The organism is Bradyrhizobium sp. UFLA05-112, from assembly GCF_053572325.1.
Map to the genome: position 1 here is coordinate 1 of NZ_JBANBK010000037.1, position 55,324 is coordinate 55,324.

58 protein-coding genes, 1 tRNA gene and 1 pseudogene (1 of these 60 cut by a window edge) are annotated in these 55,324 nt (G+C 62.6%); 11 read left to right on the forward strand and 49 right to left on the reverse strand.

The window, feature by feature from the left end:
- Positions 1 to 125 precede the first annotated feature (125 nt).
- Complete coding sequence (locus tag SO180_RS21540; protein ID WP_449380844.1) at positions 126 to 1,436, forward strand: hypothetical protein; 1,311 nt, start codon at positions 126 to 128, stop codon at positions 1,434 to 1,436.
- Between the two features lie 71 nt (positions 1,437 to 1,507).
- A complete protein-coding gene (locus SO180_RS21545) occupies positions 1,508 to 2,314 on the forward strand; it encodes a hypothetical protein (protein ID WP_449380845.1) in 807 nt (268 codons plus the stop codon).
- 320 nt (positions 2,315 to 2,634) lie between these two features.
- On the opposite strand, the gene parC is transcribed toward SO180_RS21545, so the two are convergent.
- The 11 genes from parC to rpoZ form a co-directional block, all read right to left on the reverse strand.
- Positions 2,635 to 4,893 (reverse strand): DNA topoisomerase IV subunit A, encoded by a 2,259-nt coding sequence (gene parC, locus SO180_RS21550; RefSeq protein ID WP_449380846.1) that lies wholly within the window; start codon positions 4,891 to 4,893, stop codon positions 2,635 to 2,637.
- A gap of 188 nt (positions 4,894 to 5,081) precedes the next feature.
- Positions 5,082 to 5,351, reverse strand: a complete 270-nt coding sequence (locus SO180_RS21555; protein ID WP_449380847.1) for a hypothetical protein — start codon at positions 5,349 to 5,351, stop codon at positions 5,082 to 5,084.
- Positions 5,352 to 5,448: 97 nt separating this feature from the next.
- Positions 5,449 to 6,198, reverse strand: a complete 750-nt coding sequence (gene recO, locus SO180_RS21560) for a DNA repair protein RecO (RefSeq protein WP_449380848.1) — start codon at positions 6,196 to 6,198, stop codon at positions 5,449 to 5,451.
- A gap of 110 nt (positions 6,199 to 6,308) precedes the next feature.
- Positions 6,309 to 6,689, reverse strand: coding sequence for a hypothetical protein (locus tag SO180_RS21565; RefSeq protein WP_449380849.1), 381 nt, complete (start codon positions 6,687 to 6,689; stop codon positions 6,309 to 6,311).
- Between the two features lie 32 nt (positions 6,690 to 6,721).
- Complete coding sequence (gene era / locus SO180_RS21570; protein ID WP_449380850.1) at positions 6,722 to 7,651, reverse strand: GTPase Era; 930 nt, start codon at positions 7,649 to 7,651, stop codon at positions 6,722 to 6,724.
- Positions 7,641 to 8,456, reverse strand: a complete 816-nt coding sequence (gene rnc / locus SO180_RS21575) for a ribonuclease III (protein ID WP_284263024.1) — start codon at positions 8,454 to 8,456, stop codon at positions 7,641 to 7,643. Before rnc ends, era begins: the two co-directional genes overlap by 11 nt.
- On the reverse strand, positions 8,453 to 9,214 hold the full coding sequence (gene lepB / locus SO180_RS21580; protein WP_027522931.1) for a signal peptidase I: 762 nt from the start codon (positions 9,212 to 9,214) through the stop codon (positions 8,453 to 8,455). The genes rnc and lepB overlap by 4 nt, the downstream gene beginning before the upstream one ends.
- 251 nt (positions 9,215 to 9,465) lie before the next feature.
- Positions 9,466 to 9,885: a holo-ACP synthase gene (gene acpS, locus SO180_RS21585; protein WP_449380851.1), complete on the reverse strand. Its 420-nt coding sequence runs from the start codon at positions 9,883 to 9,885 to the stop codon at positions 9,466 to 9,468.
- Complete coding sequence (locus tag SO180_RS21590) at positions 9,882 to 10,634, reverse strand: pyridoxine 5'-phosphate synthase (protein ID WP_449380852.1); 753 nt, start codon at positions 10,632 to 10,634, stop codon at positions 9,882 to 9,884. The genes acpS and SO180_RS21590 overlap by 4 nt, the downstream gene beginning before the upstream one ends.
- A gap of 38 nt (positions 10,635 to 10,672) precedes the next feature.
- Entirely contained in the window at positions 10,673 to 12,958 is a 2,286-nt protein-coding gene (locus SO180_RS21595) for a RelA/SpoT family protein (protein ID WP_449380853.1), read from the reverse strand.
- Positions 12,959 to 13,178: 220 nt separating this feature from the next.
- On the reverse strand, positions 13,179 to 13,571 hold the full coding sequence (rpoZ, locus tag SO180_RS21600) for a DNA-directed RNA polymerase subunit omega (protein ID WP_027522935.1): 393 nt from the start codon (positions 13,569 to 13,571) through the stop codon (positions 13,179 to 13,181).
- A 327-nt stretch (positions 13,572 to 13,898) separates the two neighbouring features.
- On the opposite strand from rpoZ, the gene SO180_RS21605 reads away from it, so the two are divergent.
- The gene (locus SO180_RS21605) at positions 13,899 to 14,543 is read left to right on the forward strand and encodes a LabA-like NYN domain-containing protein (protein WP_254095709.1); all 645 of its coding nucleotides are present in this window, start codon (positions 13,899 to 13,901) and stop codon (positions 14,541 to 14,543) included.
- Complete coding sequence (locus tag SO180_RS21610; RefSeq protein WP_449380854.1) at positions 14,524 to 15,198, forward strand: uracil-DNA glycosylase; 675 nt, start codon at positions 14,524 to 14,526, stop codon at positions 15,196 to 15,198. The genes SO180_RS21605 and SO180_RS21610 overlap by 20 nt, the downstream gene beginning before the upstream one ends.
- Before the next feature lie 124 nt (positions 15,199 to 15,322).
- Here SO180_RS21610 and SO180_RS21615 read toward each other — a convergent pair whose 3' ends face one another.
- The 4 genes from SO180_RS21615 to dapA form a co-directional block, all read right to left on the reverse strand.
- Positions 15,323 to 15,904 (reverse strand): peroxiredoxin, encoded by a 582-nt coding sequence (locus SO180_RS21615; protein ID WP_449380855.1) that lies wholly within the window; start codon positions 15,902 to 15,904, stop codon positions 15,323 to 15,325.
- 4 nt (positions 15,905 to 15,908) lie between these two features.
- Positions 15,909 to 16,382 (reverse strand): SsrA-binding protein SmpB, encoded by a 474-nt coding sequence (smpB, locus tag SO180_RS21620; RefSeq protein WP_449380856.1) that lies wholly within the window; start codon positions 16,380 to 16,382, stop codon positions 15,909 to 15,911.
- 74 nt (positions 16,383 to 16,456) lie between these two features.
- The gene (mscL, locus tag SO180_RS21625) at positions 16,457 to 16,873 is read right to left on the reverse strand and encodes a large conductance mechanosensitive channel protein MscL (protein ID WP_449380915.1); all 417 of its coding nucleotides are present in this window, start codon (positions 16,871 to 16,873) and stop codon (positions 16,457 to 16,459) included.
- A gap of 53 nt (positions 16,874 to 16,926) precedes the next feature.
- A complete protein-coding gene (dapA, locus tag SO180_RS21630; RefSeq protein WP_449380857.1) occupies positions 16,927 to 17,817 on the reverse strand; it encodes a 4-hydroxy-tetrahydrodipicolinate synthase in 891 nt (296 codons plus the stop codon).
- 281 nt (positions 17,818 to 18,098) lie between these two features.
- On the opposite strand from dapA, the gene SO180_RS21635 reads away from it, so the two are divergent.
- Positions 18,099 to 20,480 carry a lytic transglycosylase domain-containing protein gene (locus tag SO180_RS21635; protein WP_449380916.1) on the forward strand — a complete coding sequence of 794 codons (2,382 nt, stop codon included), beginning with the start codon at positions 18,099 to 18,101 and terminating at the stop codon, positions 20,478 to 20,480.
- Between the two features lie 723 nt (positions 20,481 to 21,203).
- Here SO180_RS21635 and SO180_RS21640 read toward each other — a convergent pair.
- From SO180_RS21640 to SO180_RS21725, 18 genes are all read right to left on the reverse strand, one after another.
- Positions 21,204 to 21,518, reverse strand: coding sequence for a DUF3551 domain-containing protein (locus SO180_RS21640; RefSeq protein WP_449380858.1), 315 nt, complete (start codon positions 21,516 to 21,518; stop codon positions 21,204 to 21,206).
- A 567-nt stretch (positions 21,519 to 22,085) separates the two neighbouring features.
- On the reverse strand, positions 22,086 to 23,561 hold the full coding sequence (locus tag SO180_RS21645; RefSeq protein WP_449380859.1) for a porin: 1,476 nt from the start codon (positions 23,559 to 23,561) through the stop codon (positions 22,086 to 22,088).
- A gap of 1,032 nt (positions 23,562 to 24,593) precedes the next feature.
- The gene (locus tag SO180_RS21650; RefSeq protein WP_449380860.1) at positions 24,594 to 26,561 is read right to left on the reverse strand and encodes an acyltransferase family protein; all 1,968 of its coding nucleotides are present in this window, start codon (positions 26,559 to 26,561) and stop codon (positions 24,594 to 24,596) included.
- 283 nt (positions 26,562 to 26,844) lie between these two features.
- On the reverse strand, positions 26,845 to 27,657 hold the full coding sequence (locus SO180_RS21655; protein ID WP_449380861.1) for a class I SAM-dependent methyltransferase: 813 nt from the start codon (positions 27,655 to 27,657) through the stop codon (positions 26,845 to 26,847).
- Positions 27,658 to 27,750: 93 nt separating this feature from the next.
- Positions 27,751 to 29,895: a hypothetical protein gene (locus SO180_RS21660; RefSeq protein WP_449380862.1), complete on the reverse strand. Its 2,145-nt coding sequence runs from the start codon at positions 29,893 to 29,895 to the stop codon at positions 27,751 to 27,753.
- 152 nt (positions 29,896 to 30,047) lie between these two features.
- Positions 30,048 to 30,236, reverse strand: coding sequence for a hypothetical protein (locus SO180_RS21665; protein ID WP_449380863.1), 189 nt, complete (start codon positions 30,234 to 30,236; stop codon positions 30,048 to 30,050).
- On the reverse strand, positions 30,226 to 30,432 hold the full coding sequence (locus SO180_RS21670) for a hypothetical protein (protein ID WP_449380864.1): 207 nt from the start codon (positions 30,430 to 30,432) through the stop codon (positions 30,226 to 30,228). The genes SO180_RS21665 and SO180_RS21670 overlap by 11 nt, the downstream gene beginning before the upstream one ends.
- Positions 30,433 to 30,627: 195 nt before the next feature.
- Complete coding sequence (locus SO180_RS21675) at positions 30,628 to 30,831, reverse strand: hypothetical protein (RefSeq protein WP_449380865.1); 204 nt, start codon at positions 30,829 to 30,831, stop codon at positions 30,628 to 30,630.
- 6 nt (positions 30,832 to 30,837) lie between these two features.
- Positions 30,838 to 30,984, reverse strand: a complete 147-nt coding sequence (locus SO180_RS21680) for a hypothetical protein (protein ID WP_449380866.1) — start codon at positions 30,982 to 30,984, stop codon at positions 30,838 to 30,840.
- An 11-nt stretch (positions 30,985 to 30,995) separates the two neighbouring features.
- The gene (locus SO180_RS21685; protein ID WP_449380867.1) at positions 30,996 to 31,388 is read right to left on the reverse strand and encodes a hypothetical protein; all 393 of its coding nucleotides are present in this window, start codon (positions 31,386 to 31,388) and stop codon (positions 30,996 to 30,998) included.
- Positions 31,385 to 32,161, reverse strand: a complete 777-nt coding sequence (locus SO180_RS21690; protein WP_449380868.1) for a hypothetical protein — start codon at positions 32,159 to 32,161, stop codon at positions 31,385 to 31,387. Before SO180_RS21690 ends, SO180_RS21685 begins: the two co-directional genes overlap by 4 nt.
- Before the next feature lie 529 nt (positions 32,162 to 32,690).
- Positions 32,691 to 33,194, reverse strand: a complete 504-nt coding sequence (locus tag SO180_RS21695) for a hypothetical protein (RefSeq protein WP_449380869.1) — start codon at positions 33,192 to 33,194, stop codon at positions 32,691 to 32,693.
- Between the two features lie 219 nt (positions 33,195 to 33,413).
- Positions 33,414 to 34,622, reverse strand: coding sequence for an AAA family ATPase (locus SO180_RS21700; RefSeq protein ID WP_449380870.1), 1,209 nt, complete (start codon positions 34,620 to 34,622; stop codon positions 33,414 to 33,416).
- Positions 34,623 to 34,660: 38 nt separating this feature from the next.
- Positions 34,661 to 34,897, reverse strand: a complete 237-nt coding sequence (locus tag SO180_RS21705; protein ID WP_449380871.1) for a hypothetical protein — start codon at positions 34,895 to 34,897, stop codon at positions 34,661 to 34,663.
- Positions 34,894 to 35,262, reverse strand: coding sequence for a transcriptional coactivator p15/PC4 family protein (locus SO180_RS21710; RefSeq protein ID WP_449380872.1), 369 nt, complete (start codon positions 35,260 to 35,262; stop codon positions 34,894 to 34,896). The genes SO180_RS21705 and SO180_RS21710 overlap by 4 nt, the downstream gene beginning before the upstream one ends.
- Entirely contained in the window at positions 35,259 to 35,480 is a 222-nt protein-coding gene (locus SO180_RS21715; protein ID WP_449380873.1) for a MerR family transcriptional regulator, read from the reverse strand. Before SO180_RS21715 ends, SO180_RS21710 begins: the two co-directional genes overlap by 4 nt.
- 91 nt (positions 35,481 to 35,571) lie before the next feature.
- Positions 35,572 to 35,961, reverse strand: a complete 390-nt coding sequence (locus SO180_RS21720) for a hypothetical protein (RefSeq protein WP_449380874.1) — start codon at positions 35,959 to 35,961, stop codon at positions 35,572 to 35,574.
- A gap of 156 nt (positions 35,962 to 36,117) precedes the next feature.
- Entirely contained in the window at positions 36,118 to 36,396 is a 279-nt protein-coding gene (locus tag SO180_RS21725; RefSeq protein ID WP_449380875.1) for a hypothetical protein, read from the reverse strand.
- Positions 36,397 to 36,980: 584 nt separating this feature from the next.
- Here SO180_RS21725 and SO180_RS21730 point away from each other — a divergent pair.
- Positions 36,981 to 37,352 (forward strand): phospholipid-binding protein, encoded by a 372-nt coding sequence (locus tag SO180_RS21730; protein WP_449380876.1) that lies wholly within the window; start codon positions 36,981 to 36,983, stop codon positions 37,350 to 37,352.
- 52 nt (positions 37,353 to 37,404) lie between these two features.
- On the opposite strand, the gene SO180_RS21735 is transcribed toward SO180_RS21730, so the two are convergent.
- From SO180_RS21735 to SO180_RS21750, 4 genes are all read right to left on the reverse strand, one after another.
- Positions 37,405 to 37,914, reverse strand: coding sequence for a hypothetical protein (locus SO180_RS21735; RefSeq protein WP_449380877.1), 510 nt, complete (start codon positions 37,912 to 37,914; stop codon positions 37,405 to 37,407).
- A 9-nt stretch (positions 37,915 to 37,923) separates the two neighbouring features.
- Entirely contained in the window at positions 37,924 to 38,310 is a 387-nt protein-coding gene (locus tag SO180_RS21740; protein WP_449380878.1) for a hypothetical protein, read from the reverse strand.
- 547 nt (positions 38,311 to 38,857) lie between these two features.
- Positions 38,858 to 40,159, reverse strand: coding sequence for a tyrosine-type recombinase/integrase (locus SO180_RS21745; RefSeq protein WP_449380879.1), 1,302 nt, complete (start codon positions 40,157 to 40,159; stop codon positions 38,858 to 38,860).
- A gap of 135 nt (positions 40,160 to 40,294) precedes the next feature.
- Positions 40,295 to 40,388, reverse strand: a tRNA-Ser gene (locus SO180_RS21750).
- A gap of 322 nt (positions 40,389 to 40,710) precedes the next feature.
- Here SO180_RS21750 and SO180_RS21755 point away from each other — a divergent pair.
- Entirely contained in the window at positions 40,711 to 42,720 is a 2,010-nt protein-coding gene (locus tag SO180_RS21755; RefSeq protein ID WP_449380880.1) for a tetratricopeptide repeat protein, read from the forward strand.
- Between the two features lie 85 nt (positions 42,721 to 42,805).
- Here SO180_RS21755 and SO180_RS21760 read toward each other — a convergent pair whose 3' ends face one another.
- Positions 42,806 to 43,072, reverse strand: coding sequence for a hypothetical protein (locus SO180_RS21760; RefSeq protein ID WP_449380881.1), 267 nt, complete (start codon positions 43,070 to 43,072; stop codon positions 42,806 to 42,808).
- Positions 43,073 to 44,353: 1,281 nt separating this feature from the next.
- Between SO180_RS21760 and SO180_RS21765 the strand changes: the two genes are divergently transcribed.
- On the forward strand, positions 44,354 to 44,536 hold the full coding sequence (locus SO180_RS21765) for a hypothetical protein (RefSeq protein ID WP_449380882.1): 183 nt from the start codon (positions 44,354 to 44,356) through the stop codon (positions 44,534 to 44,536).
- Between the two features lie 25 nt (positions 44,537 to 44,561).
- Here SO180_RS21765 and gatB read toward each other — a convergent pair whose 3' ends face one another.
- The 7 genes from gatB to SO180_RS21800 all read right to left on the reverse strand — a co-directional run bounded on the left by gatB (position 44,562) and on the right by SO180_RS21800 (position 50,648).
- Positions 44,562 to 46,040, reverse strand: coding sequence for an Asp-tRNA(Asn)/Glu-tRNA(Gln) amidotransferase subunit GatB (gatB, locus tag SO180_RS21770; RefSeq protein WP_449380883.1), 1,479 nt, complete (start codon positions 46,038 to 46,040; stop codon positions 44,562 to 44,564).
- Positions 46,037 to 46,327, reverse strand: a complete 291-nt coding sequence (locus tag SO180_RS21775) for a hypothetical protein (RefSeq protein WP_449380884.1) — start codon at positions 46,325 to 46,327, stop codon at positions 46,037 to 46,039. The genes gatB and SO180_RS21775 overlap by 4 nt, the downstream gene beginning before the upstream one ends.
- A gap of 2 nt (positions 46,328 to 46,329) precedes the next feature.
- Positions 46,330 to 47,805: an Asp-tRNA(Asn)/Glu-tRNA(Gln) amidotransferase subunit GatA gene (gene gatA / locus SO180_RS21780; RefSeq protein ID WP_449380885.1), complete on the reverse strand. Its 1,476-nt coding sequence runs from the start codon at positions 47,803 to 47,805 to the stop codon at positions 46,330 to 46,332.
- Positions 47,802 to 48,014 (reverse strand): hypothetical protein, encoded by a 213-nt coding sequence (locus tag SO180_RS21785; RefSeq protein ID WP_284262967.1) that lies wholly within the window; start codon positions 48,012 to 48,014, stop codon positions 47,802 to 47,804. Before SO180_RS21785 ends, gatA begins: the two co-directional genes overlap by 4 nt.
- Positions 48,015 to 48,094: 80 nt before the next feature.
- Positions 48,095 to 48,382, reverse strand: coding sequence for an Asp-tRNA(Asn)/Glu-tRNA(Gln) amidotransferase subunit GatC (gene gatC, locus SO180_RS21790; protein ID WP_449380886.1), 288 nt, complete (start codon positions 48,380 to 48,382; stop codon positions 48,095 to 48,097).
- 192 nt (positions 48,383 to 48,574) lie between these two features.
- The gene (locus SO180_RS21795) at positions 48,575 to 49,651 is read right to left on the reverse strand and encodes an NAD(P)H-dependent flavin oxidoreductase (protein ID WP_449380887.1); all 1,077 of its coding nucleotides are present in this window, start codon (positions 49,649 to 49,651) and stop codon (positions 48,575 to 48,577) included.
- 16 nt (positions 49,652 to 49,667) lie between these two features.
- On the reverse strand, positions 49,668 to 50,648 hold the full coding sequence (locus SO180_RS21800) for an NAD(P)H-dependent flavin oxidoreductase (protein WP_449380888.1): 981 nt from the start codon (positions 50,646 to 50,648) through the stop codon (positions 49,668 to 49,670).
- Positions 50,649 to 50,743: 95 nt separating this feature from the next.
- Here SO180_RS21800 and SO180_RS21805 point away from each other — a divergent pair, with 95 nt between their 5' ends.
- Positions 50,744 to 51,634 carry a LysR family transcriptional regulator gene (locus SO180_RS21805; RefSeq protein ID WP_449380889.1) on the forward strand — a complete coding sequence of 297 codons (891 nt, stop codon included), beginning with the start codon at positions 50,744 to 50,746 and terminating at the stop codon, positions 51,632 to 51,634.
- Here the strand turns inward: SO180_RS21805 and SO180_RS21810 are convergent.
- Positions 51,621 to 51,836 carry a hypothetical protein gene (locus SO180_RS21810; RefSeq protein ID WP_449380890.1) on the reverse strand — a complete coding sequence of 72 codons (216 nt, stop codon included), beginning with the start codon at positions 51,834 to 51,836 and terminating at the stop codon, positions 51,621 to 51,623. The two genes, SO180_RS21805 and SO180_RS21810, sit on opposite strands and share 14 nt — an antisense overlap.
- Before the next feature lie 47 nt (positions 51,837 to 51,883).
- Between SO180_RS21810 and ruvX the strand changes: the two genes are divergently transcribed.
- Both ruvX and SO180_RS21820 read left to right on the forward strand, forming a co-directional pair.
- The gene (gene ruvX, locus SO180_RS21815; protein WP_449380891.1) at positions 51,884 to 52,375 is read left to right on the forward strand and encodes a Holliday junction resolvase RuvX; all 492 of its coding nucleotides are present in this window, start codon (positions 51,884 to 51,886) and stop codon (positions 52,373 to 52,375) included.
- Between the two features lie 3 nt (positions 52,376 to 52,378).
- Positions 52,379 to 53,302, forward strand: a complete 924-nt coding sequence (locus SO180_RS21820; RefSeq protein ID WP_449380892.1) for an AEC family transporter — start codon at positions 52,379 to 52,381, stop codon at positions 53,300 to 53,302.
- Here the strand turns inward: SO180_RS21820 and SO180_RS21825 are convergent.
- The 3 genes and pseudogenes from SO180_RS21825 to SO180_RS21835 form a co-directional block, all read right to left on the reverse strand.
- Positions 53,188 to 54,053 (reverse strand): annotated as a pseudogene (locus tag SO180_RS21825) (lysostaphin resistance A-like protein). The gene SO180_RS21820 and the pseudogene SO180_RS21825 overlap by 115 nt on opposite strands.
- Positions 54,054 to 54,322: 269 nt before the next feature.
- Positions 54,323 to 55,090, reverse strand: coding sequence for a CPBP family intramembrane glutamic endopeptidase (locus SO180_RS21830; protein WP_449380893.1), 768 nt, complete (start codon positions 55,088 to 55,090; stop codon positions 54,323 to 54,325).
- Between the two features lie 146 nt (positions 55,091 to 55,236).
- On the reverse strand, positions 55,237 to 55,324 hold the end of the coding sequence (locus tag SO180_RS21835) for an isovaleryl-CoA dehydrogenase (RefSeq protein ID WP_449380894.1). Its footprint extends 1,556 nt past the window's final position; the window shows 88 of its 1,644 coding nt (coding positions 1,557–1,644); its start codon lies off the right edge, out of view — the gene reads right to left on this strand; it ends in the stop codon at positions 55,237 to 55,239.

A 55,324-nucleotide genomic window follows, 5' to 3' on the forward strand; every position in this document is an offset into this window, starting at 1 on the left:
CTGCGACGATGTCCGTGCTGTACTGCTCTCATCCAAAGACGTACCGTGCGGATGATTTTATGACACAGTAAGATTAGGACCCGATCTGCACCGCAAACGTTGATAAGGGTCATCGAAGGCGCACCATGGAAACACTCTCTGCGTATCTCGACCGGAAGCACGAGGAACTTGCATTGTTGAATGGCTGCCTTGCGAAGCCTCTGGCGCTGCGAAAGCCGGTTGCGGTCGTAGAGGTGATCGAACAGAAATTCCGCCTCGCCGCGGCGCTGAAGGCCGAACACGCCCTGCACGACTGGGCGCGCACGGAAACCGACTGGGCACATTGGGGGCGGCTGCGGGCCGGTCCGTTCGAGTTCAGCTACGATTACCAGCGTGCCGATCTCGAAGTCCGCGGTCCTCCGTTCTACGACGTCGAGGACGCCGCGACGTCGGGGACCATCTATACGTCGTCGGGCATGGCAGCGATAGCAGCGCTGCTGCTGGGCTCGGCCCGCGTGATCCCGAACGCAGACATCCTGGTCCTGCCCGGCTCCTATAGCGAGACCATCGAGCTGATCGACCGCCATGCCCGACATCTGCGTCTCGTGGCGCTGCATCGCGCGCCCGGTGAATTCGTGTCTCGCGCGGACCGGCCGAAAATTCTTCTCTTCGATTCCTGTGCGCCGGCCGCCGCCTTCGAGGCTACGCTGCGCTGCGAAGCGGGCGGGCTCGATCTCATCATCTTCGACACGACGTGCTTCTCGATCGGCTCGGGACGGGTCCGCCGCGTGCTGGGCTGGGCTCGTCGCCGGCACATTCCCGTCGTCCTCGTGCGCAGCCACACCAAGCTCGACTCCCTCGGCCTGGAATACGGCCGGCTCGGCTCTGCGACATTCATGGACCCCGACGACAGCGTGGGCGCGAAGGGCCCGCAATTGCTGGCCGAGTTGAAGACGGAAATGCGTGATGCCGTACGGCTGTTCGGCGGCGCGGCCCTGCCGGCGCATTTTCCGCCCTATGTCGGTACGAAAGCCTACCGCGTGCTGACCGACCGGCGCGTCGCGGCCATTTTGCGCAACGGTCGGCGAACAGCCCGCTGTTTTGCAGCGGCGCTTCCCGGCTCATCGGCGGAGCTGCATTTCGCCCATGGGCTCTACGTGACGCTCGCGCCGAAGCGCGGCATGGACGAGCAGCAGGTCCGGCAGATCGCTGTGGATCTGTCGGGCGACCTGAGCAGAGCCGGATTGCCGCTTCGCCACGCCGGAAGCTTCGGCTTTGATTTCGGTGCGACGGAATGGTTCCACGACACGACCAGCAATCGCTATGTCGTCAGGATCGCTGTGCCGGATCTGCCGACGCCGCTGTGGGACGAGGTCGCTCAGGCGGTGGCGCGCTGGTGGTCGTCGCGTGAGCAGGACTTTCCCGGGTGCGCTCTGCCCGCCAACGCACCCGCATAGACTCACGACTCGTCTGGACTCCTCGGCCCCGGTGAAAGGCGCTAAGGTGCGTTCAAAGGGGAATCTGCGTCGTGGAATCGTTTCCGGATCAGAAGGCCAGGTCGCGTCGACGACCGGTCATCGTTCTCGTGCTCCTGTCTCTCCTCCTGATAGCTTGCTTCGTCGCCATCTATTACGCCGGCGATCTGTCGAAGTATCAGGCCGTCGTTTCCGCCAAGGAGACTCGCACCGCCTTGCGCGACGTGACCGCTGCAGACCAGCTCGATCAGGTCGTCAAGCTGCACCCTTCCAATAAGCTGCTCAGGCTGCTTGCCCTCGCAAACAGCAACGCGATTGAGATCGATGCCGTCACGGGTAAGCTGCTGGGCGAAGTCGAGCCGAAACCGCTGCCCAAGCTCGGCGATCTCGGCGCATCCAGCCGCAGTGACCTTGACGGACTGCGCCGCGATCTCAAGAACGCAGAAAGCAATGCAGCAGGTTTGGCGCCTCGTTACGCCGAGATGATCAAGACCACGCGTGACAGGATCGAAAACGACGCGCGCTCGCTGAACCTCGGGGATGAGCAGCTCTCCGGTTTCATGGCGCTGATCGATGAGCAGCATGCGGCATGGACCGCGCTCACCTCGAAGGCGCTGGCCGCGCGGGCGGACTATTACAATGCTTTCGATAAATGTGTCGCGCTTCTAGTCCGCGAGTTCGGGGTCTACAAGGTCGCGAACGGTCAGTTCATCTTTCCCTTCCAGTCCACGGCGGACGGCTACAATCGCGCCGCGAGCGCCATGGCCGATGCGGCCAAACGCAGTTCCGAACTCGACGACGAAAGGAAGAGCCTGCGACAGTCACAGTTCGCCAAATGGAAGGCATTCGTCGACGGCTAGATCGCGATGAGATTAAGACGAGCGGCTGAGCCTGTCGCCCAGCGGGAGAGGTGCCCGGGGCTCGCACCGATTCAACCAAAACTCATCCCGCTTTAGCGCCTCACGGCCTGCCCCGCTGACTTGCCCGACGTACCAAATCCGTCCGGCACCCGAAGCGACCTGCCGACCGCCGCGCTACTTTGCATGGGGTTGTTTTCGAGATTTTTGGTTGGGCGCGCCGCGGCCGTACCCCGCCACCGCCTCTGCAAGACCAGATCGCCCGCATTCGCATTCGCGGGCGATCATAGCGGGATGCGAGGCAATAGCTCTGCTGTGTGCCCCTACCCGATCACGTGCCCGAACTTGTTCGACTTCGGGAAGCCCTTCGGCGGCAGGCGGCCGGCGTCGGCGCGGGTGCCCTGCCACTCGGCGAGTTCCTTCATGGTCGCCGAGAACTCGCGGCCGGCGGAGTCCTTCCAGGTCAGTCCTGCCTTGGCGTCGAACACGGCGATGTCGGATAGGCCGCCGTCCTTGTACTTCTGCAACCGTACGCCGCGACCGCGGGCCATTTCCGGCACCTGGTCAAGCGGGAAGATCAGCATCTTCCGGTTCTCGCCGATGACCGCGATGGTGTCGCCGAGCACCTCCGTGATCGCGCGCGCCTCGTTCGGCATGTCGACGTTGAGAACCTGCTTGCCCTTCTTCGTGGTGCCGACGCAGTCGTCCTCGTTGACGACGAAGCCCTGGCCCTCGTGGCTCGCGACCAGGAATTTGCGACCGCCCTTGTTGACGAACAGCGTCACCGGCGCGGCTTCCGGCTCGAGATCGATGAACTGGCGGATCGGCTCGCCGTGGCCGCGGCCGCCCGGAAGCTTCGCTACGTCGATCGAGAAGAACTTGCCGTTGGTCGCGAACAGCAGGAGCTTCGAGGTCGTCTCGGCGAAGAACGCAAAGCCGAGCTTGTCGTCCTGCTTGAAGGCAAGCCCCGACAAATCCTCGACATGGCCTTTCATCGTCCGGATCCAGCCCTTGTCGGAGACGACGACGGTGACCGGCTCGCGCTCGACGAAGGCTTCCTCGATCGCGGCAAGGTCATGCTCGGGCGCATCCGCAAAGGTGGTGCGGCGCTTGCCGAGCGGCGTCTTGGGCCCGAACATGTCGCGGACCTTGCCGACCTGCTCGCCGACCTTCTTCCACTGCTCGGCTTCGGAGGCGAGCAGCGCATTGATGCCCTTGAGTTCGCCGCGGAGATTCTTGTCCTCGGTGCGGATCTCCATCTCTTCGAGCTTGCGCAGAGAGCGCAGCCGCATGTTGAGGATGGCCTCGGCCTGCACCTCGGTGAGCTTGAACGCCTTCATCAGCTCGGGCTTCGGCTCATCCTCGGTGCGGATGATCTTGATCACCTTGTCGATGTTCAGATAGGCGATCAGGAAGCCGCCGAGAACTTCGAGGCGGTGCTCGATCTGCACCTTGCGATAATTGCTGCGGCGGATCAGCACGTCGCGCAGATGGTCGAGCCATTCACGCAGGGCTTCGGCAAGGCCGACGACCTTGGGGATGCGGCCCTTGATCAGCACGTTGAGGTTCAGCGGAATCTTGCTTTCGAGCTCGGTCAGCCGGAATAGCGATTCCATCATCAAGGCGGGATCGACGTTCTTCGACTTCGGTTCGATGACGAGACGGACGTCTTCAGCGGATTCGTCGCGGACCTCGCCGACGAGCGGCAGCTTCTTCTGGTCCAGAAGCTCGGAAATCTTCTCGACCAGCCGCGATTTCTGCACCAGCCACGGGATCTCGGTGACCACGACCACCCAGGTGCCGCGGGCGCCCTCCTCCTGCTCCCATTTGGAGCGGACACGGAAGGAGCCGCGGCCGGTGGTGTAGGCTTCCGCGATCGCCTGCTTGGAATCGACAATGATGCCGCCGGTCGGGAAGTCCGGGCCCTTCACCCACTTGAGAAGCGACTTGGACTTCGCGTCGGGCTTCTCGATCAGATGCAGGGCCGCGTCGCAGAGCTCGGCCGCATTGTGCGGCGGGATCGAGGTCGCCATGCCGACCGCGATGCCCTGCGCGCCGTTGGCGAGCAGGTTCGGGAAGCCGCCGGGCAGGACCACCGGCTCCTTGGACTGGCCGTCGTAATTGGCACGGAATTCGACACCGTCCTCGTCGATGCCATCGAGCAGAAGCCGCGCGACGTCGGTCATGCGGGCTTCGGTGTAACGGTAAGCGGCGGGGTTATCGCCGTCGATATTGCCGAAATTGCCCTGGCCGTCGACCAGCGGATAGCGCGAGGAGAAATCCTGCGCGAGGCGCACCATGGCGTCGTAGATCGCCTGGTCGCCGTGCGGATGGAAGGAGCCCATCACGTCGCCGACGATCTTGGCCGATTTCTTGAAGCCGGCGCCCGGGTCCAGCCGGAGCAGGCGCATGCCATAGAGGATGCGCCGGTGCACCGGCTTCAGCCCATCGCGCGCATCCGGCAGCGCGCGGTGCATGATGGTGGACAGTGCATAGGCGAGATAGCGCTCTTCGAGCGCATCGCGCAGCGGCACCTCGTGAATTTCGGCCGGCTTTTCCGGCGGTACCTGTCGTTTTCCCATGGGGAGGCGTTAAACCGAGACGCTGAATCGGGCAAGCTGCGAATCAAAGCGCGCGATTTGACAGGCTAACCTCCTCACAGAAAAAGGATTTGCTGGCCGATTGAGATCAGGCTCGCGCCGCCTCCGCCGCTTCGGATCGCAAGTCGCGGAAGCGAAACCGGCGAGGATCAGTTGATTCCCCGTAGCTATTACTGCCCGGCCCAGCCTGCGGTCACGGTCTGGCTCTTGGCCTGTGCAGGGGTCGGCGCATTGGCCAGACAGCGCCGCGCGGTCTCGATTTCCGCGTCCGTTGCGCCGTGGGATCGCGCCCATGTCTCTGCGGCGGCCGCCGAATATTTCGCAACATAATACCGCACGACGGTGCAGGAGGCGCGGCGAAACAGGCCCGGCTGCTCACCAGCCATTGCGTCCGGCGCCAGCGCGAGCAGCGCGGCGGAGACCACCAATCCTTTGATCATGCGGAATTCCCCAGTGGAAACAATGCGGCAAACCGACTGTGCGCGATTTGGTTCCTTTTTTCACCGGCCGATCAGGCAGGGCAGAGGCGCGCTTCGCTCATGGCGAGGCGATCGCCCTCGCCTGCTGCCGGGTCAGCGCATTGAGAAAACCGCTTCTGGCGTCTGAATGGCCCTGCCCGCGCGGCTCCAGCACGTGGCGGAGCAGGAACCGGCCGGTGAGCCGAAAGCCATCCTGGAGGTCCTGGTCCGTGAGCTCGCTCGCCGCCTCGCCCTGCCGCAGGAAGGGCGGCAGGCGCAACAGCCGGTCCCGCCATGGCTCGCCGGCGGAGCGCGACACCGCACCGCCGGATTTCGGCGAGACGTAGATCAGGTCCGTGGTCTCGCCGGTTACCGCGCAATTCTCCAGCGCGAGGCCGAAGCCGAGTTCGGCGAGCATCGCGAGCTCGAAATGGATGATGTGCACGGCGGCTCCGCCGATATCGTCGAAGTCATCGAGCGCGTGCTCGAGCTGTGCAAAAATCTCCTCATGCGGATCGCGCTCGGGCAACAGCCGCGCGAGCGAGGCCAGATGCGTGACGCCATAGACGCCGTGCGAGGACGCGAGCAGCCCCGCAGCCCGCAACCGCAGGCCTTCGATCGCATAGGTGCCGAGATGCTCGTCGAGCCGCGCCCGCCACACCGCGCGCACGCTGTTGCCGGGCTGGAGCAGCGGCCGCATCCGCGAACTGGCGCCGCCGCGCACGAGCCCGAGATGCCGCCCGCGCGCGCGCGTCAGGAGCTCGACGATGGCGCTGGTCTCGCCATGCCGCCGCACACCCAGCACGATGCCGTCGTCGGTCCATTCCATGGGATGAAGTTTAGCGGATTTCGAGCTTCGATCGTAGGGTGGATTAGCCGAAGACGTAATCCACCGATGGCGCCGGTGGATTACGCTCCGCTAATCCACCCTACGCATCTCTAGGCGTTGAACCAGCCCTGCGCGTCGCCGGTGAAGGAGAAATACAAGCCGATCGCCGTCAGCACGCAGGACACGATCTCGATGCCGCTGTCGAGCTCGACTCCCTTCTCGCCGATGATCTGCGCGAGCGAGATCACCGAGAGCACGAGGGCCGCCGCCAGCACCCAGCGCGGCCAGTTCTTGCGCTTTTGCGCCGCCAGCCAGACGAAATAGACCAGCAGAAGGATCATCCCGCCGGCGATCAGCGTCGCGGTCGTGATCATCTGGTCCGTCATGTCGGGGTTCGGCGTGCGGTCCTGGAACGCAACCGACAGCGCATCCAGCATCAGCGATGCGTAGAGCAGCACTTCGAAGCGCAGGACGTTGCGGGGCACGCTCATCACCAACCCATCTTCTTCTTGTTTCTTCTTGTTCATTCTTTGGGGAATTCCAGGCCCATTTCCCGATAGCGATCGGGATCGTCGCCCCAGTTCTCGCGCACCTTGACGAACAGGAAGAGATGCACGGGCACGCCGAGAATGTCGATGAGCTCTCTTCGCGCTTCCGCGCCGATCGACTTGATGGTGGCGCCGCCCTTGCCGAGCACGATCTTGCGCTGGCTCTCGCGCTCGACGAAGATCGTCTGCTCGATGCGCACCGAGTTGTCCTTGCGCTCCTCCCATTTGTCGGTCTCGACCGTGGACTGGTAGGGCAATTCCTGGTGCAGCTTCTGATAGATCTTTTCCCGCGTGATCTCGGCAGCGAGCTGCCGCATCGGCGCATCCGACATCTGGTCCTCAGGGTAGAGGAAGGGACCTGCCGGCACCATCTCGGCAAGCGCGTGCCGGATGTCGTCGACGCCATCGCCCGACAGCGCCGAGATCATGAAGGTCTTTGCAAAGCGAATGCGCTCGTTTGCGGCCTGCGCCAGCGCGAGGAGCTTCTCGCGCTGGACCAGGTCGACCTTGTTGAGCACCAGGATCTTCTCGTGCGCGACGCTCGCGACCTTGGCGAGGATCGCTTCTGCCTCCTCGTCGAGGCCAGCCTTGGCGTCGAGCAGCACGCAGACGAGATCGGCGTCATGCGCGCCGCTCCAGGCGGTCGACACCATGGCCCGATCGAGCCGCCGCTTCGGCGAGAAGATGCCGGGCGTATCGACCAGAATCACTTGCGCATTGTCCTCGATGACGATGCCGCGGATCAGCGCCCGCGTCGTCTGCACCTTGCGCGAGACGATCGTGACCTTGGCGCCGACCAGCGCATTCACCAGGGTCGACTTGCCGACATTGGGGGCGCCGATCAGCGCCACGAAGCCGCAGCGTGTGGCGGGCGGCGTCGCCGCTTCGCTCGTCTCAGCCGTCATTGCCGCCGCCAACACCTTCGCGTTCGATCATGACGGAGGCCGCAACCTTCTCCGCCGCGCGCTTGCTGCCCCCGATGCCTTCCGCCGATGCCAGCCCCGGCAGATCCACGGCGACGCGGAACTGCGGATCGTGATGCGGCCCGGTGCGCTCGACCTCGCGATAAACCGGCGTCGGCAAGCCCTTCCCCTGCGCCCATTCCTGGAGCACGGTCTTGGGGTCGCGTAGCGGCCGCCGCGGCTTGTGCATGCGCTCGGTCCAGTTGCGCTTGACGAACTCAGCCGCGGCCGCATGCCCGCCATCGAGATAGATGGCGCCGATCACGGCTTCACAGATGTCGCCGAGCACGGACTTGCGCAAGCGGGCGTCGGCGGCAGGGCCGACGCTGCCGAGCTTGATGTCCTCGACGAGGCCCAGCAACTTCGCAACATCAGCACAGCTCTCCTTGCGCACGAGCTCGGCGAGCCGCTTCGACAGCTCGCCTTCATCCGCACTTGGGAAGGCGTGATAGAGCATGTCGGAGACGACGAGCCCGAGCACGTGGTCGCCCAGGAATTCCAGCCGCTGGTAGCTGTCGCCGCGCTTGCGCCCGGACTTTAGCGCGGACACGTGCGTGATCGCCTGGATCAGCAGGTTCGGATCGGCAAAATTGTGACCGATGCGCGCCTCGAGCGCCGCGTTCGCGCCCTTGGCCTTGCCGCTCCGCGCCCGCTTCTTCTTCGCGGGAGCTTTGGGAGCAGCTTCGGCGTCAGGGCTCGCAGCGGCCTCGATCGGTTGGATTGCGATGTCCTTGGCTTCGTCTTTCATCGGACGATTTTGAACATTCGGTTCCAGCGCACCGCCCAGGGCCAGCGCCAGAACATCCAGGCGTGCTCGCCTTCGGCGATGGAGAAGAAGATCATCTGGGCACGGCCGATCAGGTTCTCCTGCGGCACGTAGCCCACCGCCGACTGCACGCGGCTGTCGGTCGAGTTGTCACGGTTGTCGCCCATCATGAAGAAGTGGCCGGCCGGCACCGTGTAGACGTTGGTGTTGTCGTAGAAGCCGTTGTCGACGCAGTCGAGCGTCTCATAGGTGACGCCGTTCGGTAGCGTCTCCTTCCAGCGCTTCACCCGCGCAGTGGCATCCGACGAGCCGCAGGGGTCTTCGCCGACGAAGTCGCTCAAGCGTTCGCGCTGCACGGGCACGTCATTGATGTAGAGCAGCCCTTCCTTCATCTGGACACGGTCGCCGGGCAGCCCGATCACGCGCTTGATGTAGTCGGTGGTGTCGTCCTTCGGCAGCCGGAACACGACGATGTCGCCGCGGTTCGGGTCCGAGCCGAAAACGCGTCCCGAGAACAGTGGCGGCGAGAACGGGATGGAGTAATGGCTATAGCCATAGGAATATTTCGACACGAACAGGTAATCGCCGACGAGCAGCGTCGCCTTCATCGAGCCGGAGGGGATGTTGAACGGCTGGAACAGGAAGGTGCGGATCACCAGCGCGATCAGGAGAGCGTGGATGACGACCCGGACGGTTTCGCCGAGGCCGCTCTCAGATTTGGTTCCTGAAGTCACGCTCATTGCTTTCCCAATTCCGGTCCCGCGGTCACGAAACGCCCATTCCCGCGCATAGCCCCGCCGCTTTGCGGCGTAAGGAGATTGTCCTGATTCTGATAATGAGGACCAATTCCGGCGTAAAGCCGAATTCACTCCGGCCGATTTTGCGCCGGCGAACTTTTAGACGGTTGTCGGCAGCCGCGCAATGAAGGGCCGCATCAACAATATGCAAGACACTGATCTAATTGAATTATTTTAATTTTTCGGCCCACAAATCAAGGTTTTGCCTCCGGCACGGCTGAAATGATCACGAAGGCCTGGGCGAGCGGCCAGTCGTCGGTGATCGACAGGTCGATCCGCGCCTCGAAGCCCTCCGGCGTCAGCACCTTCAGCCGGGCCAGCGCCCCACCGGTCAGTTGCATGGTCGGCCGCCCTCCGGGCAGGTTGACCACTCCCATGTCGCGCCACCAGACGCCACGCCGGATGCCGGTCCCCAGCGCCTTGGAGCAGGCCTCCTTGGCGGCGAACCGCTTGGCATAGGTCGCCACGACCATCTTCTCGCTCTTGGCGCGGCGCTCCGCCTTGGCACGTTCGGCCTCGGTGAAAATGCGGTCGAGGAAACGCTCGCCATGGCGTTCGATCACCTTGGCGACGCGGGTAATGTCGATCAGGTCGGAGCCGATGCCGATGATCATGCCTTGCTCCGGCCGCGGTCCATCGCGGCGCGCATGCTGCGCACCGTCTCGGCAAGGCCAACGAAGAGTGCCTCGCCGATCATGTAGTAGCCGATGTTCAGCTCGACGATTTCGGGCAGGCCTGCGATCTTCTCCGCCGTCGCATAATCGAGCCCGTGGCCGGCATGGACCTCGAGGCTCGCGGCGCGCGCCAGCCTCGCGCCGGCCACGATGCGCTGCCATTCGGCCTCGGCCTTGTCAGCGTGTCCGTCGACCACGGCGTCGCACCACGCACCGGTATGGATCTCGATCACGGGCGCGCGCAGTCGCGCCGCCATCTCGATCTGCTGGGGATCGGCGGCGATGAACAGCGATACGCGGATGCCGGCGTCGTTCAGCCGCGCGATGAAGGGCGCGAGTGCATTGTGCTGTCCGACCACATCGAGCCCGCCTTCGGTCGTCACCTCCTGGCGGCGCTCCGGCACCAGGCACACCGCATGCGGCTTGGTGGCGAGCGAGATGCGCAGCATGTCGTCGGTCGCCGCCATCTCGAAATTCAGAGGTTTTGAGATTTCCGCCTTCAGTCGCGCCATGTCCTCGTCGCGAATATGCCGGCGGTCTTCGCGCAAGTGGGCGGTGATGCCATCGGCACCGGCCTCGATCGCCAGCAAAGCAGCGCGCACCGGATCGGGATTGCAGCCGCCCCGCGCGTTGCGCAGGGTCGCGACATGGTCGACATTGACGCCAAGGCGAAGCGGAGGAACGGACATAGCGAGGCTCACGTAATCGGAAGGACAGGCAAACTCGGCTATCCATTAACACGTTCAACGCGGGCGACGACCGCCTTCGCGCGCAATTGGGCTATGATCGCGCTCAGGTGCTTCAGGTCGTATACCTCGAGATCGATGGTCGTCTCGGTGAAGTCCGGCGAGCGGCGCTGCATGCTGATATTGTCGATATTGCCGTCATGCTCAGCGATCACGGTCGCAATCTGCGCAAGCGCGCCTGGCTCGTTGACGTTCTCGACCTTGATGCGGGCCGGGAAACGCTGCGGAGTGGTGTCTTCGATGTCCCAGCGTACGTCGAGCCAGCGCTCCGGTTCCTCCTCGAAATCCTTCAAGGCCGGCGCCTGGATCGGATAGATGGTGATGCCCTCGCCCGGGGTGACGATACCGACGATGCGATCGCCCGGCACGGCGCCGCCGTTCGGCGCGAACTTCACCGGCAGGTCGGAGTTGATGCCGCGGATCGGGATCGCAGCCGGAGGGCGTGGCGTCCCCGGCACCACGGTCTCCTTGAGCTTGGCGGCCAGCCCCTTCTTGGCGTAGCGCCCGACCCGCTCTTCCTTGTAGTCGGGATACATGGCCCGCGCGACGTCGGAGGCCTTGATCTCGCCCCGGCCGACCGCCGCCATCACGTCCTCGATCGAGGAGCGGGCAAGGCGCGGCAGCGCCCCCTTCAGCTTGTCGTCGGCGTAGTCGATCTTGGCCCGCTCGAACAGGCGCTCGACGATACGCCGGCCAAGGCCAGCATATTGGTCGCGGACTGCGGTGCGTGTGGCGCGCCGGATCGCCGCGCGCGCCTTGCCGGTGACGGCAAGCGATTCCCAGGCCGACGGCGGCGCCGATTGAGCCTCTGAGGTCAGAACCTCAACCTCGTCGCCATTCTGCAGCTCCGAGGACAGTGGCGCGAACTTGCCGTTGATCTTGCAGCCCACGGCGCTGTTACCGACATCGGTGTGCACCGCATAGGCGAAGTCGATCACATTGGCATGGCGCGGTAGCGCGATCAGTTTGCCCTTCGGGGTGAAGCAGAACACCTGATCGTGGAATAATTCGAGCTTGGTGTGCTCGAGGAATTCCTCGGGATTGGTGCTCTCAGAGAGAATTCCGACGGTGTGGCGCAGCCAGGCAAACGCATTGGACTCGCGCTTCAGGAATTCCGTCGGCGATCCGACACCCTCCTTGTAGAAGACATGCGCGGCGATGCCGCGCTCGGCGATCTGGTCCATCTCCTCGGTGCGGATCTGGAGCTCGACACGCTGGTTGCCCGGGCCGATCACCGTGGTGTGGATCGACCGATAGTCGTTCTGCTTGGGGGTCGAGATGTAGTCCTTGAAGCGACCCGGCACGACCGGCCAGGTGGTATGGACGATGCCGAGCGCGCGGTAGCAGGCCTCGACGTCGTTGACCACGACACGGAAGCCGAAGATGTCGGACAATTGCTCGAAGCCGACCGACTTGCGCTCCATCTTGGTCCAGATCGAGAACGGCTTCTTGCGGCGACCGTAGACGCGCGCACCAAGGCCCCTGTGGCGCAGATTGTTGGAGAGCTGAGCCTCGATCTCGCCGATCAAATTGCGGTTGCGCTCTGCCAGCCCATCGAGCCGCTGCATCACCACGTTGTAGGCTTCGGGATCGAGGGTGCGGAAGGACAGGTCCTCCAGCTCCTCACGCATCTCCTGCATGCCCATGCGGCCCGCGAGAGGCGCGTAGATGTCGAGCGTCTCCTCGGCGATCCGGCGCCGAGATTCCGGCCGCACGAATTCCAGCGTGCGCATGTTGTGCAGGCGGTCGGCGAGCTTGACCAGGAGAACGCGGACGTCGTCGGCGATCGCCAGCAGGAGCTTGCGCAGGTTCTCGGCCTGCTTGGCCTCGCGCGATACCAGCTCCAGCCGCTTCAGCTTGGTCAGGCCCTCGACCAGCGCACCGATCTCGGGGCCGAAGATCTGATCGATCTCGGCACGGGTCGCCTCGGTGTCCTCGATCGTGTCGTGCAATAGCGCCGCGACGATGGTGGCGTCGTCGAGCTTCAGGTCGGTGAGGATCGCCGCCACTTCGAGCGGATGGGAGAAGTACGGGTCGCCCGAGGCGCGGGTCTGCGAACCGTGCGCCTTCATCGCGTAGACATAGGCGCGGTTCAGCAAGTCTTCGTTGGTGTGGGGGTTATAGGACCTGACGCGCTCGACGAGGTCATATTGCCGCATCATGCGCGCCCGCGGCTTTGGAGGCCGCGTCGTCGGCGCAGTCGGGGCCACGGCGACCGATTCGGTCGCGGCCTCCATCTGCGTAAATTTGCGACGCCGATACACCATCTCTGCCCGCGTCTTCCTGCCTTCAAACGAACCAGAAAATGGCCCGTTGTATACATCCTAACGCCAATCGTGCGCGTGTCCGACACAATCGGAAACGGCACTCGCAAGCGCGCTGTGCCGGCGCTATGGTAACCACGAAAAGGTCAACAAAAGCAAAGGCCCGAACGCGGGTTCGGGCCTTTGATGAAATCAAAATTTCGTCGGTGCGGCGCGAGGACGATTACTCGTCCTCCTCGGGCTGCTCCTCCGGCGGTGCGAGGCCCTCGAGGCCCTTCAGGAGCTCCTCTTCCGTCATGCGCTCGACAGCAACCTCGGTATCGTCGGCATCGACGCTGGCGCCAGCGGAACCGATCAAAGGCACGGTATCGGGCTCAGGCTCGTCCACCTCGACGAATTTCTGCAAGGAGTGGACCAGCTCCTCGCGCAGATCCTCCGGCGAAATGGTCTGGTCGGCAATTTCGCGCAAAGAGACAACAGGGTTCTTGTCGTTATCCCGGTCAACCGTTAGTTGTGAACCGGATGAAATCATGCGGGCGCGGTGGGCGGCCAGCAGGACGAGGTCAAACCGGTTGTCGACCTTGTCGATACAATCTTCTACGGTGACGCGAGCCATTAGACTGTCGCTCCGCTCTAGGGTGGGTCAAAACATGTGGATGATGCGGGCTAGTTATAGAGGCCGGGGCGGTTTCGCAAGATCATTTTGTGATTTGGCCTCGCCAAACGCCTTTGATAACCCCACATTGGGGCTAGAATCGGCGTTTCCCGGGTCGCCAAGGAGGGCGGCGCCGGACGGGCCGACCGCCACAACTATACCTTGGTTTGCCCTGAATTCTCCGGATTTACGGTTTCGACGGGTTTTGGCAGCTTCTTGACCTGCGCGGATTGCTGCCGTCGCGCCAACAATAAAACGATTGAACACGAACACTACGCGAGCAACTGAATGTCACCTTCTCCAACCAACAAGATCGCGCTCTTCATCGATGGAGCCAATCTGTACGCGACGGCAAAAACGCTGGGCTTCGATATCGACTACAAGCGCCTGCTGAAGGAATTCCAGAGCCGGGGGACGCTTCTGCGCGCTTTCTACTACACCGCCATCATCGAGGATCAGGAATACTCTTCGATACGTCCCCTCATCGACTGGCTCGACTACAACGGCTACACCGTCGTCACCAAGGCCACGAAGGAATTCATCGACGCCAGCGGCCGCCGCAAGGTCAAGGGCAACATGGATATCGAGCTCGCGGTAGACGCCATGGAACTCGCCGAGCACATTGACCAGATGGTGCTGTTCTCCGGTGACGGCGATTTCCGCTCGCTGGTCGAGGCCGTACAGCGCCGCGGCGTGCGCGTCACCGTCATCTCCACCATTGCCAGCCAGCCGCCGATGATCGCCGACGAGCTGCGCCGCCAGGCCGACGTCTTCACCGATCTCGTCGAGCTCCAGTCCAAGCTTGGTCGCGACCCGTCCGAACGCCCTGCTCCGCGCGAGCGTGGCGACCGCGAAGCACGTCATCACGCCCCGCAATTCCTCCAGCGCGCGACCACGATGGCGCCGAGGGGCGATGACGACTTCGACGAGTGAAGCGCCCCGGTTAAGCCGCCAGGCCCCCACCGTCGTACCCGACCGTGACTGCCCGCTCTGTCCGCGTCTGGTGGCCTTTCGCGAGGCGAACCGGACACGCGAGCCGTCCTGGCACAACGCGCCGGTTGCGCCGTTCGGCGACGTCAAGGCACGCCTCTTGATCGTCGGTCTCGCACCCGGGATGCAGGGCGCCAACCGCACGGGGCGCCCATTCACGGGCGACTATGCCGGTGACCTGCTCTACGCAACGCTGATCGAATACGGATTTGCCAAGGGGACCTATCGGGCACGGCCCGACGACGGCCTGAAGCTGGTTGACTGCCGGATCGCCAATGCGGTGCACTGCGTGCCGCCGCAGAACAAGCCGCTGCCGGCAGAGATCAACACCTGCCGCCGCTTCCTCGCCGCGAATCTCGAGACGATGCCGAACCTGCGTGCCATCGTCGCGCTGGGACGAATTGCGCACGATACCGTGCTGAAGCCGCTGGGCCTGAAAGGCGCGCAGGCGCCGTTCGGTCACGGCGCTGTGCACCAGGCGGGCGCACTCCGGCTGTACGACAGCTATCACTGCTCCCGCTACAACACGAACACCGGCGTGCTCACGCCGGACATGTTCCGCAAGGTGTTTTCGAAGGTGAAGGCCGATCTCGACTAAAGCGCGATGAGACTAGGACGCATCGTCATCGCGGTTCAGGTTGTTGTTTGAGCAGGATCTTTCGCGCAAACGCTCCGCGGTTGTCGCGAGGGAAAACCGCTTCACACTTTTGCGGATCATGCTCTTAGGCCTTCACTGGATTGGCCTTCAGCCAGCCCAGCACGTCGCCGGCGTTCCGATCCGGCGGAAAGACCGGGTAGAATACGTGCGTAATCTTCGCGTCGTCGATGATCAGCGCAAGGCGCTTGATCAGCGTCAACCCGGCAACCTCCATCGTCGGCAGCTTGAGCGCACGGGTCAGTTCGAGCTTCTCGTCTGACAGCACCGGAAACGGCAAGTGCAAGCGCGAGGCCATCTCGGCCTGGTAGTCATTGCTCTGGGTCGAGAGTCCGAACACATGGGACGCGCCGGCTGCCTTCAACTCGGCGAAGAGATCGCGGAACGCGCAGGTCTGCGGCGTGCAGCCGCGCGCGCCGGGGATCATGTCCCAATCGTCGACCAGCGCGATCTTGCCCGGCTCGCCGGTGCGCGGATAGCCGAACACCACGGTGCGGCCGCGCAGCGCCGACAGCGTCACTGACGTATCGTCGGTCGCGCGCAAACTGATCGGCGGGAACATCATGCCCGTCAGATGCGCCGCGCCGCCATCATCCGCCGGCGCGGGAATTTTGCTCCAGTCGACCTCGAGCAGGTTTCTCTGGTTCATCACCTCATCCCCTCGCCCGCATCAGCCGGCCCTTCTCCCGGCCCCAGTCGCGCTTCTTCTCGCTCTCGCGCTTGTCGTGCAGCTTCTTGCCCTTTGCGACCGCAAGCTGAAGCTTCGCCCGCCCGCGCTCGTTGAAGTAAAGCTTGAGCGGGATCAGCGTCATGCCTTCGCGGTCGACCGCGCCGATCAGCTTGTTGATCTGTCGGCGATGGAGCAGCAGTTTTCGCGGCCGCTTGGGCTCGTGGTTGAAGCGGTTGCCCTGGAGATATTCGGGAATGGTGGCGTTGATCAGCCAGATCTCGCCGTTTTTCGAATCGGCGTAGGATTCCGCGATCGTGCTCTTTCCGTTGCGGATCGATTTGACCTCGGTGCCGGTCAGCGCAATGCCCGCCTCGACCGTATCCTCGATCGCATAATTGAACCGGGCCTTGCGATTTTCCGCCATGACCTTGATGGGGCGTTCGTTCTTGTCGGCCATTGTAGTCAAAAACCTGGCAGAAAAAACTGAGCAGTATGCGCGCGCACGCTAACAGTTTGGATGAAGGGCGCGCGTCAAGACTTCTTGAGGAGATCGCGGATCTCGGTCAGCAGTTCGACTTCGGCCGACGGCTTCGCGGGAGCGGTAGGCGCAGCCTCCTCCTTGCGCTTCAACTTGTTCATGGCGCGGATCACCAGAAACAGCACGAAGGCAACGATGATGAAGTTGATCGTCAGCGTGAGGAAGCTGCCCCAAGCCAAGACGGCGCCCTGCTTTTTCGCGTCTGCAAGATTGCCGGCGCTGACCGCCTTCGACAGCGGCGTAAAGTAGTTGGAGAAGTCGAGTCCTCCGGTGGCCGCGCCGATGATCGGCATGATCACGTCGCCGACCAGCGAGTTCACGATGGCACCGAACGCTGCGCCGATGATGACGCCGACCGCGAGGTCGACGACGTTGCCCTTCATCGCAAACTCGCGGAACTCCTTGAGCATCTGCATGCCCTTTTCCTCGACGCTCATGAAAAGCTCCCCGATTGGCTAAGGCGTCAGTTGATCAGGCCGGCATGGACCATGGCGCTGCGCACCGCGACGCGGGTCGGCTCTGACACCGGCACCATCGGCAGCCGGAGCGTCTCGTCCATCTTGCCGAGCAGCGAAAGTGCATATTTGATCGGCGCCGGATTGCTCTCGATGAAGAGGTTGTTGTGCAGTGGCATCAACTTGTCGTGCAACTTTAAGGCGGTTGCATGGTCGCCCTTCTGCCAGGCGATGTGGAATTCCGAGCACAGCCGCGGCGCGACGTTTGAGGTCACCGAGATGCAGCCGTGGCCGCCATGCGCCATGTAACCGAGCACGGTCGCGTCCTCGCCCGAGAGCTGGTTGAAATCCTCGCCCATCGCGGCGCGCTGCTGCGACACCCGCACCATGCTGGCGGTGGCATCCTTGACGCCGGCGATGTTCTTCAGATCCCACAGCCGCTTCATGGTGTCGACCGACATGTCGATCACCGAGCGCGGCGGGATGTTGTAGATGATGATCGGAATTCCAATCGCATCGTTGATCGCCTTGAAGTGCTGGTAGAGCCCTTCCTGGGTCGGCTTGTTGTAGTAAGGCGTCACCACCAGCACGGCATTGGCGCCCGCCTTCTCGGCGTGCTGGGCGAGCTCGACGGCTTCCTTGGTGGAGTTGGAGCCGGCGCCGGCGATCACGGGCACGCGCCCCTTGGCCTCCTGGATGCACCATTCCACGACCTTCTTGTGCTCGTCATGGCTGAGCGTCGGGCTCTCGCCGGTGGTGCCGACCGGAACCAGGCCGTGGGTACCCTCGGCGATCTGCCAGTTGACCAGCGAGCGGAACGCAGCCTCGTCGAGCGAGCCGTTCTTGAACGGCGTGACCAAGGCGGTAAACGACCCCCGGAACTTCGTCTTGGCTGCCATGGGCTTCCTCCGTACGCGTGCTGGCCTGAAAAGAGGCCTCTTTCATATCGGGTCTAATGGGCCGGTAAAAGACCCGGTCAGAGGTGACGCACCGTTTAGGCCGCGATTTTGCCGCGGTGATGGTCCAAACACGGCCGCGGTAAGCGGCTGTTGGTATTTTTTCCGCATATTCAATCAAATACAGCTAGGTCTTGAGCCACTTGAACGATTCGGGGCGACGAAACGCCGTGACCTTCTTTTCCCATGCCACATGGCGATCCGCCGGCCTGGTTGTGTGCCTGATGGCGGGGCTCTCGGTCGGTTGCGCGGCCTTGGCCAAGTCCAATGAGACCACCGCGGACGGGACCAAGGACACAGCGAAACCAGCCGCCAAGGATACCGCGAAGGGCCCCGTCAAAGGATCTGCCAAAGAATCAGCCAAGGGAACCGACAAGGGAACGGACAAGGGAACTGGCAGGGACACGGCCAAGGGCGGCGCTAGCAAGGGAACGGCTGGCGCACCGGCCAAGGATGCTGCGAAGAAACCTGTCAAGGATGCCGGCAAGGAACCCGCAAAGGACAAGCCCAAGCCTGCGGCCGCGGCACCTGCGCCAAAATCCCAGCCGACCGCCAACAGCTCGTCCCCCAAAACCGCACCCGCCCCGGCGGCGACGGCTGCCGTCAGACCAACCGCCGCCCCCGTGCTGGCGCCGGCAACGCGCCAGCATGCCGCACCACGCAAGCCTGTCACGCCGGCTGCGGTCGCTGCGACCTCGTCGACCTCGCAGGCCGACAAGGACACGCTGGAGAACGTCATCGAGCTCGTGCGCAAGCACAGGCCGGGCGATGCCACCGACAACGCGGCTGCGATCTCGGATCCGGTCGCGCGAAAACTCGCCGAATGGATCATCCTGCGCAGCGACGACAATGGTGCCAGCGTCGAGCGCTACCGCGCTTTCATCAGCGCCAATCCGAGCTGGCCGTCGCAGACCTTCCTGCGCCGCCGCCTCGAAGCCGCGCTCTGGGACGACCGGCGCGAGGATCAGGCCGCCTGGTCGTGGTTCGAGAACGAATCCCCGGTCTCCGCCAAGGGCCGTTTCTCGCTCGCCAAGGCGATGCTGGCGCGCGGCGACCGCGCCAACGCCGAACGCCTCGTGCGCGAGGCCTGGCGCTCCGATCCGATGTCGGAAGAGACGGAGAACAACGCGCTCGACCAGTTCGGCGCGCTGCTCACGCCGGGCGACCAGAAGGCGCGGATGGACACGCTGCTCTATGGCAGCGAGCACGAGGCCGCGCTGCGCGCAGCCAAGCGGCTCGGTGCGGGCTATGTGGCGCTCGCCAAGGCACGCATCGCCTCCTACAAGAAGGCGCCGAACACGCGCGCCTTGCTCGAAGCCGTACCGCACGAGCTGCACGGCGATCCCGGCTTCATCTTCAGCAAGATCCAGCTTTTGCGCCGCGAAGAGAAGTTCGCGGAAGCTGCGCAACTGATGCTGTCGGCGCCGAAGGACCCGAACCGGCTCTACAATCTCGACGAATGGTGGATCGAGCGGCGCCTGATCGCGCGCAAGATGATCGACACCGAGGAATTCCGCAGCGCCTATCTGATCGCGCGCGACGCGGCCCTGCCCTCGCGCGACATCTACAAGACCGAGCAGGAGTTCACCGCGGGCTGGATCGCACTGCGCTTTCTCAATGATCCAGCGGCCGCCGCCCAGCACTTTGCCCGCATTGGCGTCGGCAGCGTCAACCCGACCACGCTGGCGCGCGCCGGCTATTGGCAGGGCCGCGCGGCGGAAGCGACGGGCCGCCAGCAGGAAGCACGCAACGCCTATGCACGCGCGGCCGAGCAGTCGACGAGCTACTATGGCCAGCTTGCGCGGGCAAAACTCGGCCTGCCGCAGATCGAGCTCAACAGCGCGCCGCGCGGACGCGGCGCCGAGCGGCTCGAGATCGTGCGCGCGGCGCAACTGCTCTACGAACTCGACGAGCGCGAGATCGCGATCCCCATGCTCGCCGACATGGGCGAGAACGGCGACCCCGAAGCACTTGCCGGCCTCGGCGAGCTGACCCAGCGCTACAGCGACGCCCGCGGCATGCTGCTGGTCGGCAAGGCCGCGCTCAACCGCGGGCTGCCCTTCGACTTCTACGCCTATCCGGTCAACGGCATCCCGCAGTTCAGCCAGATCGGGCCCGAGGTCGAGCGCAGCATCGTCTACGCGATCGCGCGGCAGGAAAGCGCGTTTAATCCGGCGGTGGTATCGCCGGCGCAGGCCTACGGGCTGATGCAGGTGACGCCGGACGCTGCGCGCTACGTCTGCAAGCGGCACGGGGCGACCTACGACCTGTCGCGACTGAAGAACGATTCGGTCTACAACGCCACGCTTGGCGCGGCCGAACTCGGCGGTCTGCTCGAGGACTACCGCGGCTCCTACATCATGACCTTCGCCGCCTATAATGCCGGCCGCGGCAGCGTGAAGAAGTGGGTCGAGCGCTACGGCGATCCGCGCGAATCCAGGATCGACGCGGTCGACTGGGTCGAGCTGATTCCGTTCTCCGAAACGCGCAACTACGTGCAGCGCATCATGGAGAACCTTCAAGTTTATCGCGCGCGCTTCGGTGGCGGCTCTCGGCTGCAAATTGACGCCGACCTGCACAGAGGCACGACCGGCAGCGTCGAGTAACTGCGCGGCTCTGCGTTGAACGTGTTCCCGTCATCTCGTCCGCTGCAATCAAGCGGATCGCAGCCGCATTTCCGTTTAGGAACGTGTCCGCCTGCGAGTCATTAGCCTGCCGTCAAATCAACGGGAGTACGGCATGCGGAATAAGGTCTTCATGGCAATGGTTGCGGCACTGCTCGCCAGTACGTCGATTGCTCCGGCGTTCGCGCAAGGAGCCGGCGGAAGTGGTGGGTCCGCAGGTGCTGGTGGAACAGGCTCGGGCAGTGGCGGAGCCAGCAGCGCTGGACCTGGTGCCGGAGCTGGCGGTATGGGTACGAGCGGGACCACCGGCAGCTCGGCGGGCGCCGGAGCTGGAGCCGGAACATCCAACTCCGCAGGCGGATCTCAACACCCGGGTCCGAGGCGGGACAGGTACTCGCACCCCAGATAGCCTTCCGAAATCGGGAACGGCATGAGCCGAGGACTCGTGGCTTACCGCCCCTCCGCGATCGAGGCGCGGTCCAAGAAGAGCTGCCAAGCCATCGGCGCGGCGTCATAGCTGGCAACGCCGCGCATCAATTCGTCGACGCCATGCCCCCAGAGGCATGTCATGTTTCGCGTGATCTGCGCATCGATATCGATGGCTTTGATGCTGTCAGGTATCGCGACCGGTAGCTCGACGCGCGCGAACTAGCTCCGCGAGACTAGCGAGCCGCGCCGGCAATCCAAGCGCCACGAATTCCATCGTCACCTGACCGGAATGGGCCTGCCCGCGGGTGCGTACGGGCGGGCAACGCCAGTTGTCGCCGACTGCGACCAGTATGGGTTGTCCATGCACATGGCCGACAACCCCGCTGCAGCCGCCTTGCACGCCTCCCAGGACGGGTAGTTGCAGTACATCGTACTGCTGCCACCCCACTCCCACTTCTGGAGGCAGACGGGATATCTGGGATCGTAGCGTTCGGCCGTGGCTGGCGCAGGAGCGAGGATCGTCGCGCCGGCCACGATCGCCGCGCCGAGCACGCCCATCATCGCTTTCGTCCGAATTGTCCAACTGCTCACAGTCGTATCTCCAACTCCGCTGCTTTCCTCGGAAAGAAGCCGTTACGTTCGAGCCAATATACCCCGCAACATCCGCGAGAAAAACCCAGGTGGCTGCTCGTCGGATTCTCTCTCTGATCGGCCGAATGATCGATCATAGGCAGCGTTCACGACGGGCAATCTCTTGGGCGGCGCGCTGTTCTACCGGACGAGTCGGCGAGGTCGACGATGGGCAGGATCGTCTCGGCGACCTGGCTGAATTGCACCCTTTTGCGGCCCGCCAGGCGAGCTAACTACGGGCCGAGGTGGGCCACCGGCGCCTGCTCCCGGATCAATGCTGTCCGAGCCCCCTCCCATGCCACCGGCGCCTTGGGCATGTGCAAAGCCTATGGCAGCGACGATCGCTGCGCCAAGCGCGCCAATCACCGCTCCCGTTCGAATGGTCGAACCGCAACTCACGCTGAAGACTTCAATGCCGCTCCCCCTCGAGAAAGCCGGCTCGGTCGAGCCAATATAGGCCGCAACACCAGCAAAGAAAAACCCCGGCGGTTTCCCGCCGGGGTTCTCTGATCGGTCGAAAGATCGATCTTAGAAGTTGCGCTGAGCGCGGAGGAGCAGGGAGACCGAGTCCTGGTCCTTCATCTCATACAGAGCTGCCGGCTTGGCAGCCGCAGGAACGCCCGGGCTCGCGATGACGCCAGAGTACTTCTGGTCCAGACGCGACCAGTTGACGTCCGCCGTGAAGGCCAGGTTCTTGACCGGGGTCCACACGGTGTTGACACCGATCACTGCGAAGTTGAAGTCCGGGTTGCAGTTGCCGGTCAAGCCGAGGAGCCCAACCATGTTGGCACAGATCGCGGTCTTGCCACCGCCACCGTATTGCACTGCGCCGTAACCGCCGTAGATGGCGCTGGCCCAGTTCGGGTTCCAGTTGTGGGTGTAGCCACCACGGAAGCCCCAAGTCTTGACGGTCTCGATACCTGAGCCGTTGACGAAGACGCCATCAGCAATGCCGGCGATCCCGAGGCCCTGGTAGGCGCCAATGCCGCTGCCGCTGTACATAAAGAACGTCTGCGGGAACAGGCTCTGGAAGTTGTAGCGAGACGCGCCATCCGTGTAGACGGCCTGCAAGTTGATGGAGTCGCCAGGTCCGGTCGGGATGTTCTTGATCGACAACGAACCCTGAACTGCCCAGCCCCACTTGTCGTCGGGGTGACCGGTCGGCTCAGTCAGGCCGTAGTAGGCGGCATGGAGGTTATGTCCAACAACCGACAACTGGGCCAGACCCCAAGCCTGGTCGACGCGGATCGCACCGACGAGGTCGGGAACACGCGTTCCACCCCAATCGTTGTTGCCGTAGATACCCTGAACCATGTTGGCTGCAGTCGCACCCGACAGGTTCCAGAGGTTCGACTCGCCACCTGCCGAAGTCGTTTCATCCTGCAACGCCACCGAAGCGGTGATGCCCTGACCGAAATCAGCCGTGTAAGCGACCTGGTTCACGCCGGTGACGTGGTTGGAGCCGCCCGGAATGGTATCGGGACCGCCAGCCGGATAGCTCTGCCACGGTGCGTCGAAGATCGAGACCGTGCGGCCGAAGGTGAAGCCAGCGAACTGGATGAACGCGTGGTAGAGACCGAGCGAGGCGCTGCCGGTTGAGAACGTCGACGGGTTGCTGCCGGTGACCGAGGTCGTATCCCAGGTGAAGACCATATCAGCGTAGGTGCGAACCACGCCGTACTCGGTGGCCGTACGCGTATCGACCGTGAAGTCCATACGGGCGCGGCTGCCCCAGTAGTTGGTCAGACGGTTGTTCGAACCCTGGTTCGCGCCTTGACGGAAGCCGTAGTCGCCACCGAGGGCCCAGGCATCGGCGCGCAGATAGCCGCCGAACTTGATGCAGGTGTCAGTGCCCGGCATGTAGTAGAATCCGGCACCGTACAGGGAGCAGATCTTCACGTATTCGACCGCTTTGGCCTTCACGGGGAGATCGGCTGCCTGTGCTCCGCCCACGGCGATCAGACCCGCCGCTGAGCCGAGCAAAAGGCTCTTAACCAACTTCATGTTAAACCTCCAAGTTGCTCTTCAGGGAAGGTCACTGACCGGATGGCCAATTTCCCATTCCCGTTTCAAATCACCGCCTAGCCGCTTCGCGCCTTCGGACACACCCGCATGAACGCGAGGGACTTAAGCGAACCACCTAAAACGGGACGACCTCGGGATGCCCCCCTCCGTCGCCCGGTCACAATTACCGAACGTCCTTGCACACACAACAAAAGAACGCTCCAGACCGGCCCTACGAAGCGCGTTTTCCAACGGGTGTTGCACAAATAACACGTGGATGTGATCGCGGCGCGTTTGTAAGTATTTGTTTTCCATGCCGTTTTTGAAACGGTTCCAAATGCCACCAAATTCTTCGCCGTGAAGCGGCGGCCGTGCCAGCTCTCCGTGACGCCCTTGCGACGCACGCGAATCGAAGAATCGGCAACCGACTCGGAATGGATGCTGGATGGTCTCGTCGCCGCGCCGTTCGACCGTTGGGCGCACCAGGCCAAGCCAAAGACAAAGTGCGATTTCGCGGGGGACGAGCTGCCGCCGCGGCCGGACTAACCTTGGACTTATATTGTGCGGGGGATTTGTAACGGAGGCTGGACGTCACGACTGGCGGAGACGGAGTCCGCTCAAATGCGGCACTTTCTCGAATATTTTCGAGTATTTCGGATTTCTACCCACACTTAAGCCCACACGGGCCCGGCGACTTGCTGCGGAGTACCGGCAGATGGAGGCGGTTGCTCGGTCGTGGGCAAGTGCCATGCCTGAAGCCCGGGATGCCCTCCTTGAGATTGCGGACAACTACCATGCAGCAGCCGCGAAGAGCGGGGCGCCCTCCTCTAAACAACAACGCCGCCCGCTTGCAATAAAAGCAGGCGACGTTGCTCCAGCCCCGGGACGAGTGATGCAAAATCCCGGATCACGACAGTGTGGCTGATACGTTCGGAATTGTCTGTTCGGTTACCGACAATCTCGGCGGCAGCTATTGAGGTACCGAGTGTCGGGCTTGATATCTCGCGGTCATCCGATCGTTGACTGATCGGACTAATGGCGAAGGGGAAATGACGCGACTGCTGGAAGGGCAGCTTTTAGCTTTTCACCGATAATGAGCTCCCCGCAGACGCTCAAATGATCCGCATCTCTGTACGTCAGACAATTGCCTTCTAGCAGCCTCATAGCGTCCGGCCGGACAACGTCGAAGAAAGACAGATAGTGGAAATCTCTTCGTTGTCGGGCGACACTGTCACGAATTCTTTTCTCGAGTGCAGAAAAGATATCCACTGACACTCGGTTAAGAGGGAAGCCTGCCTTCGCAACCCGCTTCATACTCTCAAGATCGTTGAAGTTAACTCTCGCTTCGACAAATGGACCCAACCAAATTACGTTGGTCAATTTGGACATGGCTTGCAGGTAGTCGATCGTGGTGTCGATTGCACCGTCGTTAAAGTGATACTTGCCCCCAAATCTCAGCACGTCGCTAGGCTCTTCGCGCCCACTTTCATCGAGCACCAGATGAGAGCCCGCAAAATGCACGATAACGGTTCCAACGAGCTCCTTATGGCCCCTCAGAAATTCATCGAATCCTATGTAGGGACATTGATTGTCATTGTTCCAAGGCCGGCAGCCGGGATTTGCCACGCCGACAACAGACCCTCCATAGTTGCTTCTGTATAGTGCATTGTAGATGTTCATCGCGTGGGAATCGCCGAGAACGACCGTTACGGGCCCATACTTCGCCGAACAGCCAATGATCCGTTCACTGGCCGCAGAGTCGATTCTCGGTACCCAGAAGACGCAATCCCCATTTGTACCCATGTCGTGAGTGAGATCTGGACCGGCGTTGTCCATGATCAATTGGTAGAGGCGTCGCTCATTCGTTTCGCTGAAGTAGAGGCTCTGTTTTTCGAATCCACCCGTGGAAATCGCGGCGACACTGAAGCCAGTTAGACAGAAAATCCCTCCGAGGCAAAGCAGAGCAAGTCTCGACCTGTTCAGCCGCTTACGATCTCTGGCCGGTTGCTCGATGAAGATGTAGGTCAAAACTGCAAGCATGAGCGACAGTGCCGTAAGTGCCAAAGCCACACCGGTGCTGGGCCTGTCATGGCCGTCCAGTCTAGCGAAAACAAAGATAGGCTGGTGCCAGAGGTAAGCGCTGTAACTAATTCGACCAATTGCTACTGGTATCTGGCTCCCGAGCAGCCTTCCGATGTTGGTCTTCGCGGTCGCGAACAGGATTACGAGGCAGGCCCCAAGCACAGGAGGCAGAGAGCGAAAGCCGGGATATCGAAGCTCAGCATGGTCGACAAGGCTCCAACAAATCAATCCGATCCCGATGAAGCCCAAGAAATCAAGCGCCCCCTTTGGTAGCCGAGTTCGCAGATCTGCAGCTGGGGACAACGCGATCAGAGAGCCAATCAGCAATTCCCAAAAGCGGCTCGGAATCAGAAAGAAGGTTGCTTCCTTTGTCTGAGGTCCCCACTCGGCATAGGCAAGGCTTGCGACTGCGATTCCAGCAAGCAGCGCCGCGGCCCTGGTCCGACCGAACCGGAGGGAGCTGCCGAGGAGGATCGGAAAAACAAGATAGAATTGCTCTTCGACGCCAAGACTCCAAGTGTGCAATAATGGCTTCAGTTCGGCTGCAGTATCAAAGTAGCCACTCAGGGACCAAAAATAGACATTTGATACGAACGCACTTACGGCAATCACGCTCTTGGAAAATTCTAGTATCTCGCGCGGAAGCATCAAAATGACGACGAACGGGATGCACGCCAGTACAACTACGATGAGTGCCGGCAATATTCTCCGCGCCCGCCTTTCGTAAAATTGCGCAAATGTAAACCTGTCAGTCTCCATCTCCGCGCTGATAATGGACGTTATCAGGTACCCACTGATGACAAAGAAAATGTCGACGCCTAAGTAACCACCGGGAACCGCATTTAAGCCCGCGTGGAACAGGATGACTGAGAGAACGGCAATGGCTCGAAGGCCATCTACTTCGGGGCGATATTTCATTGATGCCATGAAGCTTAAGGCGTCGAGCCATGATGGTCGCCAGCAAAGATAGCTGGCGACCCGGCTAGTGCTGCCACTCGTGCGGGGAATTGGTCAATGGGGCTAAGCGCGGATTATTTCCGATTGTTGCCGTCGTGCATCGGTGCGCAAAACGAGTTTCTTGCACGCTTCGACCGGCTGCATTGCCCGCGAGTTTGGTCTCGAGTGGGCTGGTCAAAGCGCGCCGATCATTGCGCCGGCCTATCAACAACGATCAACGTAGTGGTCCAGGCGACAACGTTGTTCAGTCCGGTCGCGCGATAATACGGCCCTTGATCGCGAAAAGATCGTCTTGATCATAACGCAGGAATTGCTCTGCAACTCCGCTAATTGGTTCGCCTGGGATTGTTGTTGCGTCGAGTATCGTAAAGCCGGCCTCTTCAAATAGGCGAACGTAATCACTGTGCCGCAAGCGATTCACGTACTGCTTGCCACTGTTGAACGGACGCCATTCTGTGTCTGAGTAACGCAAGAAATTGAAGCGAGATACGCTCTCATCGGATCTCGCATAATGATCGCTGTAATCTATCGAGTGGATGGTCAGCCCCTTCGTGACAGCGCGGAGCCCCGAAAGAAGTGGCTTAAGTTGATCGGCCGGGACATGTTCAAGAACTTCGTGGGAACATGTGCAATCAACCTCACTATCGGCAGATGAAACATGATGCGGCGCTCGGTAGTCAATTCCGAAGCTTCGCAGCTCATCCCAGTTAGCGAAGGATCTGTTGGGTAAAATATGCATCGCCGCATGCTGGACGAGATCAATCTTTGCGAGCGGCTCGATGTCGCTGGCGATAACGCGCTGAACACCGAGCTTTCTCAGTGTCAACGGAACTGCCAAGTCCCGGCCTGCGCCGATCTCTAAAACAGACGTTGGCGGTCCGCCGGTGTGCCTTGTGTAGTCTTCACAAAGGCGCCTGGCTGCTGTTGACAGGCCATCCAACCTCTTCACTGGGCGCGGCCAGTTTCGCGTCACATGCCGTTGCAGGAAATAATGGGCATGCGCTCCACCAGGAAGATCGAGCGCCCGGAACGCCAATGCCTTGATGCGCCAGTCCATGAGCCAGCCCAGAAATAGTTTAGAAATTTTCTGGAAATCTATGGAAACAATTATCGGGGCGCAACCACAGATTTTGTGCCTCTCACAGCCGTCTTAAAAGACCTGATTTGCGACGATCGCACCGGTCGTAAAGCTCCCCGCATTGTTGAAGGTATGCGTGCAATTGCCGGGGCTCGTGGTTCCAACCACGATCGCGCCGGAAGTCGAACCGGACTGCCGCGTGATCAAGTCGACACATGCGGAACCGCCGCTACCGGTGACGTTGTGGATGTTTACGAGGATGCCACCCGCCGTCACGTTGAAAAAGATCGGACTGGAAATTCCCTCACTATGGAAGCCATCGATATTAACGATACCTCCAGCGTTCACGATTGTGACCGCATTTCCGGTGAGAGCGCTCGCCTCGACAATGCTGTCACGCAAGGTGGTAACAGCGGCCGTATACCCGATGATTATGCCGGGATTGGTCGTAGTGTTGCTGGGCGTACAGAACAGAACATTTGCTATGAAATTCGACGCCCCGCCGTATCCTGTATCGGTGACGAGACACGATCGCTTTCCCGAGTAAACCGCAACATTGTCGACCGCAATCAGTTGCTGCGACGCGTTGGTATAGATCATCGCGATCGCGGAATTTGCACTCCCTGATCCCGTGTATAGTTTTATTTCCCTGATCGCGGACCCGAAGCACGCGATATGCGCCTGCGGATCGCAAAGCGTGATGAAGTGCTGTGTCGCGGCATCGGAGTCGCACTGTTTGAGCGAACTGCTCATCGGACCCTGTCCTCTGAGCGTCACTCCAACCGGCACCATCAAGCCGCCGCAGATCAGCGAGGATCCTGCAGGGACCATCACCACGCTGCCGGCGTGGCCAGGCGTGTCGATGTTGAGCGCTGTGCGCGCGCTAGCAAATGAAAGCGTGTTCTGAAATGCTGCAGCGTCGTTGGTCGCCGTGCCGTCGCTGCCGTTCCAGTTCAAGACGGCGCCGAATTGGCGGACGTTGACAAAAGTGCCCTGGTCGACGACGAGCTGAAAATGCGTCCCCACGGAATCGGTGAAGCTGCCGGTCGGCGTGGTGACGGTTGCCACCGTCCAGGTGAAACCGCTGCCAGTGCCACCCATGCTCGCGGCTGTCGCCGAAAGTACATCACCAGCCGCGTATCCATTGCCGCCGGTGCCGGTGATCGTGACGCCGGTCACCACGTTGCCCGCGACCGTGACGGTTGCGATCGCGCCGGTGCCGGTGCCGCCGGTGAGCGCTACGCCGCGATAGGTGCCATTCGTGTAGGCCGAACCGGGCGCAGTGAGATTGCCGGTTGCTATGAAACTATCGATGAAGGCTGCGCTGCCTACATTTTTGAACGTTGCACCGCCGCCATCGCCAGCCGCGGCGTAGCCGCCAGTCTGCACCACGTTGAACGTGTGCAAGTCGAGCGCGGTTGCCGTCGCGCGTGCTGAGACAAAAAGCGCGGGTGTCGCCGCAGCAGGCGTCGTGTTGCAGGTCGGGCAACCAATGATCAGCGGGTTGGTGCCCGTGATCGTGATGGGGCCGCCGCCCTGGATGTTGTTAGTGATCGTCTTCGGCGAGGTACCCGTGATCGAGATACCGTTGCCGGCCGTGAAGGTCGTGCTCGGGATCGAGACGCACGAGACGAGATTACCACCGCTATCGAAGCAGGCGCCGGAGTTCGCACGCGAGGCGGACGCGGCCAGAACCGTCAGCGTCTCGCCGGGAGGCGCAAGCACCGCGCGCCCCGAGACATCGTTGATCTTGTCCCAATCCTCGCGCAGCATCGCGACGATATCGGTGATCGCCTGGTTGAGATCGCGCGCCGCAACGCCGCGGTTCTCGGCGAACTGGCTGGTCCGGCGCGGCCGGCGGGCGCCGACGATCTGCACCGTGCCGGTCTGGGCCTGCGTGAAGGTCAGCACCGCGTCGGTGATCGGGCGCGGAATCGTCGCGAGCGAACCGGTCGGGCTGGTGATCGTCCAGTTCCCGGCCTGCGTGATCCGTGTGCCGTTGACCCAGACCTCGAGCCAGTTGGCGACGTCGTTGCTATCCGCATAGAGCTGGAAGCCGACGGCGCAACTGCACATCGACGAGGTGATGTTGTAGCTGGTGCGGCGCTCTTGATCTGGCAGAGCGGGCACGGGCCCCGGTGCTTGCGCGAATGCTGGAGCGAACCAGGCGAGCAATGCAGCCGCGAGGACAACGCGGCCCGCGAGACGGGCGAACATCGGACCGACCTTCCGAAGGCCTCAGCCGCGCGCGGCGGATTGAGGCTCGGCTCAGTCGGTGAGCCGCCGGAAGACGTTTGCGCCGATGTCCAAAGGCGAGGCTTGTTGCGGAAAGCCCGATCCGAAACGCGCTTGCGGTGCGCGCTACCTACTCAGTCACAAGGCAGGGATTCTGCCTTGAGGAGATTGCAAAACTGTCCGGCATCGAGGCCGGCAAGCCCGCGAAGCGTTACGCACACTCTGCGCCAGCTCTCGTTCTGTGCGCTCAACTCGCGAGCCTTCGCACGGATCGACTTGATCTCGCGCTTGAGGCCGAGAATAGCGGCAGTCTCATTGCCCACTGCCATCCTCACAGTCGAACGGCGGCACATGCGTGTAGAACTGCGGATGGGTCTCCTGGTCGCCGAAGAACCAGCGGCCGTCATCAGCCTGTCGACCGACATAGACCGGATCGGAAAGGCCGGCGCCGTCACGGAGCAACAGCGAACCGAGACCACGCTTGGCTTCAGAAATGGACTTCCAAGTCGATTGCGGCATCGGCTGGCTCCTACTGTAGCGTGGTCGACGCGAATTCGTGCCCGGGCGTCGGCTGCAGCACCGGTGCGCCACTATTGGCCCCCATGGTCTCGGCAAGATGCTCGCGACAGATGGAAAAGCCGGGCCAGCCCTTCACCCGCGGCCGGCGCACACCGTCCAGCCAACACAAGCAGCAATGTTCGGCCTGCTTCTGCATCAGCTCGAGGCCTGCGGCGTCCAGGTGAACGTTCCGACGGCCGTACTCGTGCCGGCGACGAAGGCGCTCCCAGAAGTTACCGAGCCGCCCGGTGCGCGCAGCGTCTGCTCGATGTTGCGAAGTGCTTCGACAAGAAGCGCCAGCTCCTGGTCGCGGCGCGACGGCGCTGGACTGAAGTTGCTGATCGTGATGCTAAGCGACATGATGGCCTACCTCTTCGTCGCGCAAGCGCGAAGCCGCGCCATCAGCTCATTGAACTCATGGTGCTGATGTGGCTCTCGCGCTCGAATGAATGAAATGCGGTCTTCGAGATGTTTGAGGTTGGCTATGAGCGCGTCGACGAAATCCTTGTCCATGTTCAGTTCTCCTATGCTGCTCGGCCCGCGGCGGCCGAGAGCTGAGCGATGATTTCTTGCAGGATGTGGGGCCGAGCCCGGTCGAGAAGCCGACGGCTGATCCTGTCCCCAAATTCGTAGCGGACGTTGGCTTCGTCGCGCGCTTCCCAGCGTCCTTGCATTCGCGCGATAGCTTCGGGGTCATCGACCACGGCCAACCGGATACCGAAGGCCGGCAAGTACGTGTCGATGAGCATGGGCGAAAGCCTCTTCTCGCGGCGCGGACCGAGAACCTTGTTCGTGTGCCCGCGCGTCAGGCCGCAGATATCGTCGACCCGTTCACATGAAAGCCCTCGCGCCACCCGCACGTCACCGAACAGGTCGACAAACTCGTCATAGGATCCAGCCGGCTGCAAATCGATCATCGGCGGCCACCGCTGCTCGCTCGATCGGCGTAGGCCTTCTTTTCGCCGTAGCTCATGCGGCTCCACGTGGCATCGTCGACAGTGTTGGGGCTGACGTCGCGGTGCTGCTGCGAGAACGGCGCGGTGCCCTGAGAGGTCACCTTATGCATGAGGCGCTCGTAGAACCGCAGGTGTGCATCCGTGACCATGGTGCTCAAGATCGGCTTCGCGTCGGCGTGGCCGATTTCCGCCGTGATCCACCGGCCGACCGCATCCACTCGCTGGGTCGCGTTACTGCCGGCCTTGGCGAGCTCCCGCTGCGCTGCTTCCGCAATCGTGGCCTGCTGCGTCGCGACGTGCGAGGCGTAGATCGACAGCATTTCCGAGAAAGCCGCCTGGTCAAGGCCGCGGGCATGCGCCCAGTTTCTCGCGGCGATCAGGCCCGGGTCATTCGCATCAAATTGGACCTGCTGATTGCCTGGCAGCACCGTGCCCTCGGGCAGCTCGAGCTTGTAGCCGTCGGCATTGGCCGGCAGCGTCGCCTTGCGCTGGTCGTCGATCGCCTGACGCGAAAGCATCTGCTCGAGCTCGGCCTCGCTGACCTCAAATCGGCCCACGGTGTATTTCGAGCCCTCGGTAGGCGGCTGCTCGGTCGGATCCGCCGACACATCGCCGGTCTCCGAAATCAGCTTCCCGGTCTCTCGGTCTTTCAGAACCAGGTTGCCGCGCTCGTCGCGCGTCTGGATCACCTTCGCCGGATCATAGCGGCCGGACTGTGCGTCGCCGGCCTCCAACGTCTGACGATGCCGCTCGTTCGGCGACAGGTCTGCCCACGCCGCTGCCTCGGACTGCGCCGCTGCAACCGCGGGCGCTGGCTGAACGGACCCTGGGGAAGGCGTAGCGGTTGTCACTGGATCAGGCATCGGTCACCTCGTGAAAATGATGCGGCTGTTTCTCCCCACACCGCCGCCGCGTGGATGTTGGGCGGTCCGCTGCCCTGGAGCTCGGAAGTTCTGGACCCTGGGAAAAATACGGGTCCGAGGTTTTGCTGGGAAAGCGTGAGGGCGGGTTACCAGCGCCTCGATCGGCGGCCGATTTTTCCCCCCGGGGGTCGCGTCAGCGGGTCCTGAAAGCGCGGAGGGCCTCGCGCGCGGGCGCCCGCCTGCGGAGTGAGGAAACAGAGTGGGATCTGGGTATTCAGTCGCGCGCATAAATCCCTTCCGGCGGATCATGTCTCCGCCACAACGTGCTGATTTGCGCCGCATTTGCAAGCCATCGGCCAACGTACCCACACGGCTACCCATAGTTCGCTGGTGTTCGCGATCATTCATCATCGCCCGCGTCCATTCGCTCTCCCGTCGACAGATTTTTGTTCGGCGTGACGTCGATGCTCACGCCTGGCGCACCCGCTGGTGCGGCGCCGATGATCTGAATCACCACGCCAGGCCGATCGTTCGGACTGTCTCCACGGGGCCCGTCGGCTTCACTGATCGCCTCGAGCGCGCGCGCTGCCTGCACTGCGGCCGCCCGATTTTCATTCTGGTCACGGAGCTCGGCCAGCCTGCGAGGATTCTGCAGCGTGAGTTGCGCCAGCACGACACCACGTTCCGCCTTGAGATACGCGAGCACTTGCGGCCGCTTCATTGCCAATCGCATTGCGCGAACAGTCAAATTGGCTTTCGTCGCTGCCTCCTCCCATGGGGTGCCATTCCACACCATGTCGTCACAAGCGGCCTTCAACCGGCCACTAACCCCACCGGCTTTGGTCTTGCCGATGGCAGCCCGTTGCTGGGTGGTGAGTTGTTGGGATGGTTTCTGATCAGTCATGGGTCACCGGTCTATCGAGAGCTTGCGGACGCGAGCGGAGCGACAGCGCAGCCGTGTCTGCGAGCGGGTGGAATGCGCGCGCGAGTGGGCGCAAACGCCGGGGGGAGTATGAGGGGGGTGTGTGCAGGGCGGTTGTGCGCGTTTGTAGGGGCGTTTGCGGCGGCGTCTGATAGGGCGTCTGTATGGCGGCGGGGGGCGTTTGTAGGGGCGTTTGGAAGCTCATCCGGCGGCCCTCTCGATGTGCTTGGAGCGCTTGCCGTCGACCACAACGATCTTGCCGGCGGCGAACAGGCGCTCCATCGCGGCAGCGAACGCTTTCGACTTGATGCCGCTGGCCTCTGGATGGCCCTCGAAGGCGGCCGGCGCATATCCTGAGCCGGTTGTGTGCCGCACCTCCCTACCCTCCGCCAGAAACCGGTCGAGCAATCGGAGGAATGTGTCCTCAACGTTGCGCTCCGCGGCCGCGCGGTGCGGGGATGAAGCACCAATGGTCTCGGTGACGAACGTCAGTCCACTCCAGCGGATGGTGATCCTCTCCCCGGTGCGGCCGCGGTTCGATTTGGTCACGGCGAGCGTGCGCGCGTCTGGGTCGTCCTTATCCGGGTCGGACAGGTGCAGCATCGAGCGGACGCTATTGCGCCAGTCAACTGAGTTGGCGGTGCCAGAGCCGTCAGCCATGCCGCGCACGGACGGGTGGTCGAGCAGCACGATCGCTGTGTCATGCTCCCGGGCGATCTTGCGCAGCATAGCAAGGAAGGCGCGGACCTGCCGCCGGGCAATTGCCTCGCCGTCGAACACCGCGGCGACGTTGTCGATCACGACCAGGCGCGGCTTGTTTTCGACAATCCACGCCTCGAGCCAGTCCAGCAGCGGCGCGCGCGACAGGCGACCATCCTTGTTGGCATGGACCAGCCAGGTGCTCTCCAGATCGGGGAACAGCATGTGCAAGTCCGGCAGCGTATAGGGATCGATGCAACGGTGCTTGCAGATGCGCTCGACTCGATCGCGGATGTTGTGCTCGGGCTCCTCACAGCTGAGCAAAAGTGCGGTGCCGGCATCGATCGTGCAGCCGAGCCAATCACCAAGGCCCGCAGCGACGTAGACCAGCAATTGAACCAGAATCTCGGTTTTCCCGCTGCCGCCGTTGCCGGACACGATCGTCAAATCGCCGCTGGGGACGCGCGCGGAGGCCAACCAGCGCGGTTGCTCGGGCTCGGTGCCCTCCCACGCCGCCGACGTGATCGCAGCGTAGACGGCCGGCTTAGCACTGGGTTGAACCAAATCCAGGATCGGCTCGCCGTCGGCGCTCTCGGGATACGCGTCATGCGGCGGACCGAATTGGCGTTCCCATGCAGCATCCGCCTCGCGACGCGCTTCCGCGGCCCGCCAACTGGCTTCGGCGGCCGCTGCTGACATGCCGCCGTACATGGGATCGTGAAGCCATGGCTTATCGGTGAGAGCATCCATCAGTCCGCCCTCCTCAGACCAACGAATGCCGCCGCCATAGCCGCCTGGACTCGATCTTGCGCAGACTCGTCGGGGATCAAATCCCAGAGCCATGCCAGTTCCTGCAGCTGGTCGACCGCAAGGTGCTTGGACTTCCAGCCGCGCTCGACGTACCAGGCCTCGAAACCGCAGACATCGAGGAAGTCCTCGAAATCTCCGAGTACAAGCCGCTCGACCGATCGCACCGGCGCATTCATGACGCCACCTCGACCAGGTCGAGCTCGAGCGCGAGGGCCTCGGCCTTCTCCAGCGCCTTCCGCACCTCGGGCAACTTCGCGATGTCGAATGCAATCCCCTTCTTCGAAGCCTGCATGTGGCCGGTCGAAGTCACGAAGAACACTCGCAGGTCTGCGATCGGCTTGCCCTTGTATCGCGAGAGTGTGAGGCGGATGCACGCGTCGCGCCGGCGTGATTTCCAAAGCTGGAAAATGACGCGCGGCTCGGCGAGAGGATCTTCGGGGTGCGTCGCGAATTCGGGGTCGAAGGCGATATCCAGGTGATCGTTTTCCCGACGATTCCTGTTTGCATGCCGAGCCCGCTTCCAAGTGGCGGGTTCGGTCATGCGGCCTTCTCCGCGCGCGCCGCGTCGACGCGCCTCTGCACGTAGGCGACAAGAGAAGCGACCACGATCTGCCGGCGCGAACCATCCATGTAGGACTGGAGCTCACCCGCATTCAGCAGTTCGTAAAACTTCGTGTTGCGGCAGTTCACTGCCCGCATGGCTTCCTGAGGACTGCAAACAAGCTTGCCGCTCAGGAAAGCAAAATCACCGATAGACATCGCTGAACGTCTCCGTTCGTGTTCGAAACGAACGGAAAAGTCGGTGATTTGCTCGGGCTATGGGTGCACTTTAAATCCGGAAACGTGCACTTTAAATCGGGCGCTTTAGGAGAGCCTGGGCCAAACCTTCGCCTCCGGCCAGCACGTGGCGCATGTAGGTAATCTCAGAAGTCAAAAAGTGCTGCCCCGCGATATTGGTATAGATCCCCCAATTGCGCTGTCGACGAGCTGTTCGTTCCTTTCGGCCGGCCACAAGAACGTTTCGAAGCGTTGCATAGTTGCCGACCGCGATACCGATCTCGCGCAACCATGGCCCATTCGAGGAAAGGAAGGCCTCGACGATGTCTTGCTTTGTCCGCTTCGGATTGAACTTCTTGGCGGCACGATAGTGCGCACGAAAGCGCAGCAGCACCTGCTCGCGCAAGCCGCGGACAAGCTCCTTCCGGCCGCGCTTCGAAGGATTTTGCTTCTTCGCTGTCATGACCTCACCACACACCGCGAAAGGATTGCGCGGGGCAAGCATCCGGCGGTGAGACGGATGCGACGGTTTGCCCTCCGGCCCCGCGCGCGACAATCATGGACGGCGACGGCCCCGAAACAATCCGGGGCCGCCACGAGGTTGTGGAAAACTACCGCCTCAGCCAGCGGCCGCCTTACCCATGCGCCGCGCCTGCATCATCCGTTGCAGGCCTTTGAGGTCGCCGTACAGCAACCAATCGAAGCTGACGTCGTGGTTCTCGCACCATTGAGTTAGCTCCTTGCTCCAGGTGCGGCCGATCTTGGGGCATCGTGGCAACTGCCACTCATTCACCAGCCACCGTGCACGGCGCCTTATGTGCTCCGCCTTCGATCCGCCATCGGCGGTCAATCTGCCTACAGGCGAGTTGAGCCACTCCGAACGCTTCATTTTCGCCATGGCTCAGCCCTCCGAACGCTTGCAGGTCGGGCCGCCGAGTCTGCGGGGCAGTCGGCCCCGCCGACGGGGCTCGATGGGCTGGACATTCTCGGGAGGCATACAGGTCACGCGGCGCGCGGATGCGCTCCGGAAGTCGATGACGTTGGACATGGGAAGTGCTCGCGGATTAACCGGCTTTCCTAGGGCCGGGCGCCAGCGGCAGGCTGGCACCGGGAGTCTAGGAACACGTCCGCGAGAACGTGCGCCACGGCCTTTACCCTTTCGGGCTGTTGCATAACCGTGGCACTCCCGGCATAGTGAGCCGGTCGCAGCCCACGGCAATGGGCGCGTTGACGTCTTTCAGCGGGACATGAGGCCCGGCAAGGCCGACGGCCCGCCTATCGCGGATGAAGCGCAATCCCCGGCAAGGGACCGCTTCGGGAGTTTCCTAGGCTCCGCCGATCATCTCACCTGATTTGCGTTAAGAAATCCATCCCCGACCTGGGGAAATCCGCTTGCGCTCGCTCGCCGGCCATCCACCTTCGCTCCGTTGCGGCAGCGAACCGAATCAATTTTGATGATCGGGAGCTCTGGGGAGAGACACGATGCGTATTCGGCTGATTATCTGTGCGACGGCTATCCTGGTTTTGAGCACAGCCAATGCGTCGGCATTCTCGATGAGCTTTCGATGGTGCGGCCTCGCCTCTCCAGTGTTCGCATTGACCGGTGTGCCAAAGGGGACTGCAACCCTTCAGTTCCACATGGTTGATCTTCAGGTCCCCAGCTACAATCACGGTGGGGGAACGGTACCGTACAAGGGGCAGTCGTCGATTGCTTGTGGAGCACTGGACAACTATTCGCCCCCAAGCCCGCCGAGCGGCAGCCATTCCTATCAAGTTACAGTCACTGCATTTGGGCCCGGCAATTCGAATCTCGGCTCGGCTACCTACACACACGAATTTCCCGAAAAGAAGTAAACCTGTCGGGGCTCGCTCTTGCGCTCGCCCTCGGGTTACGCCAACCGAAGAATCATGGCGCAATCTGCTCGATCTTCGCTTGTGGCAGCACCGCCAAGGTTTGCATCAGCCAATGTCGGACAGGATCGATACTCTGATCGTTCGTTGAACTGAATGTAACAAAATCACTGTGCGATGGATTGCCATTGTCAGGGGTGTAGGCGGTGTCTGTACGAATCCCCTGCACATCAACTCTTAGGTGAGAAGCAGCTGCAAACGCCACACCGACAAGTTTTATTTTCGATGGAGCCACTTTTCCTTTCGCCACAAACCCGTCGCGGATTGTTTGAATGCGAGCTTCACCTCTGGCCCTGATCTGATCCGCTGAATCTGGATTTCCGACAACCGCTCCCGAGAGCTCATGTTGCCATGGCTTACCGGCCGATGATGAAAATTGTCCGCCCTTCAAAGCCTGATAGTGAACGGTCTGATCGCGAGTTACGTGATCAGCATTGGTTAGAAACCTATACCAGCATGCAGAATCAGGAAGCGGCTTGTCAGTTTCGAAATGACTGAAGGACATGAATGTGGGCTAGGGCGCGAACAATTCGTTGATCAATGCTTTCGCGCCGGTCGTAAGGGTCGTATGCGGAAAGTTCTTGATAATTCCGTCCGCCGCCACTCTGCGCGCGACTACGCGTCCGCCCGGTCCAACGTCCACCAAAACGAACTCACGGGTTGATCCAAAGCCGAAACGCCATTCAAATCCAATTGTGCCATCTGCCCCGGGCGCAACATCAGGCTTCAATACGCTCGGAGGCAGCAATCGACTAAACGATCGCGCCGCTCGCACCGTTTCGCGAGAGATCGGCTCTGCTCCGTAACCATCCCAATCAGGTTGGTCGTACCCCTCATACTCGGTGAACTCGTCTTCAACATTGGCGTGCGGCAAGTACCGACCGGACGCGATCGGAAGCATCGGATCTTTAGTCAGCGTACGGAGTCCAGATCCCGACGACGTCAAGCCATAGCTAGCCTGGAAAGCTAGGAATCTCATTTGCTGCCATCCGCCAATTTGATTTGCGCACCCAGCCACTCGTGAAGCTGCTTGGCCGTCTCTAGGTTGAGATACGCTGAACAATGGACATTGCGAACAATCCCAGAGCGCGTCTCTACCCTGCTCGGTGTCTGACCAGTCTCTGTGAACGCGATCTGGTCTCCGGGCCTCCCGTAGACGTCGTACTCCACAACTCTTGGGATCGGCCCGCGTTCAGAGAAGAGGGACATGCAAATTTGGCCGGCGGGTGTCAACCCGCCCAGCGCCCCGTGGCACGGTATTTCACGGTAGTCTGCAACCTTTATATAGTGGAACTGCAGCTGTACCTTTGATCCCTGTTCGTCGTGTTCTGCCATGAGAGAAAGAGCTCTGTTGTCCTGAGGCGCTGACGATGGAACAGGGATACAGCACCAATCAAGCCGATTCTTGGTGAAAAATCACTAAATTCGCGTGCAACCCTATTTCCGCTTTAAGCTCTGAGCGGTCTGACATTGCTCATATCGCTCACCGGCGGGCTGGCGCAATAGTCCGCCCAATCAGCCATCATGCGCCGGCGCTTCTCGCGCATGTCGCCGCGGCGGTAGGCCGCCTCGACCTTGTCCGAGACCGTGTGCGCCAGCGCCATCTCGGACATCTCGTTCGGGAAGCCGGTCTGCTCGGTGCACCAGTCCTTGAAGGTCGACCGGAAGCCGTGGACGGTCAGGTCCTCCCCGAAGCCCATGCCCTGCAACAGCTCCAACATGGCCATGTTGGACAGAGGCTCGCCGGCCTCGTTGGCGAATAGGTATTCCGACCGCTCCGGCTGCTTCTCCAGGATCTCTAGGGCGCGGTCGCTAAGCGGCACGACATGATCCCGCTTGCGAGCGCCCTTCTTGCCCTTCAGGCGGGCCGCGGCGACCGTCCAGGTGGTCACCGCTCGGTCAACCTCAGTCCGCACCGCGCCGATCGTGTCGCTCGTCCGGGCGGCTGTGAGAACGGTGTATTCGAGGGCCCGGGCGCTCAGGCTGTCCCGCCGGCGGAGCTCGGCCATGAAGCGCGGCAGGTCGGCATATGGCAGAGCCTTGTGGTGCTCCACCGGTGAGACCTTCGAGGGCGCCGGCAGCAGCTTGTCGAGCAGCCCCTTCCACCGCGCCGGGTTGTCGCCGTCGCGCAGCTTCTTTGCCTTAGCCCAGTCCAGCACGTTCTCGATGCGACCGCGGACGCGGCTCGCCGTCTCGGTGCGCGCAGTCCAGAACGTCGGCGCGTCCGGGTGGCCACCAACCGGCTGCTCGAGCACCTTCAGCACCAGGTCGGTGGTGATGCCGCCGACGGGCAGCTTGCCGATGATCGGATAGGCCCAGGTCTCCAGAGTGGCCGACCACTGCTCGCCGTGCTTGGCGTTCTTCCAGCCCGACCGGTGCGCCTTGATGTAGGCCTTGGCGCAATCCTGGAAGATGGTCGTCTTGGCTTTCTCCAGCGCGCTGGCTTGGTCCTGGAGCTTGCGGGCCTCGATGGGGTCCTTTCCCTCGTCGATGAGCTGACGCATCTTGCGGGCCCGCTCACGGGCTTCTGAGAGGTTCCACGTCTCAAGCGAGCCCAGACCCATCTCCCGCGCCAGCGGCTTCCCCGTCTTACTGGTGTGGCCGTTGAGGCGATATCGGAAGATCCACGACTTGGAGATGCGTTCCTTGCCGTCCCCTTTCACCTGAAGGTAGAGCCCGGCACCGTCGCCATACATTCCAGGCGTCTTCGCCTTGGTCACTTCAAGGGCCGTAAGCTTTCCGCCCGCCATTTACCCCCTCCTGTACCCACACCGGAACCGCGAATTTAGGCGAATGGCGGCGAATGGGCAAGACTGACAAAACCCGAATTATCGTGTATTCACAGGGGGTTTTCGGAGGCTAGCGAACGGGGGCGAACTATGTTCTGGCGGAGACGGAGGGATTCGAACCCTCGATAGGCCTTTACAAGCCTATAACGGTTTAGCAAACCGCCGCCTTCAGCCACTCGGCCACGTCTCCGGCTTCGCCGGGTATGCCCGACCCGGCGGCGAGCCGCAAGCGGCAGAATTGAGGCTGGCGGGTTTCTTTGCACATGAAAGCTTTTGCAGCGAGGAAAGCCAAGCACAGGTTGGCACTGGCTGACGTCCGGAGCGCCGGCCGTCGTCACGCCCGCACATCGGGCAGCCATCGCGTCAGTTGGTCGCGCGTGGAGACTCGGCACGAGCGCTGTTTCGTGCCTTGCAGCACGAGCCGCGTTGTTCTCTCAAGTAAAGGCGACTAGTCTTTTTGCACCAGTTCGCCAAAGCACAGACCCGCCATCGGGGTCCGGAAACCCAATCACATGTCGCAGCAAAGCCGCAACAAGGGAGCTTCGGCCCCCTCCTCACTCCATCCGTCGGCTATTCTGGACCAGGCGATTGCGGCCCACCGTTCGGGCAAACTGTCGGATGCGGAACGCGGCTACACGACCATCCTGAAGGGAAGCAGAACACATCCCGTCGCGCTGCATATGCTGGGGCTGTTGCAGGCCCACCGCGGCAATTTCGCGGACGCCGAGCCATTGCTCAAGAAGGCTGCCCGCGTCGACCCCGGCAATCCCGACGTTCTTTTCAACTATGCCAACGTGCTGCGTGCATTGGACAAGACAGACGATGCGCTCGCCTGGCTTGCGAAGGTGATTGCCCTGTCGCCGGACTTCGCCGATGCGCATCTCAATCGCGGAGCGATCCTGCTTGCACGGAAGGAGCTTCACGGCGCGATCGCGGAGCTTGATCGTGCCATTGCGATCGCGCCATCGAGCGCAGCGTTCTTGAACCGAGGCAGTGCATTCCAGCAGCTCGGTCAGCTCGACGAAGCACACGACAGCTACCAAAGGGCCGTCGAGCTCACACCGTCGAATCCACAGTACCATTTCGTCTTGTCTGAGGTCCTTACCCAAATGGGCCGACACGACGAAGCGATCGAGGCGCTCGAAAGAACGGTCTCACTGAACAAGGCCTTCCCGTTCGCGCTGAGCAAGCTCGTTGATTCCAGGCAGAAGCGCGCCGACTGGCGCAGTTTCGAACGTGAGCGGGCCGCCCTGGACGAGGCCGCAGAATCCGGCGTGGCGATCGATCCCCTCACCTTCATTCTCGCCTCGTCGTCTCCCGCACACCAATTGACCTGTGCGAAGACATATGTCGCCAATGTCGCCCCGGAGCGAGGTGCCGCGAGACCCAGAACGCCGTCACCGGCTTCCCGGCTGCGGGTCGCGTACGTGTCTGCCGATTTTCACAATCATGCCACCGCGCATTTGATGGCCGGAGTTTTCGAGGAGCACGACCGCGAGCGCTTCGACATAAGCGCCATCTCCTACGGACCGGATGACCGCAGCAAGATGCGCGACCGCGTGAAGGCAGCATTCGAGCGCTTCGAAGACGTCAGGCACCTTGCCGACGAGGACGTGGTCAAGCTGATACGCCAGCTCGACATCGAGGTCCTCGTCGATCTCGGAGGCTTCACCGCCCTTGCGCGGCCGAAAATCCTTGCGCACCGGCCGGCTCCCATCCAGGTCAACTATCTCGGCTTTCCCGGCACGATGGGCGCGCCGTACATCGACTACATCATGGCCGACCGGATCGTCATCCCCGAAGCAGAGCAGAAGTATTACGCCGAAAAGGTGATTTATCTCCCCAACAGCTATCAGGCGACCGACGCAAGGCGACCGCCCCTGTCAAATGCACCGGCCCGAAGCGAGGTCGGGCTGCCGGACGATGCATTCGTCTACTGCGCGTTCAACAAAACATTAAAGATCACGCCCCGGCTGTTCGATGTCTGGATGAGGCTGCTTACCAAGACCGCCGGCAGCGTCCTTTGGCTGTTTGATGGGGGCCCGATCGCCAGTGAGAACCTGAGGCGTGAAGCCGTTGCGCGCGGCATCGCCGCCGAGAGAATCGTGTTTGCCCCACCCATCGCTATCGACGAACACCTGGCGCGCCACCAGCTTGCCGATCTGTTCCTGGACACGTTGCCCTACAACGCCCATACCACGGCCAGCGACGCCCTGTGGGCTGGCTTGCCGGTCCTGACATGCCTCGGCACCGCCTTTGCGGGACGTGTTGCAGCCAGTCTCCTGAATGCTGTCGGCCTTCCTGAACTGGTGACGCGATCGCTGGACGAATATGAGGCTTTGGCGCTTCGGATCGCGCACGACTCCGAACTTCGAACCGCCCTCAAGAGCAAGCTGGCGACGCATCGGTCCACCTGGCCTCTCTTCGATACTGTCGGCATGGCGCGAGACGTCGAAAAGGCCCTCACCGAAATGTGGCGCCGGCATTGCGCCGGCGAAGCGCCGGCCTCGTTTGCCGTCTGATCTCATCACGAGGTCGGCCTAAGGTCACCTTGGCGCGATCGCATCGATCGGTCAAAGTTCGGTTCCCTGCGGCGGAGTGAACCGGTCAGTGCGCGGTGGCCCAGGCCCTCGCCTCGCGCTGCGCGGCTGCGATCTCGGCATCCGACATCTGCCCGGCGACTTCCTGGCGAAGCGCGATCGCGTCCCTACGGCCCTTCAACGCCGCGAGGTTGAACCATTTATGCGCAGCGATGAGATCGACGAGGCCGGAGCGGCCGCTCGCCCAATACATGCCCCGCTCGAACAGCACGTCCGACAACGCAGTCGCGTCGATCGGCGTCGCGGTCTCCAGATCGAAAGTCCCCTGAAACATGTCGCATCCCCTTTATTGTTGTGCCGCCTCGTTCCCCCGAGCGCGGCTCCCGTCCAAACTGTTCAACTCGTCCCCATGCCGCTCTTGCCGGCTTGTTGAGGCGATCTTGGCGAGCAAATTTGAATGGCAGTTTAAGTATCGCGATGAAGGGGACGTAAACGCGAGGTCACGCGGCGCGGCTGCGAAAATGCAAGAAGTCAGGGATTCTCAAGCACTTCTGCGATCCGTCAGATTTTGTTTACCGTTCGGATCTTCGGACGATGATAACCATCGCGCGTGGTGAGAGGCGCACGATCGCAGCCACCTCCTGAGCCGTCATTTCCCGCGACGGCGGGGAATCCAGTACGCTGCGACTTCTCCGTATGCGTCACTGCCTCTGGAATACTGGATCGCCCGGTCGAAGCCGGGCGATGACGCCGGAGTGTGGGCGCGCAGTCGGACCACAGGGGGCGCAAGCCTGTTCGGCTGCGTGTCACGCCTTGGACCTGAAACTTTGGAAAATGAAAACGCCGGCGAGGATCCCGGCTACTCGAACGAGGGCGTCGGCGAACACGTCAGGACCAGATTTCATTTTGGCCGCGAGGCTACTCATGAAATTGCGGGGCCGATAAAGGCGAACCGCACCGAACGAAGAAAACTGGTTTCTTCTGCCGGACCAGACCTTGACGAGCAAGCTCGGCAAGGAAGGACGATCCGACCGTTGACCTGATGTCTCGCCGACACCCTCTATCGCCGATCAGAGCCCGGTTGACTGAGACCTGCCCTGCCTGAGGCAAACCAGATCGCAGAAGGCGCTGATGACGTGCCGGCCGTCAGAGAGGCCGGCGACTTCAGAAGCGAAGTTACTTCTTCTTCTTCGCGACCTTGCGGGTCTTCTTCGCAGTCTTCTTCACTGCGCTCTTCGCCTTCTTCGCCTTCTTCGCTTTCTTGGCCATGTTGCCCTCCGATGTGTGAGATGGCTTTAATCGCTGCGTGCATTCGGGGATCGAATGCACTGCATCCCGAATACACCAACACGGCGAAAAAAACATCTTCTCGCTTAAGGAAGTGTTGACGGAGCAAAGCGCGCAAGTACTCCGCGCTTCGCGCACGCGCTCGACGAGTCGTTCGATCGTCTATGCGGAAAGTGCCTGCCGCATCAGCGCCGGCGAAAGCATCGATTGCAAGAAAACCCTATGCTGCAAGCCCATTCCGCATTCGCACATTGCGCGCGATCGACGTTCCGTCGCGCGTTGCGTCTCGCTCGAAGGCGCACGAAGTGCGTTTCGCGGACTCTGAGTCGTGAATTTTGGCAATGAAAATATTTTCATGCTTAACGGCGCGACCGCTCGCCGGAGCGTGCTCGCAGCCGCCGTTTTGCACGAATCGAAGATGGCGATTCGGTTGGACGTGGACGGTGCGATCGAGGCGACGTCGGTGTCGCCGCATGCGCGCGACGGATGCGCGAAGGCAGGATCGCGGTGACGGCACGCGCCGTCACCGCATCGCGTCAGATGCCGAGCTTGGACTTGAGCAGGTCGTTGACGCTCTGCGGGTTGGCCTTGCCGCCAGACGACTTCATCACCTGGCCGACGAACCAGCCAAGCGCCTGCGGCTTATCCTTGACCTGCGCGACCTTGTCGGGATTGGCCGCGATGATGTCGTCGACCACCTTCTCGATCGCCGAGAGATCGGTGACCTGCTTCATGCCGCGGCTTTCGACGAGCGCGCGCGGATCGCCGCCCTCCTGCCAGACGATCTCGAACAGATCCTTGGCGATCTTGCCGCTGATCGTACCCTCGCCGATCAGGTCGATGATCGCGGCAAGCTGCTCGGCGGCGACGGGAGAGCCCGAAATAGCCCGGCCTTCCTTGTTGAGACGGCCGAACAGCTCGTTGATCACCCAGTTCGCCGCCATCTTGCCGTCGCGCGCGCGATTGCCGAGCCTGTCCAGCACGGTCTCGTAGAAGTCAGCGCTTTCGCGCTCGGCGACGAGCACGCTCGCATCATAGGCTGACAGACCCAAGTCGGCGACGAAGCGCGTCTTCTTCTGATCCGGCAGTTCGGGCAACTCCGCCTTCAGCGCATCGACAAACTCTTGCGAGAACTCCAGCGGCAAGAGATCGGGATCGGGGAAGTAGCGGTAATCGTGCGCCTCTTCCTTCGACCGCATCGAGCGCGTCTCGCCCTTGTTGGGGTCGTAGAGCCGTGTCTCCTGGTCGATCTCGCCGCCATCTTCAAGGATCTCGATCTGGCGCCGCGCCTCGTACTCGATCGCCTGTCCAATGAAGTTGATCGAGTTCATGTTCTTGATCTCGCAGCGGGTGCCGAGCGGCCCGCCGGGACGACGCACCGAGACGTTGACGTCGGCGCGCAGGTTTCCCTTCTCCATGTCGCCGTCGCAGGTGCCGAGATAGCGCACGATCGAGCGCAGCTTGGTCACATAGGCCTTGGCCTGCTCGGCGTCGCGGATGTCCGGTTTTGAGACGATCTCCATCAAAGCGACGCCACAGCGGTTGAGATCGACAAAGGACAGCGACGGCGACTGGTCGTGCAGCAACTTGCCGGCATCCTGCTCCAGATGCAGCCGCTCGATGCCGACGTTGACGCTGCGGCCGCCGTCGAGCTCGACAAGCACCTCCCCCTCACCCACCACCGGCGACTTGTACTGGCTGATCTGATAGCCCTGCGGCAGGTCGGGATAGAAATAGTTTTTCCGATCGAACACCGAGCGAAGATTGATCTTCGCGTTCAGCCCGAGCCCGGTCCGGACAGCCTGTCTGACGCATTCCTCGTTGATGACCGGCAGCATGCCGGGCATCGCCGCGTCGACCAGCGACACGTGGGTGTTCGGCTCACCGCCGAATGCGGTGGACGCGCCCGAGAACAGTTTTGAGTTCGACGTCACCTGGGCGTGGATCTCCATGCCGATGACCATCTCCCAGTCGCCGGTGGCGCCCTTGAGAAGCTTGTGCGTGGCCGTGCTCATGTCGTGCTCCCGAGCAGGGCGGCAGCGATGCGCTCCCACTCCGTCTGTAATGAATCCTTCGCGGCCGGTTGGCCCGCCTGGCGATACCAGTAGCCGGCATTGCCGAGATCGCCTTCAACACGATGCAAATAGGCATGCACCCAGGCGGCGTCGCGGCTGTCCTCGTCCTGGACGATCTTGTGCGCCTTGTCCCAGTCGCCCTTCGCGGCCCACCAGAGCCCTGCGAGCGGCGCGCTGAGGTTCGGCGCAGGCGCGGCGCAGTCGAGGCTGGCGATATACGCCGCCATGTTCACCACCACCTCGTCGGCGTGAAGTGGCCGGCCGCTTGCTCGATCACCTCGCCGAGCGAGAACAGCGTCTCCTCGTCGAAGGGCCGGCCGATCAGTTGGAGGCCGAGCGGCAGGCCTTGCGCGTCCTTGCCGGCGGGCACGGCGATGCCCGGCAGGCCGGCCATGTTCACGGTCACCGTGAAGATGTCGTTGAGATACATCTCGACCGGATCGGCGCCGCCCTTCTCGCCAATGCCGAAGGCGGCGGACGGTGTCGCCGGCGTGAGGATCGCATCGACACCCTTGGCGAAGCAATCCTCGAAATCCTTCTTGATCAGCGTACGCACTTTTTGCGCGCGCAGGTAATAGGCGTCGTAGTAGCCGGCGGAGAGCACGTAGGTGCCGATCATGACGCGGCGCTTCACCTCGGCGCCAAAGCCTTCGGCGCGGGTGTTTTCATACGTCTCGATGATGTTGCGTCCCTGCTCGCGCAGGCCGTAGCGCACGCCGTCGTAGCGCGCGAGGTTGGACGAGGCTTCCGCCGGCGCCACGATGTAATAGGCCGGCAGTGCGTATTTGGTGTGCGGCAGCGACACCTCGACGAGCTCGGCGCCGGCCGCTTTCAGCCAGGCCGCGCCTGCTTCCCAAAGCTTTTCGATCTCGGCCGGCATACCGTCGAGCCGATATTCCCTGGGTATGCCGATCTTCATGCCCTTCACGGACCTGCCGATCGCGGCCTCATAGTCCGGCACGGCGATGTCGACGGACGTCGTGTCCTTCGGGTCGTGGCCGGCCATTGAACGCAGCAGCATCGCGCAATCGCGTACGCTGCGCGCGATCGGACCTGCCTGATCGAGCGAGGAGGCAAAGGCGACGATGCCCCAGCGCGAGCAGCGGCCATAGGTCGGCTTGATGCCGACGGTCGCGGTAAAGGCCGCTGGCTGGCGGATCGAGCCGCCGGTGTCGGTCGCCGTCGCGCCCATGCAGAGTAGCGCAGCAACGGCCGAGGCCGAGCCGCCGGACGAGCCGCCCGGCACCAGCGTCGTGTTGGAGCCCTCGCGCCGCCAGGGATTGCCGACAGGACCGAAGCAGGAGGTCTCGTTCGACGAGCCCATCGCGAACTCGTCATTGTTGAGCTTGCCGAGCATCACCGCACCATCGCGCCAGAGCTGCGAGGTGACGGTCGACTCGTAGGTCGGCACGAAATTGCCGAGGATCTTTGAGCAGGCCGTGGTGCGCACGCCCTTCGTCGCAAACAGGTCCTTGATACCGAGTGGAATGCCGGCGAGCGGACCGGCACTACCCTTGGCGATCTTGCCATCAGCTTCGCGCGCCATGGCGCGCGCCTGGTCGGGCGTCTCCAGGATGAAGGCGTTGAGCGCGCGTGCAGCTTCCATCGCGCTCAGATGCGCGTCGGTCAGCTCGAGCGACGTGAATGTCTTGTCGGCGAGACCCTTGCGGGCCTCGGCGAGCGTCAGCGATGTCAAATCGGTCATTTATTGATCGGGCTACAGAAGAACGGAGACAGGGTCTTGTCGTTGGCCGGGTCGTCTTTTTTGGCGGCGGCTTTCGCAGCCGCCTCGATCTCGTCGAGCACGGCATTGACGGCCACATTGGGATCGGCAGTCTTGCCCTGCCGCTCCATCGCGTCGAGATAGTTCATGTAGGCCTGATAGGCCTTCTCATCGTCGCATAGCAGGCACATCGGACTCGTGTCCTAATACTCTTTAGTTTGACGCGTTTTCTTCACGCGAACCGGCTTCCACTTCGCTCGAAAACGCCATGCTACTCGACGACCTTCGGCACCAGGAAGAAGTGACCTTCGGTCGCGGGCGCATTGGCAACGATATCGTCGGCGATCTCGCCGTCACTGATGACGTCCTCGCGCTTCTTCATCTCCATCGGGGTCACCGAGGTCATGGGCTCGACGCCCTCGATATTGACCTCCGAGAGCTGTTCGACGAAGGCAAGCATGGCGTTGAGCTCGCCCTGGAGATGCGGAACCTCATCGTCGGAAACCGCAATGCGCGCGAGATGCGCGATGCGGCGGACGGTAGCGGCGTCAACGGACATTATATAAGGCCTCGAACGGCAGAAATCCTGTCTGCCGTATAGCAGAGGCCGGTTTTGCGCCGCAACCGGCGCTGGGCGCATGATCCGGACCCGAAGGGCCGCGTTAGCGCAAAGTGCGCAGCGGTTTTCCGAAAGATCATGCGCAAACAATAACCTAAAGCGCGATGACGATCCTCCTGGATCTCATCGCGCCTAGCCGGCCAGCGCTTTCAGGCGGGCCTGCGCGGATTTGGCCAGGTCCCGGGTCAATCCGGCCGCAGGCATCTCGCGGCCCATGCCGATGGCCTGTCCCGCCCAGAGATTGGTGAAATCCACCCTCCCCTGCTTTTCGGCCGCCGCCTTCAACGGCCCCAGCGCGGTCGCGGCATGGGGAAAGGCCGGCGCGTCCGGCGAAATCGGGCCGGCTTCGCGCATCAGGCGGTTCTGTACACCGCGCGCGGGCCGGCCGGTCATCACATTGGTGATCACGGTGGAATCGTCCCCGGCCTCCGTGAGTGCCCTGCGACCGCCGGCGCTGACCTTGGATTCCGGGCAGCGCAAATAGGCACTGCCGATCTGCACCCCGGACGCGCCGAGCGCGAAGGCAGCGGCGATACCGCGTCCATCCGCGATACCGCCGCAGGCGATCACCGGCACCTTCACGGCATCGACGACCTGTGGCACCAGCGCGAAGGTGCCGGGCTGCTCCGAGATATTTTCAGTCAGGAACATGCCGCGATGGCCGCCCGCCTCTGCGCCTTGCGCGATCACGGCATCGACGCCGTGCTGCTCGAGCCAGACCGCTTCCTTCACGGTGGTGGCGGAGGAAATCACGATGCACCCGGCCGCCTTGACGCGCCTCAGCAGCGCCTTGTCCGGCAGGCCGAAATGGAAGCTGACGACTTCTGGCTTCAGCTCCTCGACGACCTCGCAGAACGCCGCATCGAATGGCGCGCGGTTGGCTGCATTGATGGGCGCCGCCGGATCGAGACCATGCTCCTTGTAGTAGCCCGCGAGGCGCTGCTTCCAGCGCGCTTCGGCCTCGGCCGTGAGCTCGACCGGCGTGTGGCAGAAGAAGTTCATGTTCACCGGCGTGGAGACGCGCTGGCGAATGAGATTGACCTGCTCGCGCGCTTTCTCCGCCGACAGCATGGCGCATGGCAGCGAGCCGAGCGCACCGCCCTGCGCCGCGGCGATCACGAGCTCCGCATCCATCACGCCGGCCATCGGCGCCAGCACGATCGGAAATTCGATCTTGAAGAGGTCGATCAGTCGACGGTCAGGCCACATGGTTGTTCTCTCTTGTTCAAGCAGCGGAAGCGACGGAGTTGCGCCGGCCGGTCAGCAACTGCTCCGCCTCAGCTGCGATCCGCTCGACGATGTCGGCTGCCGGCGGAATATCATGGATCAGGCCGACCGCCTCGCCTGCAATCACGGCGGCGACGTCGAAATTGCGGCTCGCCTTTGCGGCGGCATAATCAGCCGCAACCTTGGCGACATTCTGCATCAATTCGACCTCGCGCCCCATCCAGCGCCGGGCGTGATCGTTGATCAGGCATCGCCCGGTAAACGGCGCCGGCCAGACATTGTTGCGGGAGAGATCGAAAATGATGCCGCGCATGGTCGAGCCGCTCGTTGCATCACAGATGCGCCGTTTCGCCTCGTCAGCGCCGTCGGCCTCCTGGCTCGCATAAAAGCGCGTACCGAGCAGCACGCCGCTTGCGCCCAGCATCACCATGGCGGCGAGCCCGCGCCCGTCGGCGATGCCGCCGGCCGCGACCACCGGCACACGACCCGCCGCGAGATCGACGATTCCAGGCACGAGATCGACGGTGGTGCGGGATGCACCATGGCCGCCTGCCTCGGTGCCTTGCGCGATGAGAACGTCCGCGCCGGCATCGAGCGCCTGTCGCGCCATGGCCTCGTCCTGCACTTGGCAGATCAGCCGCGCACCGGTCGATTTGATCTTCGGCGCGAACGGCGCGGGATCGCCGAACGACAGCATGATCGCTGCGGGCCTTGCCGCGAGCGCGATATCGAGAAGGTCGGGGTGCCTGGCGAGGCTCCAGGTGATGAAGCCGATTCCGAACGGGACGCGCAGCGCTTTCAGCTTCGCCGTCTCCTGCTCCAGCCAAGCCCTCTCGCCATAGCCGCCGCCCAGAATACCAAAGCCGCCGGCGCGGCTCACCGCCGTCACCAGGCTGCTGCCAGCGATGATATCCATCGGAGCAAGGAGGATCGGGTGCTCGATGCCGAGCAGCGTGGTCAGCGGTGTGGTGATCGCCATGGCTCCTCCTGTGTGGACAGCGACACTAAGTGAGAATAACATTCTTGAAAATTGAATTCTTTCGAACGCTGCCATCTCGAAAACGAAACGAGGCCATGGAACTCAGCGATATCAGGACTTTCGCCGCGGTCGCCCGCGCCGGCGGCATCACCCGTGCCGCGGAAGAGCTCAATACGGTGCAGTCGAATGTCACCCAGCGGATCAAGGCGCTGGAGGCCGAGATCGGCACGCCCCTGTTCGAGCGGCACAGCCGCGGCATGACGCTGACCGGCGCGGGCAAACGGCTTTTGCCTTACGCGCAACGGATGGCGGCGCTCTCGCGCGAGGCCTTCCTTGCCGCGCGCGATGATGGCGAGCCCAAGGGACCGCTCGCGATCGGCTCGATGGAAACGACGGCGGCTGTTCGCCTGCCACCGCTGCTCGCCGATTTCCATCGCCGTTTCCCTGCCGTGCGGCTGAGCTTGCGCACCGCGACCACCGCCGATCTCGTCGCCGCCGTGCTCGATGGCGCGCTCGACGGCGCCTTCGTCGCTGGTCCCATCGAGCATGCCGAGCTCATCGCCGTCAGCGCCTTCCGCGAGGAGCTGGTGCTGGTCAGCGCGCGCCGTTGGGCATCACTCAAAGAGCTCCGCGCCGGCACGCCGGAGTCGGGCCCGACGGCGCTGGTGTTCCGCACCGGCTGCACCTATCGCCAGCGGCTCGAGCAGATCTTCGTCGAGTTCGGCTGGCCCTCGGCGGCGCGCTTCGAGCTCGGCACGCTCGACGGCATGATCGGTTGCGTCGCCGCCGACATGGGCGTGACATTGCTGCCCCGCGCTGTGGTCGAACGCAGCGCGATGATCGGCAACGTGGCGATCCACGAGCTGCCCCCGTCTTATGCAGGGGTCGAGACGCTGTTCATCCAGCGCCGCGCCGGCCACCAGTACAGCGCACTCCAAGGGTTCGTGTCCTGCCTGAACAGGGATGACGAGGTCATCGCGGCCTGAACGACCAACGCCGCAGCGCCACCATCGCCCAGATCGCCTCCACCACGCCGAACGGCCAGGCGCCTTGCAGGAAGCCGTAGGCCGAGCCGAGCGCGCAGGATGCGGCGAACAGCAGGACGAACCAGTGGCTGCGATCCTCCAGCGCATAACAGACCAGCATCGCGGTGACGGCGAACAGGCCGAATAAGGTCAGCGCATCCATTGTTCTCGGTTCACTCCGCAGCGCTTCGCATGGTATGCGCTAACGCCATGCCGGCACCTATCCTACCTCTCATCGACGCTGCAACCCACTGGCCCGCGCGCGGTGCGCTGATCGGGCTCGATCTCGGCACCAAGACGATCGGCGTTGCCGTCTCCGATCCCGACCGGCGGCTCGCGACCGGTGTCGAGACCATCCAGCGCAAGGCGTTCAAGCAGGATGCCGCAAAGCTCCTTGCCATCGCCACAGAGCGCAAGGCAGTCGGCTTCGTGCTCGGCCTGCCAATCAACATGGACGGCAGCGAGGGCCCGCGCGCGCAATCGACCCGCGCCTTCGCCCGCAATCTTGCCGGCCTCACGGCCTTGCCGATCGGCCTGTGGGACGAACGTCTCTCGACGTCGGCGGTCGAGCGCGAGCTGATCGGCATGGACGTCAGCCGCGCCAAGCGCGCCGAGGTGATCGACGAGCACGCCGCGATCTTCATCCTGCAAGGCGCGCTCGATCGCCTCGCCAATCTTCGCGCGGCACCCGGAACGGACTGACCCATGGCGGTGGTGATTGCTGCACTGCTGCCGGTCTTCATTCTCATCGTGCTCGGCGTAGTGCTGAAGCACAGCCTGATGCGGCTCGACACCCAATGGCACGGGCTGGAGCGGCTGACCTATTACGTGCTATTTCCGATGCTGCTGATCCAGACGCTGGTGAAGGCCGACCTCGACAAGGTACCGGTCGCAGGCGTCGGCGGCGCACTGCTCTTGTCCTCGCTTGCGATGTCACTGTTGTGCCTGGCGCTGCGCCCGGCCCTGGCGCGGCTCGACATCGATGGGCCCGCCTTCACCTCGATCTTCCAGGGCGCGACCCGCTGGCAGACCTATGTCGCGCTGTCGGTCTCGGCCAATCTGTTCGGCGATGTCGGCCTTGCGCTGGCCTCAGTCGCGATGGTCGCGATCATTCCGCTGGTCAACGTGTTCAGCGTCGCGGTCCTCGCGCACTACGCATCGCCGAACAAGCAGTCCGTCGGCGCCATCGTCATGACCGTGGCAAGCAACCCGCTGATCTGGGCCTGCGCGATCGGCCTCTTCGTCAACGTCCTGCACCTGCCGCTGCCAAGGATCTGGCACGAGGTGGCGGATGCGTTGAGCCGCTCTTCCCTCGCCATCGGCCTGCTCGTCACCGGCGCGGGCCTGCATCTGAACGGCCTGCTCCGCCCGAGCGTGGCCGCCGCCATCGGCGTCGCCTTCAAGCTCGTGCTGATGCCCGTGATCGCGCTTCTGCTCGCGCTGTGGTTCGGGCTGACCGGGACGAGCCTTGCGATCATCGCAGTCTGCGCGGCGGTGCCGACCTCGCCCAGCGCCTACGTGCTGGCCCGCCAGATGGGCGGCGATGCGCCGCTGCTCGCGCAGATCATCACGCTGCAAACGATTTTGGCGGCGATCACGATGCCGATCGCGATCGCGCTGGTGGCCTGAGCGCTAGACGTACGGACGCATTGCAAGACGACGATATTGGAAGTTGAGTGGGCTATCACTGTCAGCCAGGTTGAGGCACTTCTCCAACGGATATAGCCAAGAGCAAGTCCAGAGAGGAAAATATTGGTCTGCCCAATCCAGCTGTATTGGACGTGGCAGATCGCCACAAAGCAGACGTGAGCACAATGGTCCCGATCGCCCCTAGAAATGTCTCGGACCATCCGCGGAACATGAAGCCCCGAACGATCAACTCCTCCACAACCGGCGCGGCGATGCAACTCCCTACGAGCATGATCAGCAACCCGCCCGCACCGCCGACGCCGATGTACGCGCTCGTCGTTTGCTCCTGCGGACCAAGCACGAGGTAAGACAACACAGACTGCAGGCCGAATACGACGGCCACAATGCCCACGGCCCTCAACAATTGGCCCGGGCGCGGCCAGTTCAAAGCCAAATACTCCGAGAATTCTCTACCTGCCTTCCGGGTCGCAACCCAGAGTACGGTAACCGCAGCAGGGGATCCCAGGATGGTCGCGGCGCCCTGCCAATTCGGTTGGTACCACAACGCGTCAATTTTCTCGGCTGACGACCCATCCATGGGCTTCAGGATAAGAGTCAGCAACACTTGGGCCGACAATAAATAAGCGGCGCAAGCAATCAGCGCACCGAGCAACGTCTCCATGAAATCCCAGGTCCGAGGCTTCCGAACGGAGCCCGCAGCCGAGGGATTGGCATTTTCGAGATCGGACATTTGGGCTTTCCGCGACAACGTCGCAGCGAAGGTGGGCACAGGTTCTACCCAACATACTTGAGGACCAAACGGCCGGCAATGCAATGGCGCGGGCGGTCTGAGGAACGCCCCCAATACCTCGTCATTGCGAGCGAAGCGAAGCAATCCAGACCGTCGCCGCGGGGGGATTCTGGATTGCTTCGCTTCGCTCGCAATGACGGTTTCCGTGGCTGCAACTCAAGGCTACTGCTTGGCGCTCGTTCATTTCGCGCGAGGCTAGAGCCGCCCGCCTACCCCCCCAGCCACATCGTCAGCACCACCGCCGTCAGATTGTTCAGCGCGTGGAGCACGATCGTGAGCCACAGCGAGTTGGCGCGGTAGCGCATGTAGCCGAACCACAATCCGATCGAGAAGACCTCGGCAAGAAAATACATGTCGTACTGCAGATGCACGGCGGTCCAGACCAGCGACGACAGGATGATCGCGCCGGGCACGCGCAGAAAGCTTTCCGACCAGCCGCGGAAGAGGAAGCCCCGCGCGATCACCTCTTCGGAGATCGGCGCGGCAATGCTGAAGGAGAGCACGAGCATCGTCGCCGCGCCCTTGTCGCGGCCTGATTTCAAGAGATCTGTCATGAAGCCTGGCGTCGCCTCGCGGCCCAGCGCACGCGACATCGCCTCCCAGATCACCACGATCAGAACGAGACCGACGGCACCGAGCAGAATCTGCAACCAGGATGGCCAGCGCAGCGCAAGGTAGTCGGCGAAGGAAGCTCCCTTCAGGCGAATGGCCAGCCACACCGCGGCCAGCGTGGTCGGCAGGCCCGCGATCACCGACCACGCCAGCGCCTGCGGATCGCGGCCGACGGACTCGAGCGATGCCATGTCGATCGGGCCACCACGATGCGCGACGAGATAGACGATGGTGCCAATCTGGCCGACGAACATCGCGGCGAAGACGAACACGCCCCACAGCGCCGTGCCCCAGAATTTCCAGACGGGCGGCGGCGCCCCGGGCGTCACGATCAGCGGCGGGTGGTCGGGATTGAGAGTGTCCATCAAGAAGCTTTCGTTAGGCGCGGCAAACTATCGAGAGATCGTCATGCCCGGGCTTGTCCCGGGCATCCACGTCCTTCGTGCCGCACTGTGACACGTGGATGGCCGGGTCAAGCCCGGCCATGACGGGCAGTGAGAGCGTTCCCCGATCAAGGCAGCGCCCGTTCCAGCAGCGCTCGCTGGTCCCCACTCTCCAACTCCACGGCGCCATACATGCTGGCGTGATTGGTGGCGAGG

Bases quoted from the DNA above. Each gene is read 5' to 3' on its own strand.
- era (WP_449380850.1), bottom strand. From the start codon at position 7,651: ATGACGGCTGAGACGAGCGAAGCGGCGACGCCGCCCGCCACACGCTGC.
- acpS (WP_449380851.1), bottom strand. From the start codon at position 9,885: ATGATCATCGGCATCGGCTCCGACCTGATCGACATTACCCGCGTCGCC.
- SO180_RS21635 (WP_449380916.1), top strand. From the start codon at position 18,099: ATGGCGGGGCTCTCGGTCGGTTGCGCGGCCTTGGCCAAGTCCAATGAG.
- SO180_RS21555 (WP_449380847.1), bottom strand. From the start codon at position 5,351: ATGATCAAAGGATTGGTGGTCTCCGCCGCGCTGCTCGCGCTGGCGCCG.
- rpoZ (WP_027522935.1), bottom strand. From the start codon at position 13,571: ATGGCTCGCGTCACCGTAGAAGATTGTATCGACAAGGTCGACAACCGG.
- rnc (WP_284263024.1), bottom strand. From the start codon at position 8,456: ATGAAAGACGAAGCCAAGGACATCGCAATCCAACCGATCGAGGCCGCT.
- SO180_RS21605 (WP_254095709.1), top strand. From the start codon at position 13,899: ATGTCACCTTCTCCAACCAACAAGATCGCGCTCTTCATCGATGGAGCC.
- SO180_RS21730 (WP_449380876.1), top strand. From the start codon at position 36,981: ATGCGTATTCGGCTGATTATCTGTGCGACGGCTATCCTGGTTTTGAGC.
- SO180_RS21615 (WP_449380855.1), bottom strand. From the start codon at position 15,904: ATGAACCAGAGAAACCTGCTCGAGGTCGACTGGAGCAAAATTCCCGCG.
- SO180_RS21590 (WP_449380852.1), bottom strand. From the start codon at position 10,634: ATGTCCGTTCCTCCGCTTCGCCTTGGCGTCAATGTCGACCATGTCGCG.
- SO180_RS21740 (WP_449380878.1), bottom strand. From the start codon at position 38,310: ATGCTTCCGATCGCGTCCGGTCGGTACTTGCCGCACGCCAATGTTGAA.
- recO (WP_449380848.1), bottom strand. From the start codon at position 6,198: ATGGAATGGACCGACGACGGCATCGTGCTGGGTGTGCGGCGGCATGGC.
- SO180_RS21785 (WP_284262967.1), bottom strand. From the start codon at position 48,014: ATGTGCCTGCTATGCGACGATGAGAAGGCCTATCAGGCCTACATGAAC.
- SO180_RS21795 (WP_449380887.1), bottom strand. From the start codon at position 49,651: ATGTGGCCTGACCGTCGACTGATCGACCTCTTCAAGATCGAATTTCCG.
- SO180_RS21705 (WP_449380871.1), bottom strand. From the start codon at position 34,897: ATGAATGCGCCGGTGCGATCGGTCGAGCGGCTTGTACTCGGAGATTTC.
- SO180_RS21830 (WP_449380893.1), bottom strand. From the start codon at position 55,090: ATGGACACTCTCAATCCCGACCACCCGCCGCTGATCGTGACGCCCGGG.
- SO180_RS21655 (WP_449380861.1), bottom strand. From the start codon at position 27,657: ATGGACTGGCGCATCAAGGCATTGGCGTTCCGGGCGCTCGATCTTCCT.
- SO180_RS21695 (WP_449380869.1), bottom strand. From the start codon at position 33,194: ATGACTGATCAGAAACCATCCCAACAACTCACCACCCAGCAACGGGCT.
- mscL (WP_449380915.1), bottom strand. From the start codon at position 16,873: ATGCTCAAGGAGTTCCGCGAGTTTGCGATGAAGGGCAACGTCGTCGAC.
- lepB (WP_027522931.1), bottom strand. From the start codon at position 9,214: ATGAGCGTGACTTCAGGAACCAAATCTGAGAGCGGCCTCGGCGAAACC.
- SO180_RS21800 (WP_449380888.1), bottom strand. From the start codon at position 50,648: ATGGCGATCACCACACCGCTGACCACGCTGCTCGGCATCGAGCACCCG.
- SO180_RS21710 (WP_449380872.1), bottom strand. From the start codon at position 35,262: ATGACCGAACCCGCCACTTGGAAGCGGGCTCGGCATGCAAACAGGAAT.
- SO180_RS21645 (WP_449380859.1), bottom strand. From the start codon at position 23,561: ATGAAGTTGGTTAAGAGCCTTTTGCTCGGCTCAGCGGCGGGTCTGATC.
- SO180_RS21660 (WP_449380862.1), bottom strand. From the start codon at position 29,895: ATGTTCGCCCGTCTCGCGGGCCGCGTTGTCCTCGCGGCTGCATTGCTC.
- SO180_RS21735 (WP_449380877.1), bottom strand. From the start codon at position 37,914: ATGTCCTTCAGTCATTTCGAAACTGACAAGCCGCTTCCTGATTCTGCA.
- SO180_RS21675 (WP_449380865.1), bottom strand. From the start codon at position 30,831: ATGTCGCTTAGCATCACGATCAGCAACTTCAGTCCAGCGCCGTCGCGC.
- SO180_RS21775 (WP_449380884.1), bottom strand. From the start codon at position 46,327: ATGGCGGCGTATATCGCCAGCCTCGACTGCGCCGCGCCTGCGCCGAAC.
- dapA (WP_449380857.1), bottom strand. From the start codon at position 17,817: ATGGCAGCCAAGACGAAGTTCCGGGGGTCGTTTACCGCCTTGGTCACG.
- SO180_RS21810 (WP_449380890.1), bottom strand. From the start codon at position 51,836: ATGGATGCGCTGACCTTATTCGGCCTGTTCGCCGTCACCGCGATGCTG.
- SO180_RS21725 (WP_449380875.1), bottom strand. From the start codon at position 36,396: ATGGCGAAAATGAAGCGTTCGGAGTGGCTCAACTCGCCTGTAGGCAGA.
- SO180_RS21805 (WP_449380889.1), top strand. From the start codon at position 50,744: ATGGAACTCAGCGATATCAGGACTTTCGCCGCGGTCGCCCGCGCCGGC.
- SO180_RS21680 (WP_449380866.1), bottom strand. From the start codon at position 30,984: ATGGACAAGGATTTCGTCGACGCGCTCATAGCCAACCTCAAACATCTC.
- SO180_RS21820 (WP_449380892.1), top strand. From the start codon at position 52,379: ATGGCGGTGGTGATTGCTGCACTGCTGCCGGTCTTCATTCTCATCGTG.
- SO180_RS21700 (WP_449380870.1), bottom strand. From the start codon at position 34,622: ATGTACGGCGGCATGTCAGCAGCGGCCGCCGAAGCCAGTTGGCGGGCC.
- SO180_RS21755 (WP_449380880.1), top strand. From the start codon at position 40,711: ATGTCGCAGCAAAGCCGCAACAAGGGAGCTTCGGCCCCCTCCTCACTC.
- SO180_RS21720 (WP_449380874.1), bottom strand. From the start codon at position 35,961: ATGACAGCGAAGAAGCAAAATCCTTCGAAGCGCGGCCGGAAGGAGCTT.
- SO180_RS21595 (WP_449380853.1), bottom strand. From the start codon at position 12,958: ATGGTGTATCGGCGTCGCAAATTTACGCAGATGGAGGCCGCGACCGAA.
- SO180_RS21650 (WP_449380860.1), bottom strand. From the start codon at position 26,561: ATGAAATATCGCCCCGAAGTAGATGGCCTTCGAGCCATTGCCGTTCTC.
- SO180_RS21610 (WP_449380854.1), top strand. From the start codon at position 14,524: ATGACGACTTCGACGAGTGAAGCGCCCCGGTTAAGCCGCCAGGCCCCC.
- gatC (WP_449380886.1), bottom strand. From the start codon at position 48,382: ATGTCCGTTGACGCCGCTACCGTCCGCCGCATCGCGCATCTCGCGCGC.
- SO180_RS21715 (WP_449380873.1), bottom strand. From the start codon at position 35,480: ATGTCTATCGGTGATTTTGCTTTCCTGAGCGGCAAGCTTGTTTGCAGT.
- parC (WP_449380846.1), bottom strand. From the start codon at position 4,893: ATGGGAAAACGACAGGTACCGCCGGAAAAGCCGGCCGAAATTCACGAG.
- SO180_RS21540 (WP_449380844.1), top strand. From the start codon at position 126: ATGGAAACACTCTCTGCGTATCTCGACCGGAAGCACGAGGAACTTGCA.
- SO180_RS21745 (WP_449380879.1), bottom strand. From the start codon at position 40,159: ATGGCGGGCGGAAAGCTTACGGCCCTTGAAGTGACCAAGGCGAAGACG.
- SO180_RS21670 (WP_449380864.1), bottom strand. From the start codon at position 30,432: ATGCCGCAATCGACTTGGAAGTCCATTTCTGAAGCCAAGCGTGGTCTC.
- gatA (WP_449380885.1), bottom strand. From the start codon at position 47,805: ATGACCGATTTGACATCGCTGACGCTCGCCGAGGCCCGCAAGGGTCTC.
- SO180_RS21685 (WP_449380867.1), bottom strand. From the start codon at position 31,388: ATGATCGATTTGCAGCCGGCTGGATCCTATGACGAGTTTGTCGACCTG.
- SO180_RS21760 (WP_449380881.1), bottom strand. From the start codon at position 43,072: ATGTTTCAGGGGACTTTCGATCTGGAGACCGCGACGCCGATCGACGCG.
- gatB (WP_449380883.1), bottom strand. From the start codon at position 46,040: ATGAGCACGGCCACGCACAAGCTTCTCAAGGGCGCCACCGGCGACTGG.
- ruvX (WP_449380891.1), top strand. From the start codon at position 51,884: ATGCCGGCACCTATCCTACCTCTCATCGACGCTGCAACCCACTGGCCC.
- smpB (WP_449380856.1), bottom strand. From the start codon at position 16,382: ATGGCCGACAAGAACGAACGCCCCATCAAGGTCATGGCGGAAAATCGC.
- SO180_RS21565 (WP_449380849.1), bottom strand. From the start codon at position 6,689: ATGAGCGTGCCCCGCAACGTCCTGCGCTTCGAAGTGCTGCTCTACGCA.